55 protein-coding genes and 1 pseudogene (2 of these 56 cut by a window edge) are annotated in these 55,428 nt (G+C 61.4%); 39 read left to right on the top strand and 17 right to left on the bottom strand.

The genetic code is table 11. The features are described 5' to 3' along the window. The 3 genes from CWM57_RS00285 to CWM57_RS00295 form a co-directional block, all read left to right on the top strand. Positions 1–404, top strand: the 3' end of a protein-coding gene (locus CWM57_RS00285; protein ID WP_074385554.1) for an FAD-binding and (Fe-S)-binding domain-containing protein. It extends 2,653 nt beyond the left edge of the window; only the last 404 of its 3,057 coding nucleotides appear in the window; the start codon falls outside the window, past its left edge; it ends in the stop codon at positions 402–404. Further along, a complete protein-coding gene (menI, locus tag CWM57_RS00290) occupies positions 401–811 on the top strand; it encodes a 1,4-dihydroxy-2-naphthoyl-CoA hydrolase (RefSeq protein ID WP_023290099.1) in 411 nt (136 codons plus the stop codon). The genes CWM57_RS00285 and menI overlap by 4 nt, the downstream gene beginning before the upstream one ends. Positions 812–1,014: 203 nt before the next feature. Further along, positions 1,015–1,263, top strand: a complete 249-nt coding sequence (locus tag CWM57_RS00295; RefSeq protein WP_002909014.1) for a GlsB/YeaQ/YmgE family stress response membrane protein — start codon at positions 1,015–1,017, stop codon at positions 1,261–1,263. 96 nt (positions 1,264–1,359) lie between these two features. Here CWM57_RS00295 and CWM57_RS00300 read toward each other — a convergent pair whose 3' ends face one another. Beyond that, positions 1,360–1,680, bottom strand: coding sequence for a hypothetical protein (locus CWM57_RS00300; RefSeq protein ID WP_061154234.1), 321 nt, complete (start codon positions 1,678–1,680; stop codon positions 1,360–1,362). Between the two features lie 608 nt (positions 1,681–2,288). On the opposite strand from CWM57_RS00300, the gene CWM57_RS00310 reads away from it, so the two are divergent. Both CWM57_RS00310 and CWM57_RS00315 read left to right on the top strand, forming a co-directional pair. Beyond that, positions 2,289–3,269 (top strand): DUF1852 domain-containing protein, encoded by a 981-nt coding sequence (locus tag CWM57_RS00310; protein ID WP_074385555.1) that lies wholly within the window; start codon positions 2,289–2,291, stop codon positions 3,267–3,269. Positions 3,270–3,292: 23 nt separating this feature from the next. Then, entirely contained in the window at positions 3,293–4,324 is a 1,032-nt protein-coding gene (locus CWM57_RS00315) for a methionine synthase (RefSeq protein ID WP_061154236.1), read from the top strand. A gap of 84 nt (positions 4,325–4,408) precedes the next feature. On the opposite strand, the gene CWM57_RS00320 is transcribed toward CWM57_RS00315, so the two are convergent. From CWM57_RS00320 to CWM57_RS00335, 4 genes are read right to left on the bottom strand one after another with little or no spacing between them, the layout of a single operon-like run. Continuing rightward, positions 4,409–5,596: an MDR family MFS transporter gene (locus CWM57_RS00320; protein WP_165784144.1), complete on the bottom strand. Its 1,188-nt coding sequence runs from the start codon at positions 5,594–5,596 to the stop codon at positions 4,409–4,411. Between the two features lie 56 nt (positions 5,597–5,652). After that, positions 5,653–6,414, bottom strand: a complete 762-nt coding sequence (locus tag CWM57_RS00325; protein WP_008804455.1) for an ABC transporter ATP-binding protein — start codon at positions 6,412–6,414, stop codon at positions 5,653–5,655. Continuing rightward, complete coding sequence (locus tag CWM57_RS00330) at positions 6,414–7,451, bottom strand: FecCD family ABC transporter permease (protein ID WP_100675436.1); 1,038 nt, start codon at positions 7,449–7,451, stop codon at positions 6,414–6,416. Before CWM57_RS00330 ends, CWM57_RS00325 begins: the two co-directional genes overlap by 1 nt. After that, on the bottom strand, positions 7,451–8,449 hold the full coding sequence (locus tag CWM57_RS00335) for an ABC transporter substrate-binding protein (RefSeq protein WP_100675437.1): 999 nt from the start codon (positions 8,447–8,449) through the stop codon (positions 7,451–7,453). The genes CWM57_RS00330 and CWM57_RS00335 overlap by 1 nt, the downstream gene beginning before the upstream one ends. A 186-nt stretch (positions 8,450–8,635) precedes the next feature. On the opposite strand from CWM57_RS00335, the gene CWM57_RS00340 reads away from it, so the two are divergent. Further along, positions 8,636–8,854 carry a hypothetical protein gene (locus tag CWM57_RS00340; protein ID WP_074385558.1) on the top strand — a complete coding sequence of 73 codons (219 nt, stop codon included), beginning with the start codon at positions 8,636–8,638 and terminating at the stop codon, positions 8,852–8,854. 13 nt (positions 8,855–8,867) lie between these two features. Here CWM57_RS00340 and CWM57_RS00345 read toward each other — a convergent pair whose 3' ends face one another. Continuing rightward, a complete protein-coding gene (locus tag CWM57_RS00345; protein ID WP_074385559.1) occupies positions 8,868–9,779 on the bottom strand; it encodes a LysR family transcriptional regulator in 912 nt (303 codons plus the stop codon). A gap of 96 nt (positions 9,780–9,875) precedes the next feature. On the opposite strand from CWM57_RS00345, the gene CWM57_RS00350 reads away from it, so the two are divergent. The 4 genes from CWM57_RS00350 to CWM57_RS00365 all read left to right on the top strand — a co-directional run bounded on the left by CWM57_RS00350 (position 9,876) and on the right by CWM57_RS00365 (position 15,861). Next, positions 9,876–10,871, top strand: coding sequence for an NAD-dependent epimerase/dehydratase family protein (locus CWM57_RS00350; protein ID WP_074385560.1), 996 nt, complete (start codon positions 9,876–9,878; stop codon positions 10,869–10,871). A 94-nt stretch (positions 10,872–10,965) separates the two neighbouring features. Further along, on the top strand, positions 10,966–11,580 hold the full coding sequence (locus CWM57_RS00355; protein ID WP_004143215.1) for a TetR/AcrR family transcriptional regulator: 615 nt from the start codon (positions 10,966–10,968) through the stop codon (positions 11,578–11,580). Between the two features lie 73 nt (positions 11,581–11,653). Continuing rightward, positions 11,654–12,763 carry an efflux RND transporter periplasmic adaptor subunit gene (locus tag CWM57_RS00360; protein ID WP_100675438.1) on the top strand — a complete coding sequence of 370 codons (1,110 nt, stop codon included), beginning with the start codon at positions 11,654–11,656 and terminating at the stop codon, positions 12,761–12,763. Next, positions 12,760–15,861 carry an efflux RND transporter permease subunit gene (locus CWM57_RS00365; RefSeq protein ID WP_100675439.1) on the top strand — a complete coding sequence of 1,034 codons (3,102 nt, stop codon included), beginning with the start codon at positions 12,760–12,762 and terminating at the stop codon, positions 15,859–15,861. The genes CWM57_RS00360 and CWM57_RS00365 overlap by 4 nt, the downstream gene beginning before the upstream one ends. 55 nt (positions 15,862–15,916) lie before the next feature. On the opposite strand, the gene lldD is transcribed toward CWM57_RS00365, so the two are convergent. Next, positions 15,917–17,101, bottom strand: a complete 1,185-nt coding sequence (gene lldD / locus CWM57_RS00370; protein WP_100675440.1) for an FMN-dependent L-lactate dehydrogenase LldD — start codon at positions 17,099–17,101, stop codon at positions 15,917–15,919. 360 nt (positions 17,102–17,461) lie between these two features. Here lldD and CWM57_RS00375 point away from each other — a divergent pair, with 360 nt between their 5' ends. From CWM57_RS00375 to ldtE, 8 genes are all read left to right on the top strand, one after another. Further along, positions 17,462–17,659 carry a hypothetical protein gene (locus CWM57_RS00375; RefSeq protein ID WP_074386168.1) on the top strand — a complete coding sequence of 66 codons (198 nt, stop codon included), beginning with the start codon at positions 17,462–17,464 and terminating at the stop codon, positions 17,657–17,659. Positions 17,660–18,134: 475 nt separating this feature from the next. Then, the gene (gene sufA, locus CWM57_RS00380) at positions 18,135–18,512 is read left to right on the top strand and encodes a Fe-S cluster assembly scaffold SufA (protein ID WP_074385564.1); all 378 of its coding nucleotides are present in this window, start codon (positions 18,135–18,137) and stop codon (positions 18,510–18,512) included. Between the two features lie 2 nt (positions 18,513–18,514). Further along, entirely contained in the window at positions 18,515–20,002 is a 1,488-nt protein-coding gene (gene sufB, locus CWM57_RS00385) for a Fe-S cluster assembly protein SufB (protein ID WP_008804465.1), read from the top strand. 16 nt (positions 20,003–20,018) lie between these two features. Then, positions 20,019–20,765: a Fe-S cluster assembly ATPase SufC gene (gene sufC, locus CWM57_RS00390; RefSeq protein ID WP_061154248.1), complete on the top strand. Its 747-nt coding sequence runs from the start codon at positions 20,019–20,021 to the stop codon at positions 20,763–20,765. Next, positions 20,740–22,014: a Fe-S cluster assembly protein SufD gene (gene sufD / locus CWM57_RS00395; RefSeq protein ID WP_100630664.1), complete on the top strand. Its 1,275-nt coding sequence runs from the start codon at positions 20,740–20,742 to the stop codon at positions 22,012–22,014. Before sufC ends, sufD begins: the two co-directional genes overlap by 26 nt. After that, on the top strand, positions 22,011–23,231 hold the full coding sequence (gene sufS, locus CWM57_RS00400; protein ID WP_100675441.1) for a cysteine desulfurase SufS: 1,221 nt from the start codon (positions 22,011–22,013) through the stop codon (positions 23,229–23,231). Before sufD ends, sufS begins: the two co-directional genes overlap by 4 nt. Positions 23,232–23,242: 11 nt before the next feature. Continuing rightward, positions 23,243–23,659 carry a cysteine desulfuration protein SufE gene (sufE, locus tag CWM57_RS00405; RefSeq protein WP_008804468.1) on the top strand — a complete coding sequence of 139 codons (417 nt, stop codon included), beginning with the start codon at positions 23,243–23,245 and terminating at the stop codon, positions 23,657–23,659. Positions 23,660–23,759: 100 nt separating this feature from the next. Then, positions 23,760–24,746 carry a L,D-transpeptidase LdtE gene (gene ldtE / locus CWM57_RS00410; RefSeq protein ID WP_100675442.1) on the top strand — a complete coding sequence of 329 codons (987 nt, stop codon included), beginning with the start codon at positions 23,760–23,762 and terminating at the stop codon, positions 24,744–24,746. Between the two features lie 61 nt (positions 24,747–24,807). On the opposite strand, the gene CWM57_RS00415 is transcribed toward ldtE, so the two are convergent. Continuing rightward, a complete protein-coding gene (locus CWM57_RS00415; protein WP_002908860.1) occupies positions 24,808–25,044 on the bottom strand; it encodes a major outer membrane lipoprotein in 237 nt (78 codons plus the stop codon). A 312-nt stretch (positions 25,045–25,356) separates the two neighbouring features. Then, entirely contained in the window at positions 25,357–26,769 is a 1,413-nt protein-coding gene (gene pykF, locus CWM57_RS00420; RefSeq protein ID WP_012541397.1) for a pyruvate kinase PykF, read from the bottom strand. Between the two features lie 137 nt (positions 26,770–26,906). Between pykF and CWM57_RS27305 the strand changes: the two genes are divergently transcribed. Together CWM57_RS27305 and fumD are read left to right on the top strand one after the other, a co-directional pair. Continuing rightward, the gene (locus CWM57_RS27305; protein WP_004217210.1) at positions 26,907–27,038 is read left to right on the top strand and encodes a hypothetical protein; all 132 of its coding nucleotides are present in this window, start codon (positions 26,907–26,909) and stop codon (positions 27,036–27,038) included. 236 nt (positions 27,039–27,274) lie between these two features. Next, positions 27,275–27,487, top strand: coding sequence for a fumarate hydratase FumD (gene fumD, locus CWM57_RS00425; RefSeq protein ID WP_061154252.1), 213 nt, complete (start codon positions 27,275–27,277; stop codon positions 27,485–27,487). 17 nt (positions 27,488–27,504) lie between these two features. Here the strand turns inward: fumD and CWM57_RS00430 are convergent, their stop codons facing one another. Next, a complete protein-coding gene (locus tag CWM57_RS00430; protein WP_008804472.1) occupies positions 27,505–28,143 on the bottom strand; it encodes a TetR/AcrR family transcriptional regulator in 639 nt (212 codons plus the stop codon). A 126-nt stretch (positions 28,144–28,269) separates the two neighbouring features. Here CWM57_RS00430 and CWM57_RS00435 point away from each other — a divergent pair, with 126 nt between their 5' ends. From CWM57_RS00435 to CWM57_RS00450, 4 genes are all read left to right on the top strand, one after another. Then, positions 28,270–30,123 (top strand): bifunctional sugar phosphate isomerase/epimerase/4-hydroxyphenylpyruvate dioxygenase family protein, encoded by a 1,854-nt coding sequence (locus CWM57_RS00435; protein ID WP_100630660.1) that lies wholly within the window; start codon positions 28,270–28,272, stop codon positions 30,121–30,123. 71 nt (positions 30,124–30,194) lie between these two features. Continuing rightward, on the top strand, positions 30,195–31,517 hold the full coding sequence (locus CWM57_RS00440; RefSeq protein WP_100675443.1) for an MFS transporter: 1,323 nt from the start codon (positions 30,195–30,197) through the stop codon (positions 31,515–31,517). A 15-nt stretch (positions 31,518–31,532) separates the two neighbouring features. Then, positions 31,533–32,369, top strand: a complete 837-nt coding sequence (locus CWM57_RS00445; RefSeq protein WP_100675444.1) for a shikimate dehydrogenase family protein — start codon at positions 31,533–31,535, stop codon at positions 32,367–32,369. Positions 32,370–32,425: 56 nt separating this feature from the next. After that, entirely contained in the window at positions 32,426–33,169 is a 744-nt protein-coding gene (locus CWM57_RS00450) for a substrate-binding domain-containing protein (RefSeq protein WP_100675445.1), read from the top strand. Here the strand turns inward: CWM57_RS00450 and CWM57_RS00455 are convergent. From CWM57_RS00455 to CWM57_RS00470, 4 genes are all read right to left on the bottom strand, one after another. After that, positions 33,153–33,902 carry an ABC transporter ATP-binding protein gene (locus CWM57_RS00455; RefSeq protein WP_100630657.1) on the bottom strand — a complete coding sequence of 250 codons (750 nt, stop codon included), beginning with the start codon at positions 33,900–33,902 and terminating at the stop codon, positions 33,153–33,155. The genes CWM57_RS00450 and CWM57_RS00455 overlap by 17 nt on opposite strands. Beyond that, positions 33,899–34,906 (bottom strand): FecCD family ABC transporter permease, encoded by a 1,008-nt coding sequence (locus CWM57_RS00460; RefSeq protein ID WP_100675446.1) that lies wholly within the window; start codon positions 34,904–34,906, stop codon positions 33,899–33,901. Before CWM57_RS00460 ends, CWM57_RS00455 begins: the two co-directional genes overlap by 4 nt. Then, a complete protein-coding gene (locus CWM57_RS00465) occupies positions 34,896–35,954 on the bottom strand; it encodes an ABC transporter substrate-binding protein (protein WP_100675447.1) in 1,059 nt (352 codons plus the stop codon). The genes CWM57_RS00460 and CWM57_RS00465 overlap by 11 nt, the downstream gene beginning before the upstream one ends. A gap of 92 nt (positions 35,955–36,046) precedes the next feature. Next, positions 36,047–36,859 (bottom strand): DNA-binding transcriptional regulator, encoded by an 813-nt coding sequence (locus CWM57_RS00470; RefSeq protein WP_074385574.1) that lies wholly within the window; start codon positions 36,857–36,859, stop codon positions 36,047–36,049. Positions 36,860–37,036: 177 nt separating this feature from the next. On the opposite strand from CWM57_RS00470, the gene CWM57_RS00475 reads away from it, so the two are divergent. From CWM57_RS00475 to CWM57_RS00510, 8 genes are all read left to right on the top strand, one after another. Further along, a complete protein-coding gene (locus tag CWM57_RS00475) occupies positions 37,037–38,701 on the top strand; it encodes a bifunctional 3-(3-hydroxy-phenyl)propionate/3-hydroxycinnamic acid hydroxylase (RefSeq protein ID WP_100675448.1) in 1,665 nt (554 codons plus the stop codon). A 1-nt stretch (position 38,702) separates the two neighbouring features. Further along, positions 38,703–39,647, top strand: a complete 945-nt coding sequence (gene mhpB, locus CWM57_RS00480; RefSeq protein WP_074385576.1) for a 2,3-dihydroxyphenylpropionate/2,3-dihydroxicinnamic acid 1,2-dioxygenase — start codon at positions 38,703–38,705, stop codon at positions 39,645–39,647. Positions 39,648–39,664: 17 nt separating this feature from the next. Continuing rightward, positions 39,665–40,531, top strand: a complete 867-nt coding sequence (gene mhpC / locus CWM57_RS00485) for a 2-hydroxy-6-oxonona-2,4-dienedioate hydrolase (protein ID WP_004151837.1) — start codon at positions 39,665–39,667, stop codon at positions 40,529–40,531. A gap of 10 nt (positions 40,532–40,541) precedes the next feature. Next, a complete protein-coding gene (gene mhpD / locus CWM57_RS00490; RefSeq protein ID WP_100630654.1) occupies positions 40,542–41,348 on the top strand; it encodes a 2-keto-4-pentenoate hydratase in 807 nt (268 codons plus the stop codon). After that, on the top strand, positions 41,341–42,291 hold the full coding sequence (gene mhpF, locus CWM57_RS00495; protein WP_100675449.1) for an acetaldehyde dehydrogenase: 951 nt from the start codon (positions 41,341–41,343) through the stop codon (positions 42,289–42,291). The genes mhpD and mhpF overlap by 8 nt, the downstream gene beginning before the upstream one ends. After that, positions 42,288–43,304 carry a 4-hydroxy-2-oxovalerate aldolase gene (mhpE, locus tag CWM57_RS00500; RefSeq protein WP_012541412.1) on the top strand — a complete coding sequence of 339 codons (1,017 nt, stop codon included), beginning with the start codon at positions 42,288–42,290 and terminating at the stop codon, positions 43,302–43,304. Before mhpF ends, mhpE begins: the two co-directional genes overlap by 4 nt. 75 nt (positions 43,305–43,379) lie before the next feature. Next, positions 43,380–44,576, top strand: coding sequence for a 3-(3-hydroxy-phenyl)propionate transporter MhpT (gene mhpT, locus CWM57_RS00505; RefSeq protein WP_100675450.1), 1,197 nt, complete (start codon positions 43,380–43,382; stop codon positions 44,574–44,576). A gap of 102 nt (positions 44,577–44,678) precedes the next feature. Continuing rightward, positions 44,679–45,404, top strand: coding sequence for a polyphenol oxidase family protein (locus CWM57_RS00510; protein WP_100675451.1), 726 nt, complete (start codon positions 44,679–44,681; stop codon positions 45,402–45,404). A 12-nt stretch (positions 45,405–45,416) separates the two neighbouring features. On the opposite strand, the gene CWM57_RS00515 is transcribed toward CWM57_RS00510, so the two are convergent. Then, complete coding sequence (locus CWM57_RS00515; protein WP_100675452.1) at positions 45,417–46,997, bottom strand: rhodanese homology domain-containing protein; 1,581 nt, start codon at positions 46,995–46,997, stop codon at positions 45,417–45,419. 5 nt (positions 46,998–47,002) lie between these two features. Beyond that, complete coding sequence (locus CWM57_RS00520; RefSeq protein WP_012541416.1) at positions 47,003–47,605, bottom strand: cysteine dioxygenase; 603 nt, start codon at positions 47,603–47,605, stop codon at positions 47,003–47,005. A gap of 106 nt (positions 47,606–47,711) precedes the next feature. Here CWM57_RS00520 and CWM57_RS00525 point away from each other — a divergent pair, with 106 nt between their 5' ends. The 7 genes and pseudogenes from CWM57_RS00525 (at position 47,712) to CWM57_RS00555 (ending at position 54,743) form a co-directional block, all read left to right on the top strand. Next, positions 47,712–48,605, top strand: coding sequence for a LysR family transcriptional regulator (locus tag CWM57_RS00525; protein ID WP_100630651.1), 894 nt, complete (start codon positions 47,712–47,714; stop codon positions 48,603–48,605). 144 nt (positions 48,606–48,749) lie between these two features. Beyond that, positions 48,750–49,845 (top strand): annotated as a pseudogene (locus tag CWM57_RS00530) (LLM class flavin-dependent oxidoreductase). Beyond that, positions 49,832–50,983 carry an acyl-CoA dehydrogenase family protein gene (locus CWM57_RS00535; RefSeq protein ID WP_165784110.1) on the top strand — a complete coding sequence of 384 codons (1,152 nt, stop codon included), beginning with the start codon at positions 49,832–49,834 and terminating at the stop codon, positions 50,981–50,983. The pseudogene CWM57_RS00530 and the gene CWM57_RS00535 overlap by 14 nt, the downstream one beginning before the upstream one ends. A 5-nt stretch (positions 50,984–50,988) precedes the next feature. After that, complete coding sequence (locus tag CWM57_RS00540; RefSeq protein ID WP_008804495.1) at positions 50,989–51,951, top strand: ABC transporter substrate-binding protein; 963 nt, start codon at positions 50,989–50,991, stop codon at positions 51,949–51,951. After that, positions 51,948–52,985 (top strand): ABC transporter substrate-binding protein, encoded by a 1,038-nt coding sequence (locus tag CWM57_RS00545; protein WP_032733194.1) that lies wholly within the window; start codon positions 51,948–51,950, stop codon positions 52,983–52,985. The genes CWM57_RS00540 and CWM57_RS00545 overlap by 4 nt, the downstream gene beginning before the upstream one ends. Continuing rightward, positions 52,966–53,961 carry an ABC transporter permease gene (locus CWM57_RS00550; protein ID WP_061154271.1) on the top strand — a complete coding sequence of 332 codons (996 nt, stop codon included), beginning with the start codon at positions 52,966–52,968 and terminating at the stop codon, positions 53,959–53,961. Before CWM57_RS00545 ends, CWM57_RS00550 begins: the two co-directional genes overlap by 20 nt. Continuing rightward, positions 53,955–54,743, top strand: coding sequence for an ABC transporter ATP-binding protein (locus CWM57_RS00555; RefSeq protein ID WP_100675453.1), 789 nt, complete (start codon positions 53,955–53,957; stop codon positions 54,741–54,743). Before CWM57_RS00550 ends, CWM57_RS00555 begins: the two co-directional genes overlap by 7 nt. Before the next feature lie 142 nt (positions 54,744–54,885). Here the strand turns inward: CWM57_RS00555 and CWM57_RS00560 are convergent, their stop codons facing one another. Beyond that, positions 54,886–55,428: the final stretch of a TonB-dependent siderophore receptor gene (locus CWM57_RS00560; RefSeq protein WP_072122350.1), read on the bottom strand. Its footprint extends 1,530 nt past the window's final position; 543 of the gene's 2,073 nt are visible here — the last part of the coding sequence; its start codon lies beyond the right edge, outside the window; the stop codon is at positions 54,886–54,888.

Genomic DNA, 55,428 nt, shown 5'->3' on the forward strand with positions numbered 1-55,428 from the left:
GCGATTTCCAGGTGCTGTTAGTGCATGAGTGGTTGCCGAAGGCGCTGACGACCGCCGCCCGTCCCGATCAGGGAGGCGAGCCCTGGTACCTGTTCGGCCACTGTACGGAAGTGACCGCGCTGCCGGCGGCGACAAAGCAATGGGCAGATATTTTTGCCCACTTTGGCGCGAAGCTGGAAAACGTCAGCGTCGGGTGTTGCGGGATGGCAGGGACCTATGGTCATGAAGTGAAAAACCATGCCAACTCGCTGGCCATTTACGCGCTCTCCTGGCAGCAGGCGATGCAGCGGCTGCCGCGTAACCGCTGTCTGGTGACGGGCTACTCCTGCCGCAGTCAGGTGAAGCGCATTGAAGGCAGCGGCGTTCGCCATCCGCTGCAGGCGTTACTGGAGATAATAGGATGATTTGGAAACGTCAGGCCACGCTGGAGCAGCTCAACCGGCTCGGTGAGGGAAATATGGTGGGGCTGCTCGATATTCGCTTTGAGACCTTTACCGACGATACGCTGGAGGCCACGATGCCGGTGGATGGCCGTACGCAGCAGCCGTTTGGCCTGCTGCACGGTGGGGCGTCGGTGGTGCTGGCGGAGACCCTGGGGTCGGTAGCGGGTTATCTGTGCAGCGAAGGCGAACAGAAGGTGGTGGGGCTGGAGGTTAACGCCAACCACATTCGTTCGGCGCGCGGGGGCCGGGTGCGGGGTGTCTGTAAAGCGCTGCACGTCGGTACTCGCCATCAGGTCTGGCAAATCGAAATCTTCGACGAACAGTCGCGATTGTGCTGTTCATCGCGGCTAACCACCGCAGTAATATAAGCCGTGACCGGGAGGCGAATAGCCTCCCTTTTTTCAGGGTAATAAGCGGAAACGGGTTTGTCAGGACCAGAGATTTTGTCACAAGGGCCACCCTGCAGCGGCAAGGAATTATCTAATAAATATATTATTGCCGATCCACTCTCGTTATATATGCTACTCTTTTCAATACTAAATGCTTAAAGGTAACAAGAGGACGGTTAACCATGGGTATTCTTTCCTGGATCATTTTTGGACTTATTGCCGGTATTTTAGCCAAGTGGATTATGCCGGGGAAAGACGGCGGCGGGTTTATTGTCACCGTTATTCTGGGGATCATCGGCGCCGTGGTCGGCGGCTGGATCAGTACCCTCTTTGGTTTTGGCAAAGTCGATGGGTTTAATTTCGGCAGCTTCGTGGTCGCGGTTATCGGTGCGCTGGTCGTGCTGTTTATCTACCGGAAAGTGCGTAGCTAATTCTCTGCCATTCTGTTTCATTCAAGTTAACAAAGCTGCCGCGATAAGCGGCAGCTTTTTTTATTGCAGCCCCAGGTCGGGCGACCCGCGCAAGGGCTATTGCCCGTCGGCATCCCCGGTAACGGGCACCACCTCAACATGAACTTCGTAGTGCTTCGCCGGGCTGGCCGGGATCAGCGCGGTCAGTTTGTTAATGGTTTCTGCCGGCGTATCGGTCGCTACCGTGGCCGAAAAGAGCACCGGTCTGTGCGGCGGAAGCTGCGGCGGGAACGGCGGAAGGGGGCCACGGCCCATCTCCAGCGGGGGGCGGGCTCCGTTATCAACGGCGGGCGCCGGGCCGTCGGTTTTATCGGCCGCAAAGGCGCTGGCGGCGGCAACCGCGGCGATAGCGAACAGGGCAGTCAAAGCTTTTTTCATCTGGTATTCCTCGATTAGCAAGTACCAAAAGAGTAGAGGGCGGCGGCAGGCGGGACAATCCCGTGCGACGCGAATCCTCTGAATCTCCTTTTTTCTTCGCGAATGTGAAGGTCAGATGAGAGCTTGTGTCATTGGGGAAGCATTTTAGTTCAGCAGTACGCTCATAATCAGCAGCACAGCCATGCACATCGACATAATACTGATATCAACAATCATTCTTTACGACAAAAGCTCCAGCAAACGGGTACGGCACGGCGGCGACGTCAAAGCACGTATTATAGTGGTTAAAGATTGTACCCTGGCATACATTCACTGGACAAATGATTATTCGCCAGACGTTGCCTGAGTTGCCCGCGCCTGACCATAGTGCCATGACCACGACTGGTTCCACACCTTGCAACCAGCGCTCAGCGGAGCAACATGAGGATGGCTCATGTTGCAATGAATTTAAGTCGCTTTCCCTCCAGCGCCGACTCTGGCAAAAATAGACTCATTAACGAATCAACAACATTTACCGGTTGAAGCGCGCCAGGCCTGACCCCGCGTTGCTTGTGGAATGGCAATTTGCTCATTCAGCTTCATACCCAACACCAGAATGGACAATCGCCATGACTAACGAATTTACCTATACGATTAAGCGCAGTCGTTTTGATGAGAACTATAACCCCGCGGAAAATACGCGTATTACCACCAACTTTGCCAATTTAGCCAGAGGGGAGAACCGTCAGGAAAATCTGCGTAATACGTTAATCATGATGAATAACCGGTTTAATACCCTGGCGCACTGGGATAATCCCCACAACGATCGCTATGCGGTGGAACTGGATATTATTTCTGTCGAGATGAATATTGCTCAGGATGACGCCAGCTTCCCGGTGATAGAGATCCTGCAAACGCATATTGTCGATAAAAAGAGCGGTGAGCGTCATGCCGGTATCGCCGGTAATAACTTCTCTTCCTATGTGCGGGATTATGATTTTAGCGTGCTGCTGCTGGAGCATAATAAAAATCGGGGTAGCTTTAGCGTGCCCGATAACTTTGGCGAGCTGCATGGCAATATCTTTAAGGATTTCGTGCAATCCAGCGCCTATAAGGCCAGCTTCAGCAAGGCACCGGTGATTTGCCTGAGCGTTTCCAGTAAAGATGTTTACCGGCGTACCGGCAATGAACATCCGGTCCTCGGCATTGAATATGCTCAGGATGGCGTGTCGCTGACGGAGCGCTATTTCAGCAAAATGGGCTTGCAGGTGCGCTATTTTATGCCGAAGCACAGCGTCGCGCCGTTAGCCTTTTATTTTACCGGCGATCTGCTCAGCGATTACACCAGCCTGGAGCTGATCGCGACCATCAGCACGATGGAGACGTTTCAGAAAATATACCGCCCGGAGATCTACAATGCCAATTCCGCGGCGGGGCAATACTATCAGCCCAATCTCAGTCACCTGGATCATTCATTAACAAAAATTGTTTATGACCGGGAAGAGCGCAGCCTGTTGGCGATAGAGCAGGGTAAATTTACACAACAACATTTTATCAACCCGCACAAGACGTTGCTTGAGCAATGGTCTGCTAACTTCGCGCTTTGCTAAACCAAAATAAAAGGCTACTTATTATGAAAACATGGCTTCCGACATCGACCGCCGGCAGTTTACCGAAACCGTCCTGGCTGGCGCAGCCAGAGACCCTGTGGTCGCCCTGGAAACTGTCCAGCGAAGAATTACTGGCCGGCAAGCGCGACGCGCTGCGTTTATCCCTCGACGACCAGCTGCGTGCCGGGATCGATATTGTCAGCGACGGCGAGCAAACGCGGCAGCACTTTGTCACCACCTTTATTGAGCACCTCAGCGGCGTTGATTTTGCCAAACGTGAGATCGTGAAAATTCGTAACCGCTATGAGGCCAGTGTTCCAACCGTGGTGGGCGCCGTGGAGCGCCAGAAACCGGTCTTCGTGGAGGACGCGCGCTATCTGCGTCAGCTCACCAGTCAGCCGATCAAATGGGCGCTGCCGGGCCCAATGACGATGATCGACACGCTGTATGACAACCACTATAAAAGCCGGGAAAAGCTGGCCTGGGAGTTTGCCAAAATCCTCAATCAGGAAGCGAGAGAGTTAGAGGCCGCCGGGGTCGATATTATTCAGTTCGATGAGCCGGCCTTCAACGTCTTCTTTGATGAAGTCAACGACTGGGGGATCGCCGCCTTAGAACGAGCGACCGAAGGGCTGAAGTGTGAAACGGCGGTCCATATCTGCTACGGCTATGGCATCAAGGCCAACACCGACTGGAAAAAAACGCTGGGCTCCGAGTGGCGCCAGTATGAAGAGGCCTTCCCGCAGCTGCAGAAATCATCCCTCGATATTATCTCTCTCGAGTGCCACAACTCGCGGGTGCCGATGGATCTGCTGGAACTGATCCGCGGTAAAAAGGTGATGGTCGGGGCGATCGATGTCGCCAGTCATGCTATCGAAACGCCAGAAGAGGTGGCTGGAACCCTGCGCAAGGCGCTGGCGTTCGTCGATGCCGACAAACTCTACCCGTCCACCAACTGCGGTATGGCGCCGCTGCCGCGCCATGTTGCGACCGGCAAACTGCATGCCCTGAGCGCCGGCGCTGAGATCGTTCGCCGCGAGCTGGCGGCAAAGTAAGGCGGGGCGCACTCCCGTTATCTTCCCCTGGCGGTGTCCTTCATCGCCGGTTCACCTCCTGAGCGGGCTGTTGTCCGCTCAGCGTCATGTTGCCGCCAGCGGGCGGCAGATCGCCCGCAGGGCGACGGCACTGCACAGTGGAAACAGCGCCAGCAAGAGCCAGGGATAAACCGCCTGCGACGAGGGGGTGAGCGCCTGGTCAAGCAAATGACCGAGCAGCAAATTCCCGGCTAACACCGCGCAACCCCCCGCGGTGGCGAGCGCCCCGTAGTGGGCGCCCAGCGTCGACTCCTCGGCGAACAGCGGTATGAGATCCTTGGCTGAGGGCACCAGTAACATCTGGCCGAGGGTGAGCAGCGTGACAAAGCAGGCCGACGGCAATAATCGCAGCCAGCCTTCGGCGGGCGGGGTGGCGGCGAATAACGCCACGCTGGCAAAAGATGCCGACAGCAGCAGAAAGCCCACCGGCAGGATGCGCACGGCGCCAATTCGTCGGGCGAAGCGGGCGAGAGGGAGCTGCAGGGTGATAATCAACAGCGAGGCCAGCATAAAGAGCGGCGCCAGATCCTGCTCACGACCGCCGGAACGTTGGATCTCCACCGGCAGGGCGAGGTACAGCTGGTTGTAGCTCAACAGCCATGAGCTGTAGGCGAGAATAAACGCGACAAAGCGCGGCTGGCGCAAAGGCGTCCACCATGGGACTCGTCTGCGCGTTGTTGTCGTGTGCCCGTCGGCGGGCAGACAGAAAAAGAGCACCAGCAGCGCCAGGAGAAATATTCCCGCGCCGGCGAGGGCGATATGCCGAAAACCGATCCCGCTCATCAGCCCACCCGCTACGGGTCCGATCACCGCCCCCAGCTCACCGCATACCGCAAACAGCGCAAACCACTCGGCGCGGCTGCGTTTTCCGTTGGCCTGGCTGTGGGTACCGGTCCGCGCCAGCAGGGCCTCGATCGACGGGGAAAACAGAGCGCCGCCGACGCCGGTCAGGCAGGCACCGAGGATAATGGGCCACAGCGACGTAGCGCACGCCAGCAGCAGATAACCGGCGACGCGAACGACGCAGCCGGCGAGGATGATGGCCTTAGCGCCATAGCGGTCGGCCAGCGTCCCGCCGATGATAAACATGCCCTGCTGAGAGAAGGTGCGCAGCCCGAGGATCAGGCCGATAAGTCCCCCAGAGAGCAGCATGTCGTCGCGCAGGAAGAGGGCGAGGAAAGGAACGACCGCGTAAAAGCCAATATTAAAAACGAACTGGCTTCCCAGTAACACGGGAGGCCAGAGGGTTGCCGCAGGGCGCAGGGAGAAGAGAGGCATATCCGCCCAACCTAAACGATGAAATGAATATGTTTTTTACCGTGGTAAGGGGAGATCTCGATTTTGGTTTTCACCCGGAAAACGTCCCACAGCAGCGCTTCGGACAAAATCTCCTCCGGCGTCCCGCTGGCGAGGATCTGCCCCTGCTGCATCACGATCAGCGAATCGCAGAACATCGCGGCATGGTTAAGATCGTGAATAGCCACAATGCTGGTCACCGGCAGCTCGCTGATCAACTGCATTAACTGCATCTGATGGTGTATATCCAGATGGTTGGTGGGCTCATCCAGCAGAATTTCGCTCGGGCTCTGCGCCAGCGCGCGGGCGATATGCACCCGCTGCCGCTCGCCGCCGGAGAGGCTCAACCATCCCTGTTCGCTTTTCTCCAGCATCGCCACCCGCTGCAGCGCGGCGGTGATCGCCTCGTCATCCTGAGCGCTCCAGTTTGAGAACGGAGAGTGGTGGGGAATGCGCCCCAGGCGTACGACGTCGCGCACCCGCATATTGGCCTCGGTCATGCCGTGTTGCTCGACGAAAGCCACGCGGCGGGCGAGCTGCTTTTTCGCCATCCGGGTGATGTCCTGGCCGTCGAGGGTGACGCGACCCGCATCCGGGCGGCGCAGGCCCGCCAGAACGCGCAGCAGCGAGGATTTGCCGCAGCCGTTGGGCCCCAGCAGTCCGACCGTTTCGCCGCGGGACACCCGCAGCGAGACATTATTGACGATGACCTTTTTGCCTGCCTTCCAGGTGATATTTTCAGCGCAAATACTCATCACTTATTCCTTGAGCGGTAGATAATCACGGCAAAGAAAGGCACCCCAACCAGGGCGGTTACCACCCCAACGGGCAGACTCTGCGGGGCAATCAGCAGGCGCGACGCAATGTCCGCCAGCACCATCAGGATCGCCCCTGCCAGCGCGCTGGCAATCAGCAACGTCCGGTGTAGCGGGCCAAAGAAGAAGCGCATCACGTGCGGCACCACCAGGCCGACAAAGCCGATCGAGCCGGCCATACTGACGATGGTGGCGGTGATCAGCGCCGCGGTGGTGAAGAGGATCAGGCGTACCTTTGGCACGGCAATCCCCAGCGAGGCGGCGGCATCATCGCCGAAGGTGAACGCATCCAGCGCCCGGGCATACCACAGGCAGACCGCAAGGCCCGCGAGCACCACCACGATGACCAGCTGGAATTCGGGCCAGCGGACGCCGCTGAAGCTGCCCAGCAGCCAGAACATCACATCGCGCGCCTGCTGTGCGCTGGCGGAGGTGCTGATGGTGTAAGCCGTGATGGCGTTAAATAACTGCGACGCGGCAACGCCCGCCAGAATCGTACGCTCATTGCCGCCGCGCGCGCCGTTAGTCAGTAAGGCGACAAAGGCGAAGGCGGCGAAGGCCCCGGCAAAGGCGCCTGCCGAGAGGGAAATCGCGCCAGCGCCAAGGCCCAGCACCACGATCGACACCGCGCCGGTGGAGGCCCCGGCGGAGACGCCGAGGACGTAGGGTTCCGCGAGGGCATTTTTCAGCAGGCTTTGCAGCACGACGCCGCAGATAGCGAGGCCTGCGCCGCAGCAGGCGGCGACCAGCGCGCGGCTGAGGCGGAAATCCCAGATCACGCTCTCATAGATACGGTTGAGAGGCTCAGCGGTTAAGCCGGTTCTGTTGCTGATAGTGTAAAAGACATTCTGCAGCGGGATAGCCAGCTCGCCGACGCTGACGCCCACCGCTATCACCAGCGCCAGCACGATCACGGCCAGTAAACACCAGCCGGTGAGCAGCATGCTGCGGCGCGTCTGAAGCACGGCGACGCTCATCAATTCAGCCCCATTTTTCTCAGCTGTTCGCCCACCTGTTCCGCGCCATAAAGTGTGCGAATGGTCGGGTTCATCGCCTGACCGTCCATGACCACGATATGGCCTTTTTTCACTGCCTCCAGCTGACTGACGGCGGGATCGCTTTTGAGGAATTTGATCTTCTCCTCGGCCTTATCCAGCGCCCAGCGGTTACGATCCAGGCTGGAGACCACGATCACATCCGGGTTGGCGGCAATAATGCTCTCCCAGCTCACCGTGGGCCACTCGGTTTCGGAGGTAATCGCATTATGTCCGCCCAGCACGCTGGCGATAAATCCGGAGGCGCTGTTTTTTCCGCCAACATAGGCATCGGCCGAAGGTGAGGCGCTGGAGAACCAGAAGACGAAGGAGAGATCCTTTTTGCTTTTACCAAACTCCTGGCGCAGGTCGGCTTCACGTTTTTTGAAATCGGCAATCAGTGCCTGACCACGATCTTCGACGTTGAAAATGCGAGCAAAATCGCTAATTTCCTGATACAGCCAGGTCATATCCCACAGCTTTTGCCGGCTGCCGTACATATCGCCGGTGGCCTTTTTGGTGGCGCACATCCCCGGTGAGACGTAGCTGTTTACGCCGACGGTAGCGAGATCTTCACGCTTAGCGACTTTGCTTTCCGGCCCCAGCAGCAGCGGCAACTGGGCGGGAACGAAATCGGGATTTTGCGCCAGCACGGATTCCAGGCTCGGAATTTCCACCGTCAGAGTTTTTATCTTCGCGTTTTGCTCAGCCAGCTGCGGTAAAACGCTGGTCGGCCAGAAGGCGCTGGCGACCACCTGCTTTTGCAGCCCGAGCAGCAGCAGAATTTCGACCGTATTTTGCCCCAGCGCGACCACGCGCTCCGGCGGCTGGGTGAAGGTCTCCTGATAGCCGCAGTTTTCAATCGTCAGGGGGTAGGTTGTTGCCAGCGCGGAACTGACGGCGGTGAACATCAAGCCTAACGCGCAGAGGACCTTCTTCATTAAACGCTATCCTTGTAAACAGGCGAGTGGATGACCAGCAAATGGGAGTAATGCAAATGAAACTCATTATTGGGGCGGGGTTTTATACAATGCAATATATTCAGTGTCAATGTGGGACTATTTCGGCACGGAATGAAACCAGAACATTGCCTGTGCGGACCGCGGGATCCTGTCGGGGAGGTGCCGATGCTTATCTATAACGTGTTTGGCCGATATCTCGGGGTGAAGCGTGAGGGGGCGCGCTGGCTGGTATTCCGTGTCGATCTGACGGAGCGCAAATTTTCCCGGCTGTATGACATCATCATCCCTGATGAAATGCCCGAGGAGGCGATCCCGGGCTGGCTGGACGATCTTTTTCATGAGGCGGCGACCGCACGCTATCCAGGCGTGCAGCGCGTGGAATAAACGGCGCGATGGATTAGCTCGCCAGTGGGCCGCGAATGTATGCCTGCAACCCCTGGGCGAGAAAATCAAATACCCGCTTACAGGCGGGACTGTGGCGCAGGTCCTCATGCATCACCAGCCAGGTATCGAGATTCAGGGAAAAGTCGGCCGCCAGTACTCGCTGCAGGGGAATGATGCCATCAGCAAGAGGCACCTGGCAGATGCCGATCCCCGCTCCGGCGCGGATCAGGCTCAACTGGGCGAGGTCGCTATCGGTCCGCATCGCGAAGGCTTCGCGCTGAAAACGGGGGTAAGCCTGCAGGGCCCGGCGAACGAGAGGGGTGGCGCTATCGAAACCAATCAGCGCGTGGCCGGCCAGATCGTCGAGGGTAGCGGGCAGCCCCTGGCGTGTCAGGTAGGCGGCGGTGGCATGTAACCCAAGCTCGATCCTGCCGAGACGGCGGGCGATTAGCTGCTCCTGCTGCGGGGCGACCATCCGCACCGCGATATCCGCCTCCCGGTGAAGCAGATCCTGAAACCGATTGGAGAGCATCAGTTCGATGACGATATTCGGGCACGCTTGTCTGAGCCGGGCAACCAGCGGCGGCAGCACCTCGGCGCCGACCACCTCGCTGGCGGCCACCCGCACCACGCCACGCAGATCGGTTTTGTCGCGACTGAAGTTGGCCGCCGTGCGTTCCAGCGCCCGGGCGGTATTGTCCATTGCCTCGGCGTGCACCCGCAGCGCCAGCGCCGCGTCGGTCGCCAGCAGACCGTTCTGCGAGCGGGTAAATAAGGCCTGGCCGAGCGCGGCCTCCAGCCCGGCAATATGGCGCCCCGCCGTCGGCTGGGTGATGTTCAGGCTGCGCGATGCGCCCGATAAGGAGCCTTCCTTCAGCACGGCGAGAAAGGTTCGGTACCACTCCCAGGGAATAGATGTATTCATACAAAAATGTATAGCTGCTCGATGATGGTATGCAATTTCATTTGATATGAGCGGCAGGTAGGCTGTCAAGCATCCATTAGCGAACGGGGAAAGACAATGAACAGCAGCGGCAAGGTACTTATTCTGGGAGCAAGCGGGGGCATTGGCGGGGAAGTGGCGCGCCGGCTGGTGGCGGACAACTGGCAGGTTCGGGCGCTGAAGCGCGGCGCTCAGATTCGCGGTCCCGCAGATGGCATGCAGTGGATAGCCGGCGACGCGCTGGATGCCGGACAGGTCGCAGCGGCAGCTGTCGGTTGCGACGTTATCGTCCATGCGGTCAATCCTCCGGGCTACCGGCACTGGCGGCAACAGGTACTGCCCATGCTGCACAACACCCTGCAGGCCGCCGAACAGCAGCAAGCGTTAGTTGTTCTGCCCGGCACGGTCTACAACTATGGACCGGATGCGTTTCCGCTGATTGATGAAGCGGCCGCTCAGCAACCGGTGACCCGTAAAGGCGCTATTCGGGTGGAGATGGAGCAGGCGCTGGAGGATTACGTGCAGCGTGGTGGCCGGGTGTTGATTGTCCGGGCGGGCGATTTTTTTGGTCCGCGCGCTGGAAATAACTGGTTTTCTCAGGGGCTGGTCAAGCCTGGTCAGCTTCCCCGCGTCATTAGCCGCCCGGGGACGATCGGCGTCGGGCACCAGTGGGCTTATCTGCCCGACGTCGCCGACACCATCGCCGCGCTGCTGGCCCGCAGGCAAGAGCTTGAGCCGTTTGCTCGCTTTCATATGCAGGGCCACTGGGACCCGGACGGCAGCGAAATGAGTCAGGCGATCCAGCGGGTGGTCGCCCGCTATGGCGGCCGAGCGGCAGTGAAGTCTTTTCCCTGGTGGCTGGTAAAGCTGGCGGCGCCCTTCAACGCCACCCTGCGGGAAATGGTCGAGATGCACTATCTCTGGCGTCTGCCGGTACGCCTGCGCAACGATAAACTGGTTGATTTTTTAGGCGCGGAGCCGCATACCCCACTCGATAGCGCGGTGCTTCAGACGCTGCAAGGCCTGGGTTGTCTGCCCACCGGCGCGATTAACACCGAGGCGCGCGAGGCGTGATGCGGCGAGAGGATCACAGAACGGGCGTCATTGTGACCAAATCATAATAACGTCACTCGTTGTCAAACGACAACGATCGCATTAAGCTAAACGGATGACGAAAAATACCCCCACCCCTGCAAGCCGTGGTCCCCATGACCACAGCGTTCGGGACCAGATTCTTGACGCGGCCATGGCGCACTTTAGTCGCTATGGCTATGAGAAAACGACGGTCACCGATCTCGCTAAAGCGATAGGCTTTTCTAAAGCCTATATCTACAAGTTTTTCGACTCCAAGCAGGCGATTGGCGAGGCGATTTGCGCCAGCCGGCTGGAGAAGATCATGGTGGCCGTCAGCGCGGCTATCGCCGATGCGCCGTCCGCCAGCGAGAAACTGCGCCGCCTGTTCCGGGCACTGACCGAGGCCGGCAGCGAACTGTTTTTCGAGGATCGCAAACTGTACGACATCGCCGCCGTCGCGGCGCGCGATAAATGGCCTTCAACGGAACAGTATGCCGGTCATCTGCAGCAACTGATTGGTCAAATCCTTGTCGAAGGCCGCCAGGCGGGTGAGTTCGAGCGCAAAACCCCGCTGGATGAGGCGACCCTGGCGGTCTATATGGTGATGTGTCCTTTCATCAACCCGGTGCAACTGCAATACAATCTCGACACTGCGCCCACCGCGGCGGTGCTGCTTGCCTCCCTGATCCTGAGAAGCCTCTCCCCCTGATTAGTGACTATTGACTTTATTGGTCACTCGTCTGAGAATGCGGTCACTGTTGGTCTTTTCATTAAGGTTACCCATGCTCAGGCTCAACGCCGTCCATTTTGCCGTTTGCCTCCTGCCGCTGGCCCTCGCGGGCTGCGGCGAACCTGCCGATCATGACGATCCCCGCACCCGGCCGCCGCTGGTCAGGGTGGCGACCGTCGAGCGCGCGGAGGCCAGCTCGCGGGCCTTTACCGGCGTGGTGGTCGCTCGTACCCAAAGCGATCTCGGCTTCAGGGTGTCGGGAAAAATCCTTGCCCGGCTGGTGGAGACCGGGCAGAGCGTCAAGCGCGGTCAACTGCTGCTGCGCCTGGATCCGGCTGATTTAACCTTGCAGGCGCAGTCTCAACAGCGGGCTGTGGATGCCGCGCGGGCGCGAGCCAAAAAGGCGACCAACGATCTGGCCCGCTATCACGTCCTGGTGGCGAGCGGCGCCGTCTCGGCCGCGGAATTCGACCAGGTTAACGCAGCGGCAGAGGCGGCGAGAGCCGACCTCAGCGCGGCCCAGGCGCAGGCCAATGTGGCGCAAAACGCCACCGGCTATGCCGGGCTAGTGGCCGACGCTGACGGCGTGGTGGTGGAAACGCTTGCCGAACCGGGGCAGGTGGTCAGCGCCGGGCAGGTAGTGATCCGCCTGGCGCGGGCGGGGCAGCGCGAAGCGCTGGTGCAGCTTCCGGAGACGCTGCGCCCGGCGGTCGGCAGCGAGGCGCTGGCGACACGCTATGGCAGCGAATCTCAGCCGGTCACGGCGACCCTGCGACTGCTTTCGGACGCGGCTGACGCCACCACCCGCACCTTTGAAGCGCGCTATGTGCTGGACGGCGCGCTGGCGAATGCGCCGCTGGGGTCTACCGTGACCCTGCGTATCGGCAGCGACCAGGCGCCAGGCCAGGTGCTGGAGGTGCCCCTGGCCTCGCTCTACGATCCGGGCAACGGTCCTGGCGTCTGGCGCATTGCCTCTCGTCCGGCCACCGTCTCCTGGCAACCGGTGACCGTGCTTGGCCTGGATGATGAAACGGCGCGGGTGACCGGCCCGCTGAAGCCCGGCGAGCCCATCGTCGCCCTGGGCGCCCATCTTCTGCACCAGGGCGAGGCGGTGCGTCTGGCGGAACGACGCGAGCATAATGCCGCCGGGAGCCAGCCATGAGCGCCGGGCGTTTTAATCTCTCCGCGCTGGCCGTCCGCGAGCGGTCGGTGACCCTGTTTTTAATTATCCTTATCTCCGTCGCCGGGCTGGTGGCGTTCTTCGGGCTCGGGCGGGCGGAAGATCCGCCCTTCACGGTCAAGCAAATGACGGTCATTACCGTCTGGCCCGGCGCCACCGCGCAGGAGATGCAGGATCAGGTCGCCGAGCCGCTGGAAAAACGGCTCCAGGAGCTGAAGTGGTACGATCGCACTGAGACCTATACCCGCCCTGGTATGGCGTTGATCACGTTATCGCTGCAGGATCAGACCCCGCCGTCCGAGGTGCCGGAGCAGTTTTATCAGGCGCGCAAAAAGCTCGGGGATGAGGCGAAAAACCTGCCTGCCGGCGTCTCCGGCCCGATGATGAATGACGAATTCGCCGATGTCACCTTTGCCCTCTTTGCTCTGAAAGCGCGGGGAGAGCCGCCGCGGCAGCTGGTGCGTGACGCCGAAGCTCTGCGCCAGCAGCTGCTGCATGTTCCCGGGGTGAAAAAAGTGAATATTCTCGGTGAGCAGGCGGAGCGCATTTATCTCTCGTTTTCTCATGATCGTCTCGCCACCCTGGGCCTTTCGCCAGAGGCGATTTTTGCCGCGCTGAACAGCCAGAATGTGCTGACCGCTGCCGGGGCTATCGAGACCCGGGGCGGGCAGATCTTTATCCGCCTCGACGGGGCGTTCGACCGCCTGCAGCAGATCCGCGACACGCCGATTATTGCCGGGGGCAAAACGCTGAAACTGGCCGATGTCGCCACGGTTGAGCGGGGATATGAAGATCCCGCGACCTTCCTGATCCGCAATCAGGGCGAACCGGCGCTGCTGTTGGGGGTGGTGATGCGCGAGAGCTGGAATGGTCTGGCGCTGGGGAAAGCGCTGGACACCGAAACGGCCAGTATCAATCAGAGCCTGCCGCTCGGCATGTCGTTGACCAAAGTGACCGATCAGTCGGTGAATATCAGCGCCGCGGTCGATGAGTTCATGATCAAATTCTTTGTCGCCCTGCTGGTGGTGATGGCGGTGTGCTTTGTCAGCATGGGGTGGCGCGTGGGCGTGGTGGTCGCGGCGGCGGTGCCTTTAACCCTGGCCGTGGTGTTTGTGGTGATGGAGGCGACCGGCAAAAACTTCGACCGCATCACTCTCGGTTCGCTGATCCTCGCCCTGGGTCTGCTGGTGGATGATGCCATCATTGCCATCGAAATGATGGTGGTCAAAATGGAGGAGGGGTACGACCGCCTCAAAGCCTCCGCCTATGCCTGGAGCCATACCGCGGCGCCCATGCTGGCCGGTACCCTGGTGACGGTTGTGGGCTTTATGCCCAATGGATTTGCGCAGTCCACCGCCGGGGAGTACGCCAGCAACGTGTTCTGGATCGTCGGTATCGCGCTGATTGCCTCCTGGATTGTGGCGGTGATTTTTACCCCCTGGCTGGGGGTGCACCTGTTGCCGGACAGAAAGCCCGCGGCGCCCGGCCACGCCGCGCTGTATGACACCCCGCGCTATCAGCGCTTCCGTCGGCTGCTGACCCGGGTTATCGCCCGCAAATGGCGCGTGGCCGCCAGCGTGGTGGTGCTGTTTATCGTGGCGATACTGGGAATGAGCGCGGTGAAAAAGCAGTTTTTCCCCACCTCCGATCGCCCGGAAGTGCTGGTTGAAGTGCAGATGCCCTACGGGTCGTCGATTATCCAGACCAGCGCCGCGACGGCGAAAATTGAGCACTGGCTGCAGCAGCAGCCGGAGGCGAAGATGGTCACCAGCTATATCGGCCAGGGCGCGCCGCGCTTTTACCTGGCGATGGCCCCGGAGTTGCCCGACCCCTCCTTTGCCAAGCTGGTGGTATTGACCGACGGTCAGGACGCTCGCGAGGCGCTCAAGCTGCGGCTGCGGGAGGCGGTGGCCAATGGCCTGGCGCCGGAAGCGCGGGTGCGCGTCACTCAGCTGGTCTTTGGCCCTTATTCGCCCTATCCGGTCGCCTGGCGGGTGATGGGGCCCGATCCGCACACCTTGCTCGACATCGCCGAACGGGTTAAATCGGTGCTGCAGGCCAGTCCGCTGATGCGCACCGTCAATACCGACTGGGGGGCGCGGGTGCCGGTGATGCATTTCAGCCTCAATCAGGACCGGCTGCAGGCGAGCGGACTCAGCTCCCAGTCCGTCGCCCAGCAGCTGCAGTTCCTGCTGTCAGGGATCCCCATCACCACCGTTCGGGAAGATATCCGCGCCGTGCAGGTCATCGGCCGTGCGGCGGGCGATATCCGTCTGGATCCGGCGAAAATCGCCGACTTCACCCTGGTGGGCAGCGGCGGGCAGCGGGTTCCCTTATCACAGATTGGCGACGTGTCGATCAGAATGGAGGACCCGCTGCTTCGCCGTCGCGATCGCACGCCGACCATCACCGTTCGCGGAGATGTCGCGGATAACCTGCAGCCGCCGGATGTCTCCAGCGCGCTGATGAAACCGCTGCAACCCATTATCGACTCGCTGCCGCCGGGGTATCGCATCGAGACGGCGGGGTCGATCGAGGAGTCAGGCAAAGCCACCCGGGCGATGATGCCGTTATTTCCGATCATGATCGCCCTCACGCTGCTGATCATTATCCTGCAGGTGCGTTCGCTGTCGGCAATGGTCATGGTTTTCCTGACCGCGCCGCTGGGGTTGATTGGGGTGGTGCCGACGCTGCTGCTGTTCAATCAGCCGTTTGGCATCAATGCCCTTGTGGGCCTGATCGCCCTGTCGGGGATCCTGATGCGGAATACGCTGATCCTGATTGGTCAAATTCATCATAACGAGCAGGCAGGGCTCGATCCGTTCCATGCGGTGGTGGAGGCGACGGTGCAGCGAGCCCGCCCGGTTCTGCTGACGGCGCTGGCGGCGATCCTGGCGTTTATTCCGCTCACCCATTCGGTCTTCTGGGGAACGCTTGCCTATACGCTGATTGGCGGGACGCTGGGGGGAACCATCATGACCCTTATCTTCCTGCCGGCCATGTACGCGATCTGGTTCCGCATCCGACCTCAGCACCCGGCTGACGCAGTGCAACAGCCGGCGCTGCACCCGCAGGGGTAATTCCCCCTTGCCGGACCTGGCCGATAAACGCGGTCAGGCCCGGCCCCGGGCAGCGTCAGGCGGGTAAGGATACCGGCACCGCATGGGTGCGGTGTTGATCCTGTTCGAGGCGGTCAAGGCAATCAAGGCTGATGGCCGATGGCGAGGTCGCGCCGGTGAGGGTCATGGTGACCTTCATATCCTCGGCAAATAAGCGCAGCAGATGCGCCACGCCCGCTTCGCCCGCCGCGGCCAGGGCATAAATATAGGCCCGCCCGAGCAGCACGCCCTTCGCGCCGAGGGCGAGCAGGCGAATGACGTCCACGCCGGAGCGCACCCCGGAATCAGCAAGCACCGTCAGATCGTCGCCGACCGCATCCACCACCCTTGGTAGCGCCCGGGCAGTGGGGATGGCGCCATCGAGCTGTCTGCCGCCATGATTCGACACCACAATGCCATCGGCGCCGAGGCGCACGGCATTGCGCGCATCGTCGGCATCGAGGATCCCTTTGATGATTAATTTCCCTTGCCAGCTGTCGCGGATCCACTCCAGATCGTGCCAGGCGATGGACGGGTCGAAATTGTTGCTGATGAACCCCATATAGTCGTCCATGGTCATTTTGTGTCCGGTGTAGGCTTCGATATTACCAAACGACAGGGGCCTGCCCGCCAGACCGACGTCCATCGCCCAGCGCGGATGGGTGCAGGCCTGGAGGTATTGTCGCAGGGTGGCGTGCGGCCCGGACATGCCTGAGCGATTATCCCGATACCGCGAGCCGGGGATTGGCATATCGACGGTGAATACCAGCGTTTTCATGCCGGCGGCCCACGCGCGCTCCAGCGCGTTACGCATGTAGCCACGATCTTTCAGCACGTACAACTGGGACCAGAGCGCGCCGCTGGCCTGGCTCGCCACCTCTTCAATCGAGCAGACCGACACCGTGGACAGGGTGTACGGGATCCCGGCGCGAGAGGCGGCGCGGGCCGCCTGAACTTCGCCGCGGCGGGCGTACATCCCGGTGGCGCCGACGGGCCCCAGCGCCACGGGCATCGCCCATGAGGCATCAAGGATCGTCGTGGCCAGCGTCGGTTCGCCCGCCCCGCACAGCACGCGCTGGCGAAGGGCTACCGAGGCAAGTTCGGTGGCGTTGGCGTTCATGGTATTTTCCGCCACCGCGCCACCGTCAATATAATCGAAAAGGAAGCGGGGCAGACGGCGACGAGCGGCTTCGCGATAATCGCTGGGGGCTGAAACAATCATTATTATGTCCTTATGTCTTTTAACCTAAGTGAATGTTCTGCAGGCAAAAAAACTATAGGCTTCTAAAAACGGGCGGGGAAATGAAATATTAGCATCCCAGCCATTCCCTGATGGAATAATCTGGATTTATCGCTGAGGTTGTTATTTCCTTTTTTTACTCTTCGGCGCTCGCGTTATTTTTATTTATTTCCGCGCAACGTGAAGTTGGCGAAATAAAGACCCTATGGGGCGCGCCACCAGGGGGAAGGAGAGGTCAGCGCGGCGCCTGCGTTTTCCGGGAGGCGTAAAGAAAGTGAATTTGAAATTGAGCTGGTGGTATTTTTTGCTAGCCTTTCTCTGGAGGACAGACGGAGCGATAGCATGAAAGATAAAGATGAACAAACGGCATTGATTGGCATGGCCATCGGCGCGGCGGTCATTAGCTTAGTGGCTACACAGAAGCAGATTAATCAGGGGAGTATCGTGGATGAACTGGTGAGGCTGGGCAGACAGAAGGGGGACGGGGTGGAAGATGAGGTATTTGTTCAGGCCGCCCGCCTGGTCAGAAAAGGCAGCTAGCCCGCCGCTACCCTGACTGGCAATCCCTTTACCCGTTTCATCACGGTTTTCATTCCCCTGATCGCGGCCTGGCGAGCGGCGATTGTCCCTTTCCGAAAGCGTCACGGCCTGGCGCTTTCTCATCCTGAACCACCGGACCTGCGCCTTCTCCGGCCTTGCTGTCCAGATGAGTGACAATGTCACTTATTCCTCCCGGCTCACGCGATAAACAGGAACCGGGTCATCTGCTATTGCATAAATCGGTATTTTCGATACATCTTTACCATTGCGTGCGGATATAGAACGATTTCAGAATAACATATTATAAATCAAAAGATTAACTTCACCTTGTGCACCCTGATATTCCCCGGGCGAGGGTCTATGCTTATAAAAAGCGCTAAATGGGGCAATACCCCTGCTGCAGATGGGTTGAAGTGATAATCATTATCACTAACATGGCGGTATGCCTTGATGGCGCCAACCTGGAGGTCTATCGATGGAAGTACAAGCAGGAACCTTTAATCCCGCCGATTTTAGCTGGCAGGGACTGACCATGACGCCGGCCGCTGCCGCGCATATTCGCGATCTGATGCGTAAGCAGCCGGATACAAAAGGGCTGCGGCTGGGGATCAAAACCAGCGGCTGCGCCGGTTTTGGCTATGTGCTCGAAATGATTGCCGAGCCGGCCGCCGACGATCTGCTCTTTGAACATGACGGGGCGAAACTGTGGGCGCCGCTGCAGGCGATGCCGTTCATTGACGGCACGGAGCTCGATTACGTCCGTGAAGGTTTAAATGAAATCTTTAAATTTCATAACCCGAAAGCGCAGCACGAGTGCGGCTGTGGCGAAAGTTTTGGGGTGCAGGCGGAGTAACTATGTCGCGTAATACTGAAGCAACTGACGATGTCAAAACCTGGACCGGCGGCCCGCTCAACTATAAAGAGGGCTTTTTCACCCGGCTGCAGACCGATGAGCTGGCCAAAGGGATTAATGAAGAGGTGGTCCGGGCCATTTCCGCCCGTCGCAATGAGCCGCAGTGGATGCTGGAGTTTCGGCTCAATGCCTTCCGGGCATGGCTGGAGATGGAAGAGCCGCACTGGCTGAAAGCGCATTACGATAAGCTGAATTATCAGGATTACAGCTACTATTCTGCGCCCTCCTGTGGCAACTGCGATGAGACCTGCGCTTCAGAGCCGGGCGCGGTGCAGCAGACCGGGGCCAACACCTTCCTGACCAGCGAGGTGGAAGAAGCCTTTAACCAGCTGGGCGTGCCGGTACGTGAAGGGCGCGAGGTGGCGGTGGACGCCATATTCGACTCGGTGTCGGTGGCGACCACCTACCGCGAAAAGCTGGCGGAGCAGGGGATCATCTTCTGTTCTTTCGGCGAGGCGATCCACGACCACCCGGAACTGGTGAAAAAGTATCTGGGTACTGTGGTGCCAGGCAATGACAACTTCTTCGCCGCGCTGAACGCCGCAGTGGCTTCGGATGGCACCTTTATCTATGTGCCGAAGGGCGTCCGCTGCCCGATGGAGCTGTCGACCTATTTCCGCATCAACGCCGAAAAGACCGGGCAGTTTGAACGCACTATCCTGGTGGCCGATGAAGGCAGCTACGTCAGCTATATTGAGGGCTGCTCGGCGCCCGTGCGCGACAGCTATCAGCTGCATGCGGCGGTCGTTGAAGTCATCATTCATAAAGATGCGGAAGTAAAATACTCCACGGTGCAGAACTGGTTCCCCGGCGATAACAACACCGGCGGCATTCTCAACTTCGTCACCAAGCGTGCGCTGTGCGAAGGGGAGAATAGCAAGATGTCATGGACCCAGTCGGAAACCGGCTCGGCCATCACCTGGAAATACCCCAGCTGCATTCTGCGCGGCGATAACTCGATCGGCGAATTTTTCTCGGTAGCGCTGACCAGCGGTCACCAGCAGGCGGATACCGGCACCAAAATGATCCACATCGGCAAGAACACCCGCTCGACCATCATCTCGAAAGGGATCTCCGCCGGACACAGCCAGAACAGCTATCGCGGGCTGGTCAAAATCATGCCGACCGCCACTAACGCCCGGAACTTCACCCAATGCGATTCGATGCTGATCGGCCCGGACTGCGGGGCGCATACCTTCCCGTATGTGGAATGCCGCAACAACAGCGCCCAGCTGGAGCACGAAGCGACCACTTCGCGGATTGGCGAAGATCAATTGTTCTACTGCCTGCAGCGCGGGATCAGTGAAGACGATGCCATCTCGATGATCGTCAACGGTTTCTGTAAAGACGTCTTCTCCGAACTGCCGCTGGAGTTCGCCGTCGAAGCGCAAAAATTGCTGGCCATTAGCCTTGAACATAGCGTCGGCTGATAATTAAGGAAAAAAGATGTTAAGTATTCAAGATTTACATGTCGCCGTCGAAGATAAAGCGATCCTGCGCGGGCTGAACCTTGAGGTGCGCCCGGGCGAGGTCCACGCCATTATGGGGCCAAACGGCTCGGGGAAAAGTACGCTTTCGGCCACCCTGGCCGGGCGTGAGGATTACGAGGTGACCGGCGGCCGCGTCGAATTTAAGGGTAAAGACCTGCTGGAACTCGCTCCGGAAGATCGCGCCGGGGAAGGCATCTTTATGGCCTTCCAGTATCCGGTGGAAATTCCCGGCGTCAGCAACCAGTTCTTCCTCCAGACCGCGCTGAATGCCGTGCGCAACTATCGCGGCCAGGAGCCGCTGGATCGCTTCGACTTCCAGGATTTGATGGAAGAGAAAATCAGGCTGCTGCAGATGCCGGAAGATCTGCTGACCCGCTCGGTGAATGTCGGCTTCTCCGGCGGTGAGAAAAAGCGTAACGATATTCTGCAGATGGCGGTGCTGGAGCCTGAGCTGTGCATTCTTGATGAATCGGATTCGGGGCTGGATATCGATGCCCTAAAAATCGTCTCCCAGGGGGTAAATGCTCTGCGCGACGGTAAACGCGCTTTCATCATTGTCACCCACTACCAGCGCATTCTTGACTATATCAAGCCGGATTACGTCCATGTGCTGTATCAGGGGCGGATTGTGAAGTCGGGGGATTTCACCCTCGTCAAACAGCTGGAGGAGCAGGGCTATGGCTGGCTTACCGAACAGCAGTAACGCGCTGCAGCAATGGCACCACCTGTTTGAAGCGCAGGGCGGCCAGCGTACGGCGGAGGCCAGCCAGCATCTGCAGCAGCTGCTGCGCCTGGGGCTGCCGACGCGCAAGCAGGAGGACTGGAAATACACCCCGCTGGACGCGCTACTGAACGGCCACTTTGTCGCCGATGAGGGGGCATCTCTTAGTGCTGAACAGCGTGATGCGCTGGCGCTACCGCTGGACGCCTGGCGGCTGGTGTTTATCGATGGACGCTATCATCCTGAGCTGAGCGACGATCTCGCCGCCAGCGGCGTGGAGGTCAGCGTTGATAACCAACGCCAGCATCTGCCGGATGCTTTGCAGCCGGAGGTGTTTCTCCATCTGACCGAAAGCCTGGCGCAGACGGTGACCCGCATTCGCGTACCGCGCAACCGCCGCCTGGATAAGCCGCTGCTGCTGATGCATATCACCCGCGGCCTGGCCGGCGATGCGCTGAATACCGCCCACTATCGCCATCATCTGGCGCTGGAGAGCGGGGCGGAGGCGACCCTGGTCGAGCATTACCTCAGCTTTAATGAGCAGCCGCACTTCACCGGCGGGCGACTGACCATGACGGTGGCCGATAACGCGCACCTCCAGCATATCAAGCTGGCGTTTGAGAACGCGCTCAGCTACCACTTCGCCCATAACGACCTGCTGCTGGGCCGCGACGCCTCGGCCTTCAGCAGCAGTTTCCTGCTCGGCGGCCAGGTGCTGCGTCATCACACCAGCACGCGCCTGGGCGGTGAAAACAGCAACCTGCGCCTCAATTCGCTGGCGATGCCGGTGAACAATGAGGTCTGCGACAGCCGCACCTGGCTCGACCATCAGGTCGGCTACTGCAACAGCCGTCAGCTGCACAAAACCATCGTCAGCGATAAGGGCCGGGCGGTATTTAACGGGCTGATCAACGTCGCGCCGCACGCGCTGAAAACCGACGGCCAGATGACCAACAACAATCTGCTGCTTGGGCGGCTGGCGGAGGTCGACACCAAACCACAGCTGGAGATTTACGCCGATGACGTGAAATGCAGCCACGGGGCGACCGTCGGACGCATTGATGAAGAACAGCTGTTCTATCTGCGCTCGCGCGGTATCGAACAGCAGGCGGCGCAGCAGATGATCCTCTACGCCTTCGCCGCCGAGCTCACCGAGGCTATCCGCAGCGATGCGCTCAGAGAGCAGGTGCTGGCGCGGATTGGACAGCGTTTGCCGGGAGGCACAGTATGACATTTTCAGTTGAACGCGTTCGCGCCGATTTTCCGGTACTGAACCGGGAGGTCAACGGTCAGCCGCTGGCCTATCTTGACAGCGCCGCCAGTGCTCAGAAACCGGAGGCAGTGATCGGCGCCGAAGCGGAATTCTATCGCCATGGCTACGCGGCGGTGCATCGCGGGATCCACACCCTCAGCGCGGAAGCTACCGCGCGGATGGAAGCGGTGCGCCAGCAGGCGGCGACCTTCCTTAACGCCGGGTCGGCGGAGGAAGTGGTGTTCGTCCGCGGCACCACCGAGGGTATCAACCTGGTGGCCAACAGCTGGGGAAACGCCAACGTCGGCGCCGGGGATAACATCATCATCAGCGAGATGGAGCACCACGCCAACATTGTGCCGTGGCAGATGCTCTGCGCCCGCGTCGGGGCTGAGCTGCGGGTGATCCCCCTGAACCCGGACGGCACCCTGCAACTGGACGTTATTCCGCGACTGTTTGACCCGCGCACCCGCCTGCTGGCGATTACCGAGGTCTCCAACGTGCTGGGGACGGAAAACCCGCTGGCGGCGCTGATTGCCCTTGCGCATCAGCATGGCGCGAAAGTGCTGGTGGATGGCGCCCAGGCGGTGATGCACCACCCGGTAGATGTGCAGGCGTTGGGCTGCGATTTCTACGTCTTCTCCGGACACAAGCTGTATGGCCCGACCGGGATCGGCGTGCTCTATGGTCGGTCCGAGCTGCTGCAGGCGATGGCGCCGTGGGAAGGCGGCGGGTCGATGATCGCCACCGTCAGCCTGACGGAAGGCACCACCTGGAACCGGGCGCCGTGGCGCTTTGAGGCCGGTACGCCGAATACCGGGGGGATCATTGGCCTCGGCGCGGCGCTGACCTACGTCAGCCTGCTGGGGCTGACGCAGATCGCGGAGTATGAGCAGACCCTGATGCGCTATGCGCTGGAGGCCCTGCGCGCCGTGCCGGATCTGATCCTCTACGGGCCGGCTCAGCGCAAAGGGGTGATCGCCTTTAACCTCGGCCAGCATCACGCCTATGACGTCGGCAGCTTCCTCGACAACTACGGTATCGCCGTGCGGACCGGGCACCACTGCGCGATGCCGCTGATGGCTTACTACCAGGTACCGGCCATGTGTCGGGCGTCGCTGGCGATGTACAATACCACGGAAGAGGTGGACCGCCTGGTGGCTGGCCTGCAGCGGATCCACAAATTATTAGGGTAAAGGACGTGACGATGGCGGCACTACCGGACAAAGACAAACTGTTGCGCAATTTTAGCCGTTGCGCCAACTGGGAAGAGAAGTATCTCTATATCATTGAGCTGGGCCAGCGGCTGGCGCCGCTAAGCCCGGAAGAACACAGCGTGCAGAACATTATTCAGGGGTGTCAAAGCCAGGTGTGGATCGTGATGGCGCAGGACCCCTCTGGCGTTATCACCCTGCGCGGTGACAGCGATGCGGCGATCGTCAAAGGGCTGATTGCGGTGGTGTTTATCCTTTATGACCGGATGACCGCCCAGGATATCATCGAGTTCGACGTGCGCCCGTGGTTTGAAAAAATGGCGCTCACCCAACACCTGACGCCCTCCCGCTCGCAAGGGCTTGAAGCCATGATCCGTGCGATCCGCGCGAAAGCCGCAAATATTAGCTAGAATAAACAGGTAGATTTCATTCTGTTACGTCCGGTAGGGGTTCTGCTCCTGCCGCCGTTCAGTCTCCTGGCGTTTTATCAGCGAAAGAAGGAATCTCAGTATGAAACGCAAAACGATGATCACCTTAGCCCTTCTCAGCGCGCTTGGCGCCTCCTCGGCCGCCTGGGCCGTTGACTACCCGCTTCCTCCCGCCAACAGCCGGCTGATTGGCCAGAACCAGTACTGGACCGTACAGGAGGGAGACCGCAACCTGCAGGCGATCGCCCGCCATTTTGATACCGCGGCGATGCTGATCCTCGAAGCCAACGATACCATTGCGCCGGTGCAGCCGAAGCCCAGTACTCAGGTCCTGATCCCCTCCCAGATGCTGCTCCCCGACGTGCCGCGAGAGGGCATCGTCGTCAACCTTGCAGAACTGCGGCTGTATTACTTCCCCCCGGGAGAGAATCAGGTGCAGGTCTATCCGCTGGGTATCGGCCAGTTAGGGCTGGAAACGCCTGAGATGACCACCCGCGTCGGGCAGAAGATCCCCAACCCGACCTGGACGCCCACCGCGGGCATTCGGGCGCGTTCGCTGGAGAAAGGGGTGACGTTACCGGCGGTGGTCCCGGCCGGGCCGTACAATCCGCTGGGGCGCTATGCGCTGCGCCTGGCCTACGGTAACGGCGAGTATCTGATTCATGGCACCAACGCGCCGGACAGCGTCGGTTTGCGCGTCAGCTCAGGCTGTATGCGAATGAACGCTGATGACATCAAAGCGCTGTTCAACCAGGTGAAAACCGGGACGCCGGTACGGATTATCAATCAGCCGGTGAAGTTTGCCGTCGAACCGGATGGTAAACGCTATGTCGAGGTCCACAGGCCGCTTTCGCAGACGGAAGAGGAAAACACCCGGACCATCGCCTACACGCTGCCTGCAGCGTTTCACGCCTTCGCAGAGGATAAGGCGGTCGATGATGTACAGCTGAAAAAAGCGATGTCGAGAAGGGCGGGATATCCGGTGGTGGTGTCCACGGGGACGGGGAGTGCGGCAGCAACGCTGTCGGCGCAGAACACGCCGTCTGACAACAGCCTGCTTACCCAGTAGCCCTCATGCTGAGGGCAAAAAAAATGGCGCACAGAGTGCGCCATTTTTATTACCAGAACTCTTACTTACGGTAAGAGTGAGCCTGGTTGTCCAGACGCTGGTTAGCGCGAGCTGCGTCGTCTTTAGCAGCCTGAACGTCGGAACGCATTGCGTTCACGTCGTTGCTCAGCTGGTCAACTTTAGCGTTCAGAGTCTGAACGTCAGAAGACAGCTGATCGATTTTAGCATTGCTGGAGCAACCAGCCAGCAGAGTAGAACCCAGGATTACCGCGCCCAGTACCAGTTTAGTACGATTCATTATTAATACCCTCTAGATTGAGTTAATCTCCATGTAGCGTTACAAGTATTACACAAAGTTTTTTGGGATGAGAATATTTTTTTTACCTGAACGCACTTATTTTTGATCGTTCGCTCAAAGAAGCATCGAATTGGACAAAATCGCTGAAAAAGGCGAGTGAAAACAGCGCGCTTCCATCGGATTCATCTTAGATAATCTCTTATTAAATAGTAAATTCCGATTTGCATTTTTAATAGGAAGAGCTAATCAATGAATAAAAAAAAGCGCCCCGAGAGGCGCTTTATTAAAAAAAACCAATTAACCTGTAAATTATTACAGCACGTGTACGGAAGCCGTATTAGTGGTACCACTCGGCACTAATGCGCCGGAAACCATCACCACCACGTCGCCTTTACGCGCGAGGCCGCTTTTCAGCGCCAGATCTTTGCCCAGATGATAGAAGTCATCGGTAGAGGCAATCTCTTCGACCAGCTGCGGCACAACGCCTTTGCTCAGCACCAGTTGGCGAGCGGTGGTTTCGTTGGTAGTCAGGGCCAGGATGGTGGCATCCGGGAAGTATTTGCGTACAGCGCGCGCGGATTTACCGCCCTGGGTGGCGACAACGATCAGCGGCGCTTCCAGTTTCTCAGCGGTTTCTACCGCGCCGCGGCACACCGCTTCGGTGATGCGCAGTTTACGGTTGTCGTTGTTGAAGTCCAGACGGCTGGTCATTACGCGGTCAGTACGTTCGCAGATGGTGGCCATGATGGTGACGGCTTCCAGCGGGTATTTACCTTTCGCGGATTCGCCGGACAGCATCACTGCATCGGTACCGTCGAGGATGGCGTTGGCCACGTCGCCGGCTTCAGCGCGGGTCGGACGCGGGTTCTTGATCATGGAGTCCAGCATCTGAGTCGCGGTGATAACCACTTTGCGCGCGCGGATACATTTTTCGATGATCATTTTCTGGGCGAAGATAACTTCTTCAACCGGGATCTCAACGCCCATGTCGCCGCGAGCAACCATGATGCCGTCAGAGGCTTCGAGGATTTCGTCGAAGTTGTTCAGGCCTTCCTGGTTTTCGATTTTGGAGATGATCTGGATGTTTTCGCCGCCGTGGGCTTTCAGGTGCTCACGGATCTCGACGACGTCGGAACGTTTACGGATGAAAGAGGCCGCGACAAAGTCCACGCCCTGTTCGCAACCGAAGATCAGGTCCTGTTTGTCTTTCTCAGCCAGCGCCGGCAGGGCGATGGAGACGCCCGGCAGGTTTACGCCTTTGTTCTCGCCAAGGTCGCCGTTGTTCAGCACTTTACAAATAACTTTGTTGCCTTCGATAGCCGTTACTTCCATGCCGATCAGGCCATCGTCCACCAGAACGGTGTTGCCGACGGTGAGGTCAGACGTGAAGCCTTCGTAGGTCACTGCAACGATTTCGTTGTTGCCGACGACGGATTTATCGGTGGTGAAGGTGAAGGTCTGGCCTGCTTTCAGTGAGACGTCGTTGCCGCCTTCCAGCTTGATGGTACGAATTTCCGGGCCTTTGGTGTCCAGCAGAATAGCGGCTTTCTTACCGGTTTTGCTCATCACATTGCGCAGGTTCTGGATGCGCTGACCGTGTTCCGCATAGTCACCGTGGGAGAAGTTCAGACGCATCACGTTCATGCCGGCTTCCAGCATTTTGGTCAGCATCTCTTCAGATTCGGTTTTCGGACCGATGGTGCAAACAATTTTGGTCTTTTTCATGACAGTTTTAGTCTTTAAGTTGTGAAGGATATGGAATTCTCGCTCCGCGGGCGCACTGCCGGGGAGCCAAACCTGTATTACGAAAGTTGCTAAGCCACGCCCTAAGGATAGGTGACAACCCCGGAGCGTGCAGAAGAATGTGTGCTGGCGGTTCAGCCCATGAAATGTGGCAAGGTGTTATGCGTTTTATCATGCAGTCCAATGCGCTGAAACCATTCAAGAAAGAATCGAAGCGCATTATACGCTGCCGAAATCAAAAAGGAAAATAAAAACCTCGTTTCAAATTATGGACAAAACGCGTAACAAAACCGGCACGTTATGCATAAAAGTACGCAACACATTTTTTCATCACCAGGCAGGCAAAGGGGCAGCAGAACGCGCTTTTTCTCGCATTATGAGCCAGTAAAACGCGCCATTGACCCTTTCTGTCGGGGATGATTTGCGTTGCGGAAAAAATCTATCAATAATGAATTGATTGATAATAATAAAGTGTGAGCAAAACCGGATGGGAAATAAAGCGAAAGACGACGAGCTGTACCAGGAAATGTGCCGCGTGGTGGGTAAAGTGGTGCTGGAAATGCGTGACCTGGGCCAGGAGCCGAAACACATTGTCATTGCCGGCGTACTGCGCACTTCGCTGGCGAATCCCAAAATTCAGCGTTCGCCCCTCACCGAAGAGGCCATGGCGAAAGTCATTCACGCCCTTTCCGGGCATTAACGTCTTTCGCCGGCGGGTCAGGAAATCACGAAGCGGATCACCGCCCGGACGGCAATGTCGCAGTGGTGGGCCACCATCGCTTCGTCGTCGATGGCGGGCAGCGGATCGTCAAGGTACAGGCTGCTGAAGGTGTAGAAATTCGACACCTGATAAAAGCTGAAGCTGCTGATTAACCGATGCACATCGCGCGCTTCGAGTCCCGCCTGAAAAACGCCTTGCTGCTGGCCGCGCTGTAAAATGTCTTCCAGAATCGACAGGGCGGTACGATTCAGCGGTTTCAGTTCACCCGAGGTTTGTAACCACTTGCCGCGCTGCATATTCTCCATGCAAATCACCCGCATATAGTCCGCGTGGGTGGCGTGATAACGCACGCTCCAGCGCACCAGCCGCACCAGCGCCTCCACTGGCGGCACATTCTCCAGCCCCAGCTGCTGCTCGGTTTCGCGGATCCGCGCATACACATACTGCAGCACCTCCTGATAGAGCTGCTCTTTGCTTTTGAAGTAGTAAACCACCATGCGCTTGGTGGTCTGCGCCTCGGTGGCGATCTGCTCCATGCGGGCGCCTGACAGCCCGTGTTCAGCAAAGACAGCGATAGCGGCGCTGAAAATGCGCGCCTTCAGGGATTGTGCTTCATCATGAGCAACGACGGTCATGGCAACTCCTTTTTCTTGGGTGACAAAAAATACACATAATGATCACAATTTAGCAACCTAGTATGGCGCAAATGAACCAAATGATACATATTCAAGGCTCACGTCAGTTGTTGACCCGAGGACCTTATGCTGCGCTCTATCGCCACCGTTTCGATTTCCGGCACCCTGCCTGAGAAGCTGCACGCTATTGCGGCGGCGGGCTATCAGGGTGTGGAAATTTTCGAGAACGATCTGCTCTATTATACGGGGACGCCGGCGGAAATCCGCCAGCTTGCCGCCGATTTAGGGTTGAAAATCACGCTTTTTCAACCCTTTCGCGATTTTGAAGGCGCCAGCCGGGCGCAGTTTGCGGCGAATATGGCCCGCGCTCGGCGCAAGTTTGCCCTGATGCACGAGCTGGGCTGCGACACGCTGCTGCTGTGCAGCAATGTGCAGCCGGACTGCTCGGCGGATAGCGAATTGCAGGTCGCGGACCTGCGGGCGCTGGCAATGCTGGCGGAAGAAGAGGGGATCACCATCGGCTATGAGGCCCTGGCCTGGGGAACCCATGTGAACCGCTGGCAGCAGGCCTGGGAGCGGGTGCGGCGGGTGAACAGCCCGGCGCTGGGCCTGGTGCTCGACAGCTTCCATATTCTGGCCCGCGGCGACACCCTGGATGCGCTGTCGTCAGTGCCGGTGGAGAAAATCACCTTTGTTCAGCTCGCCGATGCGCCGTACATGAAAATGGATCTCCTGGAGTGGAGTCGCCACTTCCGCTGCTTCCCCGGGCAGGGCGAGCTGCCGCTGGAGGCGTTTGCCGAGCAGATCACCCGCTGCGGCTATCGCGGCCCCTGGTCGCTGGAGATCTTCAATGACGGTTTTCGCGCCTCGCCGAACGGCGCGACGGCCAAAGATGGTTACCGTTCGCTGCTGTGGCTGGAGGAACAAACCCGCCGTCGGCTCCCGACGTGCGATGCCGATCTGTTTTCACCGCCGCCGTTGCCGGTCTATCACGGGCTGGAGTTTATCGAGTTTGCCGCCAGCGCCGCCGAGGCGCAGCGTCTGGGGCAGCATCTGCAGGCGCTGGGTTTTCAGCACGAGGGAAGCCACCGCTCCAAACAGGTGACGCTGTGGCGCAACGGCGGGGCGCGGATCGTCATCAACCATCAGCCCCACAGCTGGGCCGATCATTTCTATCAACGCCACGGCGTTTCGCTCTGCGCCATGGCGCTGCGGGTCGATCGCAGTGCGCCGATTGTTGCCCGCGCCCGCGCGCTGGGGTATGCCACCTGGCAGGGCGATGCCGGGCCGAACGAAACGCCGATCCCGGCGATCTGCGCCCCGGACGGTAGCCTTATCTATCTCATCGACGCCGGGGAGGCGATCTATGAGCGCGATTTTCATCTGCGCGACGGGCTGATGGTGCGCGAGGATTATCTCGGTATCGACCATCTGGCGCTGGGGATGGAGGCCGACAGCCGCGACAACTGGGTGATGTTCTTCCGCACGGTGTTTGGTTTTACTCTTGAGCATGAGCAGACGCTGCCGGACCCGTATGGACTGGTGCGCAGTCTGGCGGTGCGCAGCCCGCAGGGCGATATCCGTCTGGCGCTGAATATTTCGCAGAGCCGGGCGACGCAGATCGCCCGCTCGGTCGCCTGCTACCAGGGGGCGGGGCTGCAGCATGCGGCCTTTGCCTGCCGCGATCTGCCGGCCACCTGCGACCAGCTTGCCGACGTTGCCCGCCATGCGCTGCCGATCCCGGCCAACTATTATGACGATCTGCTGGCGCGCTTCGGCGGCGAGCTGGACGTTGGGCAACTGCAGCGGCGGCAGCTCCTCTACGACCGCGATCCGCAGGGCGGGGCCTTCCTGCATCTTTATACCCGCCCCTTTACCGCCGGGCGCTTTTTCTTTGAGTTAACCGAACGACGGGCCGGCTACGCGCTCTATGGCGCGGCGAATGCCGCCGTCCGTCTGGCGGCGATGCAGTATTGTTAGCCCGAATCAAATGGTTCATTATGCCTTAAACACAATAACAACATCCTCTGTACCCGAGACAGGAACTGACTATGAGCTCATATAGCCCTAACCCGACGGCTGCCGCCCAGCCTGCCGTCACCGTGCGCCGCTCCCGGCGGCGCATCGGCATCCTTGCGCTGTTGGCCGTTGGTACCATGATCAACTACCTCGATCGCACCGTGCTGGGGATCGCCGCCCCAAAGCTCACCGGTGAGCTGGGGATTGACCCGGCGATCATGGGTATCCTTTTTTCCGCCTTCGCCTGGACCTATGCCCTGGCGCAGATCCCCGGCGGGCTGTTTCTTGACCGCTTTGGCAACAAAGTGACTTATTTTCTGTCGCTGACCCTGTGGTCGCTGTTTACCCTGTTCCACGGCATGGCGGTGGGGCTGAAAACACTGTTGCTGTGTCGCTTCGGACTCGGCATTAGCGAAGCGCCGTGTTTTCCGGTCAACAGCCGGGTGGTCAGCGCCTGGTTCCCGCAGCATGAGCGAGCGAAAGCCACAGCGGTGTACACCGTAGGGGAATACCTCGGGCTGGCCTGCTTTGCGCCGCTGCTGTTCTGGATCATGGACGGCTTTGGCTGGCGGGTGCTGTTCGTCAGCGTCGGCGCGGTCGGCATTCTGTTTGCCCTGGTGTGGTGGCGCTGCTACCGCGAACCGCATGAAGATCCGCGCCTCAGCCAGCAGGAGCGCGAGCATATCGAAAACGGCGGCGGCCTGAGCGCCCCGACGGACCAGCAGGTGGCGTTCAGCTGGCCGCTGGTCCGCCAGCTGCTGAGCAAACGGCAGATCATCGGCGCCAGTATCGGCCAGTTTGCCGGCAATACCGTGCTGGTATTCTTTCTCACCTGGTTCCCGACCTGGCTGGCCACCGAGCGGCATATGCCCTGGCTGAAGGTGGGCTTCTTCTCCATCCTGCCGTTTGTCGCCGCCGCCGGCGGGGTGATGTTTGGCGGCTGGATCTCCGACAAACTGCTCAAGGCCACCGGATCGGCCAACCTTGGTCGTAAGCTGCCGATCGTCGCCGGTCTGCTGATGGCCAGCTGCATTATCACCGCCAACTGGCTGCAGAGCGACGTGGCGGTGATCCTGGTGATGTCGTTTGCCTTTTTTGGTCAGGGGATGGTGGGGCTTGGCTGGACGCTGATCTCCGATATTGCCCCGAAGGGGCTGGGCGGCCTGACCGGCGGCCTGTTTAACTTCTGCGCCAACCTCGCGGGGATCCTCACCCCGCTGGTGATCGGTTTTATCGTTGCCGGGTTCGGCAATTTCTTCTACGCGTTGATCTACATCTGCGGTGCCGCGCTGCTGGGCGTGGTGGCCTATCTGTTTATCCTCGGCGACGTCAAACGTATCGAGTTATCGCAGTAAGCAAAGGAGCAAGGCATGGTGATTAGTGGGAATACGCGGCTGATAGCGCACCTTGGCTATCCGACCGCCAGTTTTAAGGCGCCGATGATCTATAACCCGTGGTTCGTCGACCAGCAGGTGGACGTAAAGGTGGTGCCGATGGGGGTCAGGCCGGAGGACTACGCCGCGTTTATTCCGCCGCTGTTTACGATGACCAACATCATCGGCGCGCTGGTGACGATGCCGCATAAAATCGCCACCTGCGATCTGGTGCAGCGCCTGAGCCCGACGGCGGCTATCGCCGGCGCCTGCAACGCCATCCGTCGCGAGGCCGACGGCAGCCTGAGCGGGGATATGTTCGATGGCGACGGCTTTGTGCTGGGCCTGCGTCGTAAAGGGTTTAATCCGCAGGGGACGCGGGCGCTGGTGGTCGGCAGCGGCGGGGTGGGATCGGCTATCGCCGCCTCCCTCGCGGCGGCGGGAGTCAGCGCCCTGACCCTGTACGATACCCGGCCCGAGGTGGCGCACGCCCTCGCCGGACGGCTGCATCAGCACTATCCGCAGCTCGATATCACCATGATGCAGCACGATCCTGTCGGACACGAGCTGGTGGTCAATGCTACCCCGCTGGGGATGAAGGCCAGCGATCCGCTGCCGCTGAACGTTGACCGTCTGGCGCCAGGCACCTGGGTGGGGGAGGTCGTCATGACCCAGGAGTACACCCCGCTGCTGAGGGCCGCTCAGGCGCGACAGTGCCATATCCAGCGCGGGACCGACATGTTGTTTGAAATGATCCCCGCCCATCTGCGCTTTTTCGACCTGCCGGTAGCCACCCCCGAGCAGCTGCGCACGCTGGCGGAAATTCGCTACTGACGCGACGGCAAACCGGGTAATATAGCGTTATATTATCCGGTTTATAGCGACTGTCTATGATGTCCACTCCTCTCACGCTGCTGGCGGCGGGAAGCCTGAGAAGCGCTTTCCTGCCGCTGGTGGCGCACTTTCAGCAGCACACTGGCCTGGCGGTCGATGCGCAGTTTGGCCCTGCCGGCCTGCTGCGCGAGCGGATCGAGGCCGGGGCGCCGTGCGCGGTTTTTGCGTCCGCCAACGCGGCGCACCCGCAGATGTTGCTGCAGGCCGGTCTGGTGCAGGAATGCCAGGGATTTGCCGGCAACCAGCTGATGCTGACCGCCCGGCGGTCGCCGGAAAACGATGGCCTGGACTGGCTGGCGCTGCTCTGCACGCCCCACCTGCGGCTGGCGACCTCCACGCCGGGATGCGATCCGTCGGGAGATTATACCTGGCAACTGTTTGCCCGAATTGAGGCGCATTATCCTGGGTTGGGCAATGCGATAGCCGGGCGAGCGCAGCCGCGGGTCGGCGGCAGAGACTCACTGAGCGTGCCGCCGGGCGAGATAGCTGGCGCGTGGCTTATTCGCCAGAACCTGGCGGATCTGTTTATCGGCTACGCGCACTATGGCTCCGCGCTGGCCGCCTGCGACGATCTGCGTACCCTGACTATTCCGGCGCCGTGGAATATTCGCTGCGATTACCAGCTGGCGCGCCTCAGGGCGGATCCCGCCGCGTTGGCCCTGTATCGCTTTATCCTCGGCGACGTTGGTCAGAGCTATCTCCGGCAGGCGGGTTTTATGCCGTTCAGCGACGCAGAGTAAACCCTGGCGCCAGAAGAGGGGACGCGGAGGCGGCATGGTGGATCAGACGTACCGGCAGGCCGTACGCTTGCCGGAGGTGCGTTTCGCTCAGCACGTCGGCGGTCTCGCCTGCCAGCCACTGGCCCTCCGGCAGAAGAAGCAGCGTATGGCTGGCCACCTGCAGCGCATGGTTTGGATCATGGGTGGTGAACAGGACGGTGCGCGCCTGGCGGTGAGCGAGGTCGCCGATCAGCTGCAATACCACCTGCTGGTTACCAAGGTCCAGCGCCGAGCAGGGCTCATCCAGCAGGATATTCTGGCTGGCGCTGACCAGCGCGCGGGCAATCAGCACCAACTGCTGCTGGCCGCCGGAGAGGGCGTCGAAGTCATCTCCGGCCAGGGCGGCAATCCCCAGCTGCGCCAGCGCGTTCTCAACCCGCCGGGCATCCTCCTCGCCCGGCTGGGCAAAGAGATCCACATGACGGGCGCGGCCCATCAGCACGACATCGCTCACGCGCCAGCGAAAAGCGGGACGAAACGACTGCGGGACCAGAGCGACGCCGCCCTCGCACTGCACCTGGCCGCCCAGCGGCGGCAACACGCCGGTCAGGGTATCCAGCAGGGTACTTTTTCCCCGGCCATTGGCGCCCAGCACCGCCCAGATCTCACCGGGCCGGCAGGCCAGCGTGAGCGGGGCGAAGAGCGGCTGACGGTGGCCGTAGCGTAGCGCTTCCAGCGATAATGAGCTGTTCATCGGGCGGTACTCCGGCGCCGGGATTGCACCAGTAAAAAGGTAAACAGCGGCGCGCCGAGCAGGGCAGTGATGATCCCGATCGGGATCTCCGCCTGGGTCAGCGTGCGCGCCAGATCGTCCACCATCAGCATCAGGGCGGCGCCAAGCCAGAAGGCGGTGGGCAGCAGGCGACGATGGTCAGCGCCCACCAGCAGGCGGGCGAGGTGCGGGACCACCAGCCCCATCCAGGCGATGCTGCCGCTGACCGCCACCTGGGCTGCCACCAGCACTGCACAGCAAACCAGCACGCCGCGACGCAGCGCGGCCACCGGTACGCCAAGACTGCGGGCATCGCGTTCCTCCAGCGCTAGCAGGTTGATACGCCAGCGTAGCTTCCACAGCACCCCGGCGGCTAGCGCCATGGGCAGGGACATAAGCAGGACCTTATGCCAGCTGGCGGTCGCGAAGCTGCCGAGCAGCCAGAAAACAATGTTCGGTAACGTCTCTTCGCTATCGGCGAGGTACTGCATCAGGCTGACCAGCGCGGCGAAGAAGCCGCTGAGAATGATCCCGGACAGAATCAGCCCCAGCGTGCTGTCCCGCCCCTGCAGGGCGGCGAGGGCGTAAATCAGCCCCAGCGCGACGAGGCCGAAGAAAAAGGTCGAGGCCATCATCAGCAGACTGCCGACGCCCAACAGGATCGCCAGCGTACCGCCGAAGGCGGAGCCGGCGGTCACCCCGATGATGTGCGGGTCCACCAGCGGGTTCTGGAACACGCCCTGCAAGGTGGCGCCGCACAGCCCCAGCGCGCCCCCGGCCAGCAGGGCCATGACCACGCGCGGCAGGCGAACCGACCAGACGATCTGCCCGATCACCCCTTCACCTGGCGGCAGATGGACCAGGGTGTGCCCAACGACGCGCAGGCTTAACGGGTACTGGCCGAAACAAAGAGAGGCGACCGCGATCGCCAGCGTCGCCAGCGCCAGGCTACCCTGCAACCGCCAGGGATGGCGGTTAGCGCGCATCTGGCGTCCACGCCACGCGGTAAAAACGCTGATAGTAATCCCGGGCTTTACTGTCCACATCGATGTTCTGATAGCGCGAAGGATAGAGTTTTTTCGCCATCCACAGCTCGCCCAGCGCCAGGGCCTCCGGCATCGGGTAACCCCAGGCTTTGGCGTACTCCGGCATCAGCCACACGCGGTGGTGTTTCACCGCATCGATCGCCTGCCACTGCGGATCGTTCTCTATCTGTTTGACCACCTGCGGATAACGGTCCTGGACGAAGATCACCTGCGGGTTCCACTCCAGCACCTGCTCAAGCGACACCTGACGGGCGCCTTTTACGCTGGCGGCCGCCACGTTCAGCGCCCCGGCGTGCGCCATCATCAGCCCGGTGTATTTACCGGCGCCGTAGGTATTCAGATCGGGGTTGGCCATATACACCCGCACCCGCTGGTTCGGTGGAATATCGGCCACCGGCGCATTGGCTTGTTTACGCGCCTCGAAGGTGTAGTGAATCAGCGCCTCGGCCTCGGGCTGGCGTTCGACGACCTCGCCGATAAGGCGGATCCCCTCCACCAGCCCGGCGTTATAGGCCTGCTCTTCGTCTGCCATGGCGGGGTTCATTTTATTTTTTTCACCCGCGGCGTCCTGGCGCAGCGAGATGGCCACCACCGGGATCCCGGCCTGTTGGATCTGCGCGATCATCGCCGGCGGCGCATAGTTGGCGACAAAAACCACCTGCGGACGCAGCGCCAGCAGGCTTTCAATATTGACCTGGGTGAGATCGCCCGGCGTCGCCAGTTGCCCGATCTCGGGCATAAAGCGGGCGAACTGCGGCCCGAGCTGTTTCTGCCAGCTGCTTAAGACGCCGACGATATCCTCGGCGGCATGCAGTTGCACCAGCAGGTTGAGCGTCTGATGCTGCAGAACCACGACGCGGGTGACGTGGTCGGGGAGGGTGACCTGGCGACCCAGCTGGTCGGTGACGGTGCGGTCGGCAAAGGCCTGGCCGGTGAACAGGCTGGCGCTGAGCAGCGTCAGGCCCAGCAGTAAGGGGTGTTTTGACATGGTGTGGCCCGAATGGCGTGAAAAATTCGCTATGTATTAAATTATATAACGTCGCCGGGCGCAATGGTTGATCGCGTTTACCCTCATCACGATCAAGGCATTTCGTACCACACTTCTTCCTCTTCCATGCGGGCTTCTATCTGGCTCGCCACCCTCTGCAGGGCGGAAAGATGCTTCTGCGCCGCCTGCTCAATGGTCATCGCGCTGGCGATATAGACCAGGTTCAGGCAGCCGATAACCCGCTGCTGGCTGCAGACCGGCACGGCGATGGAGGCGATTTTCTCCTCCTGCTGCCAGCCGCGGAAGTTTTCACCGTAGCCGTTCTGCCGGGTGCGGGCGAGGATCGCCGCCAGCCGTTCCGGTTCGCGGGCCAGCTGATACTCAGCCTCCGGACGGGCGGCCAGCATGCTGACGATGGCGTCGCGTTCCGCGTCGGGGGCAAAGGCCAGCCACGTCAGCCCGGAGGCGGTGAGCAGCAGCGGCAGCCGCCGTCCGACCATCGCGCGGTGAAACGACAGTCGGCTGAAGCGGTGGGTGGTCTCGCGCACCACCATGGCGTCGACGTCGAGGGTGGTGATGTCTGTCGGCCATTGCACCTCGCGTAGCAGCTCGCCGAGCAGCGGCGTGGCGAGGGCAGAAATCCAATGTTCGTCACGAAATCCATCGCTCAGCTGGCGGACGTTAATGGTCAAACGGAAGCTGTCATCGGAGCGGCTGCGGCGGACAAAACCCTCCTCCTGCAGCGTCTCCAGCAGCCGGCGCACGGTGGTGCGATGCAGGCCGCTAAACTCCGCCAGCAGGCCCGGCGTCGCGCCGCCGTCAAATTTATTTAACAATTTTAATAACAACAAACCCCGGCTTAACCCGCGCACCGTTTTGTACGCTGTGGACCCATCGTCATGCATAAATCCTTCCTTAAAATGCTTTATAAACAGCGCTGTGCACCTGGTGCACATTCGGTGATGTTTTGATTGTAGCCGAAAACCCCCGCCCTATACTCAGCCCATTATAAAAATACGTTTACACATGATTAACAAATTGCCTGTCAGTCGGGCAGTTTCCGAGTCGTGAGGTCGCTGAGAATGACAACATCTACACCCGATATTCAACCCGCCGTGCAGCATACCGCTCAGGTCGCCATCGCCGGCGCCGGTCCGGTTGGCCTGATGATGGCCAACTACCTTGGCCAGATGGGCATCAGCGTGCTGCTGGTGGAAAAGCTCGACACACTGATCGATTACCCGCGGGCCATCGGCATTGACGATGAATCCCTGCGGGCGATGCAGGCGGTGGGACTGGTGAATGACGTGCTGCCGCACACCACGCCGTGGCACGCCATGCGCTTTCTGACCCCGAAGGGGCGCTGCTTTGCCGATATCCAGCCGATGACCGATGAGTTTGGCTGGTCGCGGCGCAACGCCTTCATTCAGCCCCAGGTCGATGCGGTGATGTATCACGGTCTGCAGCGTTTCCCGCAGGTCCGCTGCCTCTTCTCCCGCGAAGTAGAAGCCTTTAGCCAGAACGGTGACGGTGTCACGTTAAATCTTAAAGGACCGGACGGCGAGCGGGAGACGGTGCGCGCTGACTGGCTGGTGGCCTGCGACGGCGGCGCCAGCTTTATTCGTCGTACGCTGAACGTCCCCTTCGAAGGCAAGACCGCGCCGAATCAGTGGATCGTCATCGATATCGCCAACGACCCGCTGGCCACCCCGCACGTATACCTGTGCTGCGACCCGGTGCGACCCTACGTTTCCGCCGCGCTGCCCCATGGCGTGCGCCGCTTTGAATTCATGGTGATGCCCGGAGAAACCGAAGCCCAGCTCAGCGAGCCGCACAATATGCGTCGTCTGCTGAGCAAAGTGCTGCCGGACCCGGATCGCGTCGAGCTGATCCGCCAGCGGGTGTATACCCATAACGCCCGCCTTGCCGAACGCTTTCGCATCGACCGCGTGCTGTTGGCCGGCGATGCGGCGCACATCATGCCGGTCTGGCAGGGCCAGGGGTACAACAGCGGCATGCGCGACGCCTTCAACCTGGCGTGGAAGCTGGCGCTGGTGGTCAACGGTAAAGCGGGAGAGGCGCTGCTCGACAGCTACCAGCAGGAGCGCCGCGACCACGCGAAAGCGATGATTGATCTGTCGGTCACCGCCGGCCACGTGCTGGCGCCGCCGAAGCGCTGGCAGGGGGCCGTGCGCGACGGTCTCTCCTGGCTGCTGAACTACCTGCCGCCGGTGAAGCGCTACTTCCTCGAAATGCGCTTTAAGCCGATGCCGCAGTACCGCGAGGGGGCGCTGCTGACCGACGGCGCCAGCAAAACCTCGCCGGTGGGCAAAATGTTTATTCAACCGCAGGTGACGCTGGAGAGCGGCGAGAGCGTGCTACTCGACGACGTCATCGGCGCGAATTTCGCCATTATCGGCTGGGGCTGCAACCCGCAGTGGGGGCTCGACGCCGAGCAGATCGCCCGCTGGCGCGCGGCCGGGGTGCGCTTTATCCAGGTGGTGCCGGCGGTGCAGATCCATCGCGAGCAGGATAACGCCCCCGGCACGTTGCGGGTGGGCGATACGCAAAACCGCCTGAAGAGCTGGTTTGCTCAGCATAACACCGCCATTGCCGTGGTCAGACCGGACCGCTTTGTCGCCGCTCTCGCCATCCCGCAGACCCTCGGCGCGCAGCTGACCGCGCTGGCGGAAAAAATGACTCTCGCGGTCGGAGATACCGCCCACGCTGAAGAGAAGGTGGCCTGATATGCATGCCTATTTGCACTGTCTCTCCCACACTCCGCTGGTGGGATTCGTCGACCCGGAGCAGGCGGTCCTTGATGAAGTGAACGGGGTGATTGCTGACGCCCGGCGGCGGATCGCCGCCTTCGATCCCGAGCTGGTGGTGCTCTTCGCCCCCGATCACTACAACGGTTTTTTCTATGACGTGATGCCGCCGTTCTGCCTCGGCGTCGGCGCCACCGCCATCGGCGACTTCGCCAGCGCCGCCGGCGACCTGCCGGTACCGACCGAGCTGGCCGAAGCCTGCGCCCACGCCGTGATCAACAGCGGTATCGATCTGGCGGTGTCGTACAACATGCAGGTGGACCATGGCTTCGCTCAGCCGCTGGAGTTTCTGCTGGGTGGCCTGGATCGCCTGCCGGTGCTGCCGGTGTTTATTAACGGCGTCGCCGCGCCGCTGCCGGGTTTTCAACGTACCCGGCTGCTGGGCGAGGCGATGGGCCGCTTCCTCAACACCCTCAATAAACGGGTGCTGATCCTCGGCTCTGGCGGACTCTCGCACCAGCCGCCGGTGCCGGAGCTGGCGAAGGCCGACGCCCATCTCCGCGATCGCCTGCTCGGCGGCGGCAAACAGCTGCCGCCGGACGAACGCGAACTGCGCCAGCAGCGGGTGATCAACGCCGCCAGGCGGTTTACTGAAGACCCGCACTCGCTCCATCCCCTTAACCCGGTGTGGGACAACCGCTTTATGAGCCTGCTGGAGCAGGGGCGGCTGGCGGAACTGGATGCGATCGGCAACGACGAGCTGTCGGCGATGGCCGGCAAATCGACGCACGAAATTAAGACCTGGGTGGCCGCCTTTGCCGCGCTATCCGCTTTTGGCCGCTGGCGCAGTGAAGGCCGCTATTATCGGCCGATCCCCGAGTGGATCGCCGGGTTCGGCTCGCTGAGCGCCACCACCGAGATTTGATTAACCGGGAGACTAACATGAGCTATCAACCGCAAACCGAAGCCGCCACCAGCCGATTCCTCAATGTCGACGAGGGGGGCCGCACGCTGCGCATCCATATCAATGACTGCGGCGACGGGAAAGAGACTGTGGTTATGTTGCACGGATCCGGGCCGGGAGCCACCGGCTGGGCCAACTTCAGCCGTAACATTGACCCGCTGGTCGAGGCGGGCTATCGCGTGCTGCTCCTCGACTGTCCGGGGTGGGGCAAAAGCGATGCTATCGTCAACAGCGGCTCACGTTCGGACCTCAACGCCCGCATTCTGAAAAGCGTGGTCGATCAGCTGGGGATCGATAAAGTCCATCTGCTGGGCAACTCGATGGGCGGCCATAGCGCGGTGGCCTTCACCCTGAGCTGGCCGGAGCGGGTGGCTAAGCTGGTGCTGATGGGCGGGGGGACCGGCGGCATGAGCCTGTTTACGCCGATGCCGACGGAGGGCATCAAGCTGCTGAACGCCCTGTACCGCGAGCCGACCATAGAAAACCTGAAGAAGATGATGAGCATCTTCGTCTTCGACACCCGCGACCTCACCGAGGCGCTGTTCGAGGCCCGTCTCAACAATATGCTGTCGCGCCGCGATCATCTGGACAACTTCGTCAAAAGCCTCGAAGCCAACCCGAAGCAGTTTCCTGACTTTGGCCCGCGGCTGGGCGAAATCAGCGCGCCAACCCTGATCGTCTGGGGACGCAACGACCGCTTCGTGCCGATGGACGCCGGGCTGCGCCTGCTCGCCGGGATCGCCGGTTCGGAACTGCATATTTACCGCGACTGCGGCCACTGGGCGCAGTGGGAACATGCCGACAGTTTTAATCAGCTGGTGCTCAATTTCCTCGCACGGGCTTAAGGAGTTAATGATGACTTTTTCTCTTGACGCGCTGGCCCGGCAGCTGCGCGACGCGGAACAGACCGGCCAGGCGATCGCCCCACTGCGCGATATCCTCGGCGTCGACAATGCCGACGCCGCCTATGCCATCCAGCGTCTGAACGTCCAGCACCACGTCGCCCATGGCCGGCGGGTGGTGGGCCGCAAGGTGGGCCTGACCCATCCCAAAGTGCAGCAGCAGCTGGGCGTCAATCAGCCGGACTTCGGCACTCTGTTTGCCGACATGTGCTACGGCGACAACGCCGAGGTGCCGTTTGGTCGCGTGCTGCAGCCCAAAGTGGAAGCCGAGATCGCCCTGGTGCTGAAGCAGGATCTGCCGCATGCCGATACCACCTTTGATGAACTGTATAACGCCATCGAATGGGTGCTGCCGGCGCTGGAGGTGGTGGGCAGCCGCATTCGCGACTGGTCAATCGGCTTTGTCGACACCGTCGCCGATAACGCCTCCTGCGGCCTGTACGTCATTGGCGGCCCGGCGCAGCGCCCGGCGGGACTGGATCTGAAGCAGTGCGCCATGCACATGACCCGCAACCAGGAGCTGGTCTCCAGCGGTCGCGGCAGCGAGTGCCTGGGACATCCGTTGAATGCCGCAGTCTGGCTGGCGCGCAAGCTGGCCAGCCTTGGCGAACCGCTGCGGGCGGGAGATATCGTGCTGACCGGGGCGTTAGGTCCGATGGTGGCGATTAACGAAGGGGACAGCTTTGTCGCCCATATCGAAGGTATTGGCTCAGTCGCGGCACGCTTCGTCGCCGCCGGAGAAGGACATCGTAATGCGTAAACGTAAAGTCGCCATTATCGGCTCCGGGAATATCGGCACCGATTTAATGATTAAAATCCTGCGCCACGGCCAGCATCTGGAGATGGCGGTGATGGTCGGCATCGACCCGCAGTCGGATGGCCTGGCCCGCGCCCGGCGCATGGGCGTCGCGACCACCCACGAAGGGGTGGGCGGCCTGATGCAGATGGCGGAATTTGCCGACATCGATTTTGTTTTTGACGCCACCAGCGCCGGGGCGCACATCAAAAACGATGCCGCGTTGCGCGAAGCGAAGCCGGGGATCCGCGTCATCGACCTGACGCCGGCGGCGATTGGCCCGTACTGCGTACCGATGGTCAACCTCGCGGCCAATCTCCATCAGGGCAACGTCAATATGGTGACCTGCGGCGGGCAGGCGACCATCCCGATGGTCGCCGCGGTCTCGCGAGTGGCGAAGGTGCATTACGCGGAGATTGTGGCCTCGATCGCCAGCCAATCCGCCGGGCCGGGCACGCGGGCCAATATTGACGAATTCACCGAAACCACCTCGCAGGCGATTGAAAAAGTCGGCGGCGCGGGCAAGGGCAAAGCGATTATTGTGCTGAACCCGGCGGAGCCGCCGCTGATGATGCGCGATACCGTCTACGTCCTGAGCGAGCTGGCGTCGCAGGAGGCCATTGCCGCTTCGATCGCCGAAATGGCGGCGGCAGTGCAGGCTTACGTCCCGGGCTACCGGCTGAAGCAGCAGGTGCAGTTTGAGGTTATCCCCGAGGATAAGCCGGTCAACCTGCCCGGCGTCGGCTGTTTTTCCGGCCTGAAAACCGCGGTTTACCTCGAAGTGGAAGGGGCGGCGCACTATCTGCCGGCGTACGCGGGCAACCTCGATATTATGACCTCGGCGGCGCTGGCGACGGCGGAGCAAATGGCCGGGGCAATGCACAGTGCGGCGGGAGCGACAGCATGAACGGTAAAAAACTTTATATCTCGGACGTGACGCTGCGCGATGGCATGCACGCCATTCGTCACCAGTATTCCCTGGCGCAGGTGCAGCAGATCGCCGGCGCGCTGGATAAGGCTGGGGTCGACTCCATCGAAGTGGCCCATGGCGATGGCCTGCAGGGATCCAGCTTCAACTACGGCTTTGGCGCACACAGCGACATCGCCTGGATTGAAGCGGCGGCGGAGGCGGTCAGCCAGGCGAAAATCGCCACCTTACTGCTGCCGGGCATCGGCACGCTGCACGATCTGAAAGCGGCGTATCAGGCCGGAGCGCGGGTGGTGCGGGTCGCCACCCACTGCAGCGAAGCGGACGTCGCGGCGCAACATATTGCCTTTGCCCGCGAGCTGGGAATGGACACCGTCGGTTTTCTGATGATGAGCCATATGATCTCCCCGCAGGCACTGGCGCAGCAGGCGCTGAAGATGGAATCTTATGGCGCGACCTGTATCTATGTGGTGGATTCCGGCGGGGCGATGAACATGAACGACATTCGCGACCGTTTCCGTGCCCTGAAGGCGGTGCTGAAGCCGGAGACCGCCACCGGGATGCATGCCCACCATAACCTGAGCCTCGGGGTGGCGAACTCTATCGCCGCGGTGGAAGAGGGGTGCGATCGCATTGACGCCAGCCTGGCCGGGATGGGCGCGGGGGCGGGCAATGCGCCTCTGGAAGTGTTTATTGCCGCCGCCGACAAGCTCGGCTGGCAGCATGGCACCGATCTCTACGCCCTGATGAACGCGGCCGATGATCTGGTGCGGCCGCTGCAGGACCGCCCGGTGCGTGTCGACCGCGAAACGCTGGCGCTGGGCTACGCCGGGGTCTACTCCAGCTTCCTGCGCCACAGCGAAGCGGCGGCCGAGCGCTATGGCCTCAGCGCGGTGGATATTCTCGTCGAGCTGGGCAAGCGGCGGATGGTCGGCGGTCAGGAGGATATGATCGTCGACGTTGCGCTGGATCTGCTTAACCGTAATAAATAAGGAAAAACGCGCGGCTGACAAAGCATCAGCCGCCAGTCACCTGCTCCGTTTGTTCGGCTATCGCCAAGGTACCCTATGACCAAGATAACGACTGCAAACCCCTCGCGCCTGGTGGTCACCATCGGGCTCTGTTTTATGGTGGCCCTGATGGAAGGGCTGGATCTGCAGGCGGCGGGGATTGCCGCCGTCGGCATGGCGCAGGCCTTTGCGCTGGATAAAATGCAGATGGGCTGGATCTTCAGCGCCGGGATCCTCGGCCTGCTGCCCGGCGCGCTGGTGGGCGGCATGCTGGCGGACCGCCACGGGCGCAAGCGCATTCTGCTGGGGTCGGTGCTGCTGTTTGGCCTGTTCTCGCTGGCCACCGCGGTGGCATGGAGCTTCCCGACGCTGCTGCTGGCGCGCCTGCTCACCGGCGTCGGGCTCGGGGCGGCATTGCCGAACCTGATTGCCTTAACCTCGGAAGCCGCTGGCTCACGCTTCCGCGGCCGGGCGGTAAGCCTGATGTACTGCGGCGTGCCCATTGGCGCCGCGCTGGCGGCGGCGCTGGGCTTTTCCGGTCTCGCCGCGGCCTGGCAGACCATTTTCTGGATTGGCGGCGTGGTCCCGTTACTGCTGATCCCGCTGCTGATGCGCTGGCTACCGGAGTCGCAGTCGTTTCAGCGCGCGGAGGCCAGCGTGCCGCTGCGCACCCTGTTTGCCCCGGGCCAGGCCGCCGCCACCCTGCTGCTGTGGCTGGGTTATTTTTTCACCCTGCTGGTGGTCTATATGCTGATCAACTGGCTGCCGATGCTGCTGGTGGGCCAGGGATTCCGCGCCAGCCAGGCGGCGGGGGTGATGTTCTCTCTACAGATCGGCGCTGCCTGCGGCACGCTGCTGCTGGGAGCGCTAATGGATAAGCTCACCCCGCTGCGGATGTCGCTCCTGATCTACTGCGGGATTCTGGCTTCCCTGCTGGCGCTGGGCAGCGCGTCGTCGCTGAACGGAATGCTGCTGGCGGGGTTTGTCGCCGGGCTGTTTGCCACCGGCGGCCAGAGCGTACTCTATGCCCTGGCGCCGCTTTTTTACCCCGCGGCGATCCGCGCCACCGGGGTCGGCACCGCCGTGGCGGTGGGCCGTCTTGGCGCGATGAGCGGCCCGCTGCTGGCCGGCAAGATGCTGGCTCTCGGCACCGGCACCGTCGGGGTGATGGCGGCCTCGGCGCCCGGCATTGTGCTGGCCGGCGTGGCGGTGTTCTGGCTGATGCATCGCCAGCAGCGCGCCGCGATTGTCTGAGACGCATCCGGCGGTCTGGCAAAAAAATGCCGGGCCGCCGCCTTGCCTGTCCGCGTCACCTGGCCTATGGTAAGACATCATTCCCTGACGCTTATCGTCCCTATGGCTTACACCTCCCGTTTGCTCAATGCTATCCCCGGCATCCGCCACGCTTTTCTCGATGTCCATGAAACCGCCGCCTTTCCCTATGCCGAGATGGCTCCGGTGAAGCTGGTGCATGGTAATGAGGTTCATCATTATCAGCAGCCGCTGCCGACGCGCCCGCACGCCGACGCGGTGTTTACCGCGGTGGCCGGGCAAAAGGTGGGGGTGGTGACCGCCGACTGTCTGCCGATGCTGATCGCCTCGCGCGACGGTCGCTTAGTCTGTAGCGTGCATGCCGGCTGGCAGGGGCTGGCCAGCGGTATTGTCGACAATAGTCTGGCCTGTTTTCGCCAGCAGGGGGTGGCATTGGCCGATCTGGTCATCGCCGTGGGGCCGCATATTCACCCTTGCTGTTACGAAGTCTCCGCCGCATTTTATCAGCAATTGCTGGACCAGCCCGGCGGTGATCGGGTGGCCCGCCATCGCCAGCGGCTGTTTCATTCCCGTTCGGGCCCGGTCAGCGATCCGCTCAAAGCCGCCGCACGCGGCAGCGATAATCTGTGGTTTGATCTGCGCGCCTTTGCCGAAGCGATCTTCGCAGAGGCGGGAGTGTCGCCGACGAGCGTTGAATGGCTGGGGAGTTGCACCTACTGCACCCCGCAGTCGCTGGGCTCCTACCGACGCCGGACCCATTTCCCGGCGCCGAAGAGCTTTCAGTATTCGTGGATCCTGCGCGAGGCCTGAGGCGCGCTCGCGCTAGAGCACCCGAAAACCGTGGGTGCCGTCGCGGGCCAGCTGATCCACCAGGCCATACTCCCACTCCAGATAGGCCTGCATGGCCTCGGTGGAATTATCGGTTCCTTCGTACGGACGACGATAGCGGTCACGGCGCTCGACGGCGAGGCCGCTGTCGCCATGCGCCAGTGGCAGACCGGCGGCGATCCACGCCAGCGTCCCGCCGGTAAGCAACTGCACCGGTTTACCGGTCAAGGCCGCCACCTCCGGCACCGCGTAGCGGGCCAGCAGACTGCTGCCGCAGGTCACCACGTAACGTTGGGCGGGAGGGATCACGTCCAGGGCCTGGCGCAGCTGCGAGCGCGTTAGCCACCACGCGCCGGGGATATGGCGAGCGACAAAGTTGGCGCTGGTGGTGAAATCGAGCACCACCGTACCGGGTTCGTCCAGCTGTTGCGCCAGCTGCGCCGGGCTTATCTCCTCCGCCTGTGGGCCGGGCGGCACCTCGGCGGCCGGCACCCCGCGTTCGCTCAACTGGCTGGCCGACAGCGCGCTCAGCCGCGCCGTCTCCCAGCCCATCTGCGCCAGCCACGAGCCGGTTATCGCCGCCCGGATGCCATCGTCATCCAGCAGCACAATTCGCGCCCCTCGTACGCTGGCGAAGTGATCGGTCTCCTGCACCAGCTGGCCGCCTGGCGCGCTCAGGCTGCCGGGATAGTGACCCGCCGCGTACTCCTCGGGGCTGCGGACATCAAACAGGAAGGTAGTGCGGTCGTTCTGCTGCAGCCAGCGTTGCAGCGTGGCCTCATCGATGACCACCACCCCGGCCCGTTCGGCAAGATGCGCCACCTCAGCGGCCCGGGCGCCGGAGGCGCGGGCGGAGGGATCGTATTGCCGCTGCTGCTGGTGCGCCAGCGTCTGGCCGGCCAGCGTCCAGCCGATAGTGCCATTGCGCAGGGCATGGACCGGGTTTGGCACGCCGGCGTTGATCAGCGACTGGGTGCCGATGATGCTGCGGGTGCGTCCGGCACAGTTGACGATAACCGGCGTCTGCGGGGAGGGCGTCAGGCTCTCTACCCGCAGGGCCAGCTCGCCGCCGGGCACGCTGATGCTGCCGGGGATGCTCATGGTCTGGTACTCATCGAAGCGCCGGGCGTCGACGATCACCACCTCCTGCTGGCTGTCGATGAGCGCCTGAACCTCCTGGGCGCTGAGCGACGGCGTGTGACGCACGCTTTCCACCAGTTCACCAAAGGCTTTACTGGCGGAGTTAACGTCCTGAAACAGCTCGCCGCCGCTGCGGCGCCAGCCGGCGAGCCCCTCTGTCAGCAGGGCCACATCCTGATAGCCCCAGGCCCGCAGCCGTTCGACGGCGATCTCCGCCAGACCTTCGCCGTTGTCGTAAACGGTGAGCGGGGTGGTGAAGCGCGGTATTCGCCGGCGGACCTCCAGCTCCAGTTTGCTGAGCGGCAGATTGACGGCAAACAGCGGATGATCGGTGGCGAAATCGGCCTCTTCGCGGACGTCGATCAGCGCCAGTTCACGACGATCGAGCAGTGCCTGGCTGATCTCGGCGGCCTGGCGATAAGCGTAGGTGGACATAGTGGTTATCCTTGATGTTCGCGGGAGGAATCCCAGATATTGGGTAAATGGCGGTTGGAGTAGCCGGAGATAAACGGTTTCTGCTGTCCTTCCGGGGTATACACGGCGCGCTTCACCGCGCCGATATTGCCGCCGTAGATGTGAATGCTGATGGAGACGCGATCCGCCAGCGCATTGCTGACGCGATGAATATCGCCATCGTCAGCGGAGACTTTCTCCACCTGGCCTGCTTCCAGAAGCGTGGCGGCGCCCAGCGCGCGCGGTATGCCATCGGCATCCAGCTGGTAGCGTTGATTCTCTTCCGCGCCGCGCAGCATACCAATGGCCCCCCACACCCGGTGGTCATGGATCGGCGTCGCTTGCCCCGGTCCCCAGACGAAGCTGACAATCGAGAAGCGCTCCCCGGAGTCGGCATGCAGCAGATACTGCTGGTAATGGTGCGGATGCGGCAGGGTGTACTCTTCCGGCAGCCAGTCGTCGTAACGCACCAGCGCCGCCAGTCGCTGCGCCACGGCGTCAAGCAGCGGGGCGGTCTGGTGGTGCTCACGGTGCAGGCGGTCTACCTCATGAATGAAATGGCGTAATTTTTCCAGTCGTGGTGCAGTCATGTGCGGTTCCTGTCAGAGGGACTGGTCAAAACGCTAACAGAGGCGTTAATATTATTTAAATGCAATTTACGCATATATTAATATGCAAATTTCACATAAGGATCCTATGCGCATTGACGATATCGACGCTTTGCTGGCCACGGTGCAGTTTTCGTCCCTCAATCAGGCCGCGGAATATCTGGGGATCACCCAGTCGGCCATCACCCGGCGCCTGCAACGCCTGGAGCAGGAGCTGAACGTGACGCTGTTGGAGCGCCAGACCCGCCCGCTGACCCTGACTGCCGCCGGACATCGGGTGTACGAGCAGTGTCTGAGCATTAAGCGTGAGACGAAAAAACTCTACAGCCTATTGGATCCGGAAGGCGAGCCGCGCGGCGCGCTGCGTCTCGGCGTGCCGCAGAGTCTCAGCGAGATTGCCCTGCCGGCTGCGCTGTCAGCGCTGAGCCAGCAGTTTCCCGGACTGTCGCCGCAGATCACCTGCGGCTGGAGCGGACAGCTGCAGCGTAGGCTGGAAAACGGCGAGCTGGACGGCATGCTGGCGATGGGGCCGGCCCAGCAAAGCTTCGCCGAGGGCTATAGCGGACGGCTGCTGTGTCCCCTGGAGGTGGTGCCGATCGTCGGCCGGCGTTTGAATTTACGCGCGTCATCCCTGCGGGAGTGCGCCGAACAGGGCTGGATCCTTAACCCCGACGGCTGTGGCCTGCGCGCCGGGCTCATTCGCGAGCTGCAGAGTCAGGGATTGCGGTTGAAGCTTAATGTCGAGAGCGCGGGCGCGCAGCTGCAGATAGCGCTGGTGGCGCAGGGACAGGGGCTGGGTCTGGTGCCGCGGGCGGCGCTGGCCAGCAGCCCGTGGCGGGACGAGATCGCGGTCCTCAACCTCAGCGATTTTCAGCCTGCGGTCTCACTGTGGCTGATCCACGCCCAGTATCTGGCAAACCTGCAGCCGCCGCTGACCTTTTTCGCCAGCAAAGTGGTACAGCAGCTGACAGTATCCGACTGAAAGCACTATGCATTTTTGTTTAATGCTAATTCAGCATATTAAGATATGATAAAAATGCATTTTGCTCATTAACACACTCTGTATAGGGTAATGACCAGCGCCGCTGTCGCGGCCACTCCATTACCCTGACGCAAGGAGTTGTTCATGAGCATTCAGTTTCTCGGCATGATTGGCCACCGCCTCTCTTCCGAAACGATTGCCCCGGTGGGGCCGATCTTTGACCGCGACTATATCGTTCGCTTTGCGCAAACCCATGAAGCCGCTGGGTTTGATCGTCTGCTGGTCGGCCACTGGTCCGATCAACCCGACGGCTTTCTGGTGACGGCCCTGGCGGGGCTGTCGACGCAGAAAATCCATTACCTGCTGGCTCATCGCCCCGGTTTTGTTTCGCCAACCCTCGCCGCGCGCAAATTCGCCACCCTTGAGCACCTGTTGGGGGGCCGGCTGGCGGTGCATATCATCAGCGGCGGCAACGATGCCGAGCAGCGCCGGGATGGCGATTATCTCGACCACGACCAGCGCTACGCCCGCACCGACGCCTTCCTCGACACCGTGCGCCAGGTGTGGACCAGCGAGCAGCCGGTGGATATTCACAACGATTTCTATCAGGCCGAGCAGGCCTGGTCCGCCATTCGCCCGCTGCAAAAACCGCATCTTCCCATCTACTTCGGCGGCTCGTCGGAAGCGGCCATCGCCGTCGCCGGCAAACATGCCGACGTCTTCGCCCTGTGGGGCGAGTCGCTGGCGCAAACCGGCGAGACCATCCAGCGTGTGCGCGCCGAAGCGGCGAAACACCAGCGTGATATTGGCTTCAGCGTCTCGTTCCGGCCGATTATCGCCGACAGCGAAGCCGAAGCCTGGGAGAAAGCCGAGCATATCCTGCACGTCGCCACCGAGCAGGCGGCGCAGCGCGGAGGGGGTTTCAAAGCCAAACCGGACAGCATCGGCGCCCAGCGGCTGCGGGCCACCGCAGCGCAGGGCAGGGTGGTGGACAAACGTCTGTGGACCGGCATCGCCCAACTGGTGGGCGGCGGACATAACTCCACCGCCCTGGTGGGCACCCCGGAGCAGGTGGCGGATGCGCTGCTCGATTACTACGACCTCGGCGTGCGTAACTTCCTGATCCGCGGATTTGATCCGCTGAACGACGCGGCCGACTATGGCCGGGCGCTGCTGCCGATCGCCCGGGAAAAAGCCGCGCGGCGTGCGGTGGCGGAGCGCGCATCGTGATCCATCCTGAGCGCGACGACTGGGCCCGGCAGCTGACGGCGCTCCGCCAGCAGATGGCGGAGCAGGCGGCCAGCCTTGATGCCAGCGGCGAGTTTCCCCGGCGTAATATCGACCTTCTGCGCGCGGGAGGCTGGTTAAGTCTCGCCGTGCCGCCATCCTGCGGCGGCGCGGGCGCCACTCTGGCCCAGCTTCAGCAGGCCATCGCCGCCATCGCCTGGGGAGAGCCGGCGACAGCGCTGATCGTCTGCATGCAGTATCTGCACCATTTGCGGCTGGCGGAAAACGACGCCTGGCACGCGCCGCTGCGCCAGCAGGTTTTTCACGATGCTGTCGAACACGGTGGCCTGATCAACAGCCTGCGCGTCGAGCCGGAGCTGGGCTCCCCGGCGGGGGGCGGCTTGCCGGACACCGTGGCGACCCGTCGCGCGGAGGGCTGGGACATCAGCGGCCATAAAATTTATACCACCGGCATTGAAGGGCTGCGCTGGCTGGCGGTGTGGGCCAGAAGCGATGATAACCCGCCGCTGGTGGGCACCTGGCTGGTGCCTGGCGACAGCCCGGGTATCAGCGTGGTGAAAAGCTGGGATCACGCCGGGATGAGGGCCACCGGCAGCCATGAAGTTATTTTTAACCACGTGCGGGTGGCGGCAGAGCACGCGGTGGATGTCTGGCCGGCCGATGTGCCACCCGCCGCGGAGGCCGAACCGTTTCGCCTGTTCGCCAACCGGCAGACGGCGCTGCTGGCGGCGATCTATGACAGCATTGCCCACGCCGCTCACGACTGGCTGGTGAGGTGGCTGGCGGGGCGGGTACCCGCCGGTCTCGGGTATCCCCTCTCTCGTCTGCCACGGGTGCAGGAGAAAGTCGGGCAGATCGCCGGGCTGCTGCTGGTCAACCGCAGCCTGCTGGAGCAGGCCGCCGCGCTGCGCTTTTCCGCCTTCGAGGCCAATCTGGCGAAAGTCACCATCACCGACAACGCCATTCAGGCGGTAAATATTGCGCTCGAGCTGACCGGCAATCATGGCCTGAGCCGACAGAATCCGCTGGAACGCCACTACCGCAATGTGCTCTGCGGACGGGTACATACCCCACAGAGCGACAGCGCCTGGCTGGCAGCCGGCAACTTCGTCTTTCAATCACAAGGATAATCACGATGCGTCTATCATTTTCAGGCCGGGTGGCGGCAGCGCTGATGCTGCTGGCGCTGGGCGGCTACGCGACAGCGCAGGAGCGGATCACCCTGCGTATCGCCGATCAAAAAGGCGGCATGCGTTCGCAGCTGGAGGCGGCCAACGCCCTGCAAAATCTCCCTTACGACATTAAGTGGGCCGAGTTCCCGGCCGCCGCGCCGCTGGCGGAAGCCCTCAACGCGGGCGCTGTGGACGCGGGGATCATCGGCGATGCGCCGTTGCTGTTTGCCCTGGCCAACGGTGCGCCGGTCAAAGCCATTGCCGTGGATAAAAGCAACCCGGCGGGGACCGCGGTGCTGGTTTCCCCCGGCAGCACGTTAAAAAGCGGCGCCGATTTAAAAGGCAAACGCATCGCCACTGGTAAAGGATCGATTGGTCATTTCGTGGCGCTGAAAGCGCTGGAGCAGGCGGGGATTTCACCGAAGGAGGTGCAGTGGGTGTTCCTCGGCCCGGTGGACGCCAAAGTGGCGCTGCTTAACGGTTCGGTGGACGCCTGGGCGACCTGGGAGCCCTACACCACCCAAATGGTGAAGACCAATGAGGGGCAGATTCTGGTGAGCGGCAAAGGGCTGCTGCCGGGGAATACCTTCCTCGCGGCAACGGATTCCGCGCTGAACGATCCGCAAAAACGCGCCGCGCTGCAGGATTATCTCCAGCGCCTGGCCGGCGCCGAGCGCTGGGCCTACGCCAATCTCGACAGCTACGGTAAAACGCTGGGGGAGATCATCCGTTTCCCGGCGGAGATCGCCCGCGCGCAATTTGCCAACCGCCAGTCGCAGTGGCAGCCGCTGGCAGAGGAAACGGTGACCCAGCAGCAGGCAACGGCGGACTTTTATCTCGCCAACGGCCTGATCCGCACCCGGCTGGACGTGAAGCCGACCTTTGACCCCAGCTTTAGCGTGCCCGCCGCCGAGGTGACACCATGACCAGAAACACTTTTTCCCGCCGCCGTTTTTTACAGCTCAGCGGCGGCCTGGCGCTGGCCGGGGTCTCTCTGCCGCTGTGGGCTCACGATATGGCGGACATGGCCAGCGGCGATGCCCATCCGGCGCTGCGCCTGCCAGAGCCCTACAAGATCAAGCTGGCGATCAATAAAAGCGCGGTATGCCTCGCGCCGGTCGCCGTCGCCGAGCAGCAGAAGATTTTCAGTAAATATAACCTCGACGTTGAGTTTGTTAACTTCGGCAACTCCACCGATGTGCTGCTGGAGGCGATCGCCACCGGCAAGGCCGACGCCGGGGTGGGGATGGCGCTGCGCTGGCTGAAGGCGCTGGAGCAGGGCTTTGACGTCAAGCTCACCGCCGGGACCCACGGCGGCTGTCTGAACCTGCTGACGGCCAAAGACTCGCCGTTCGGCGGCCTCGAGAGCCTGAAGGGACAAACCATCGGCGTCACTGACATGGCCGGGCCGGATAAAAACTTCTTCGCCATTCTGCTTAAGCGCCACGGTATCGACCCGATCAGCGACGTGCAGTGGAAAGTCTACCCGGCGGATCTGCTCAGCGTGGCGCTGGACAAGCGCGAAATCGCCGCCATCAGCGGCAGCGAGCCATTCAGCTATCGTCTGCTGGAGACCGGCAAGTATCAGCTGATCGCCAGCAATATGACCGGGGATTATGCCAACCTCAGCTGCTGCGTGCTGGGGGTGAGCGGGAGCCTGGCGCGGGACCATAAACCGGCCGCCGCCGCGCTCACCCAGGCGATCCTTGAGGCGCACAGCTATGCCGCAGCGCATCCGGAAAGCGTGGCGCAATCTTTCCTCGCCCATGCCCTGAATACCAGTGAAGCGGAGGTGAGCGGCATCCTGCACGGGCAGGGCCACGGCCATCACGCGGTGGGCGAAGCGTTCGTGAAAGAGCTGACGCAGTACGCGGTCGACCTGCAGCGGGTGCAGGTGATCAAACCGGGTACCGATCCCCATCAGTTCGCGGAGAGTATCTATGCCAACGTATTCGCCTGAGCAGGCTCTGGCGCGCTCCACCGGCCGCGCGCCGCTGTGGGGAGAAGGGCTGCTGGCCGCCGCGCTGTGGCTGCTGGGCGGTCTGTTTACCCTGGCCTGGCCCGATGCCGGGCGGCGCTGGCCGTTTAGCGAAGGGTGGGCGCTGGCGCAATTCACCCTCGGCGGCGGATTACTGCTGCTGGCGCTGAGCTATCGCTACTGGCGAGCGCGCGGCGCGCGTGTGCTGCATGCCGGCAAGTGGCTGGCGCTGTTGCCGGTGCTGTTTGCTGTCTGGGAAGGGCTGACCGCCAAGAGTGCCGTGCTGCCGGTGCCGTTTTTCGCGCCGCCGCAGGCGCTGATCGAAGTCCTGCACGACGACTGGCCGCGCCTGCTCGACAGCCTGCTGCACTCGCTGGGGCTGCTGGGGCTCGGCGTGCTGCTGGGCACCAGCAGCGGGTTCATCACCGGTCTGGCCATTGGCTGGTCGCAACGGATTGGCTACTGGGTTCATCCGGTGTTACGTCTGCTGGGGCCGGTGCCGTCCACCGCGCTGCTGCCGCTGTGCCTGTTTATTTTTCCCTCGAGCTTCGGCGCCAGCGTGTTTTTGATCGCGCTGAGCACCTGGTTCCCGGTCACGGTGCTGACCTGGTCCGGAGTGATGGGCATTGATAAGGCGTGGTACGACGTGGCGCGGACCCTCGGCGCCAGCCAGCGTTTCCTGATCCTGCGGGTGGCGATCCCCGCCGCGCTACCGAACGTCTTTGTCGGCCTGTTTATGGGGCTCGGCGCGTCGTTTTCGGTGCTGATTGTCGCCGAAATGGTCGGGGTGAAGTCGGGGATCGGCTTTTACCTCCAGTGGGCCCAGGGTTGGGCGGCCTATCCGAATATGTACGCCGCGCTGCTGGTGATGGCGTTGTTATGCTCCGGCCTGATAAGCGGATTATTTATGCTGCGTGACCGGCTGCTGAGCTGGCAGCGAGGAGGAATGCAATGGTAACAGCGACGCCAGATTCGCCGGCGAAAGCGCGCGGCGCGGCGGTCTCCATCAGCCATCTTCATCATGCGTTTACGCTTGGCAAACAGACGGTACCGGTGCTGGAGAATATCAGTCTGCAGCTGCGGCCGGGGGAAAGCGTGGCGCTGCTGGGCCCTTCCGGCTGCGGTAAATCAACCCTGCTGCGGCTGCTGGCGGGGCTGGAAGCGCCGCAGAATGGACAGATGCAGATCGACGGCGCGGCGCTCGGCGCCCCGGGGCCGGAGCGGATCCTTGTGTTTCAGGATCCGACGCTCTACCCATGGCTGACGGTACGGCAGAACGTGCTGCTGGGCCCGCAGGCGCAGGGCAAAAAGGGGCTGGAGGCGAAGGCCGACGCGCTGATTGACCGCATCGGGCTGCAGGCCTTCAGCGAGGCGTGGCCGCGGCAGCTGTCCGGGGGGATGGCGCAGCGTGCGGCGCTGGCGCGCGCCTTGTTGAACGAACCGCGTCTGCTGCTGCTCGACGAGCCGTTGGGCAAACTCGATTCCCTGACCCGCATCAGCATGCAGCGGGAGCTGATCGCCCTCTGGCAGCAGCAGGGGTATACCAGCCTGCTGGTGACCCACGATATCGAAGAGGCGCTGCTGCTGTGCGAGCGGGTGCTGGTGATGTCGCCGCGTCCAGGGCGGATTATCGCCGAGTTCGCGCTGCCGCTGGATTTTCCCCGTCATCGCGATAACCCGCAGCTGCTGCAGCATCGTCAGGATATATTGCGCATCCTCGGCCAGGAGGAGGACTGGTAAGCTGAACGCATTGCCCGGTGGCGGCTGCGCCTTACCGGGCCTACGAACTCGACAGGAAGGGCCAGAGGCCAATGCTGTTGTAGGCCGGTGCAAGCGCAGCGCCGCCCGGCAATGAACATCCGGCGCGACGCCATGGTCCGGCTTAAAAATCCATCTTCACCGTGAACTGCACTTCGCGCGGGTCGCCAATCTGGTTGCCGAGGTTATTGGTACCGATCGAGGAAGTGTAATAGGTCTTATCAAACAGGTTCTTCACATTCACCTGCAGCGTCACCGGATACTGCAGCTTCATCTTATAGGCGGCAAACACATCCGCCACCGCATAGCCCTGCAGATAATAATCCGCGCCGTTGGTGCCGGAGCGCTTGCTGACCGCATGACCGCCGCCGCCGACGGTCAGGGTGTTGCTGTTATAGACGTTATGAATGTCATAGGTCAGGAACAGCGAGCCGGTATGTTTCGGTACGTTTGGCAGCGGTTTCCCGGCGTAATCCGGATCTTCCAGCACTTTGGCGTCGGTGTAGCCGTAGCTGGCGATCACGCTGAGGTTATCGGTGATGGACCCGGCCAGGTCCACTTCCACGCCCTGGGAACGCACCTTGCCCGCCGTTTTGGCCACTGTCTCATCGCCAATGCTCTCGGTGTACAGCACGTTACGCTTGTGAATATCAAACAGCGCAATATT

Origin of the sequence: Klebsiella sp. G-Nf4 (assembly GCF_002810615.1) — a bacterium.
GTDB classification, from domain to species: Bacteria; Pseudomonadota; Gammaproteobacteria; order Enterobacterales; family Enterobacteriaceae; genus Klebsiella; species Klebsiella variicola.

Coding starts and splice junctions, on each gene's coding strand:
- fumD (WP_061154252.1), top strand. CDS start 27,275: ATGGGAAATAAAGCGAAAGACGACGAGCTGTACCAGGAAATGTGCCGC.
- CWM57_RS00440 (WP_100675443.1), top strand. CDS start 30,195: ATGAGCTCATATAGCCCTAACCCGACGGCTGCCGCCCAGCCTGCCGTC.
- CWM57_RS00360 (WP_100675438.1), top strand. CDS start 11,654: ATGCTCAGGCTCAACGCCGTCCATTTTGCCGTTTGCCTCCTGCCGCTG.
- CWM57_RS00470 (WP_074385574.1), bottom strand. CDS start 36,859: ATGCATGACGATGGGTCCACAGCGTACAAAACGGTGCGCGGGTTAAGC.
- CWM57_RS00445 (WP_100675444.1), top strand. CDS start 31,533: ATGGTGATTAGTGGGAATACGCGGCTGATAGCGCACCTTGGCTATCCG.
- lldD (WP_100675440.1), bottom strand. CDS start 17,101: ATGATTGTTTCAGCCCCCAGCGATTATCGCGAAGCCGCTCGTCGCCGT.
- sufB (WP_008804465.1), top strand. CDS start 18,515: ATGTCGCGTAATACTGAAGCAACTGACGATGTCAAAACCTGGACCGGC.
- CWM57_RS00325 (WP_008804455.1), bottom strand. CDS start 6,414: ATGAGTATTTGCGCTGAAAATATCACCTGGAAGGCAGGCAAAAAGGTC.
- CWM57_RS00540 (WP_008804495.1), top strand. CDS start 50,989: ATGCGTCTATCATTTTCAGGCCGGGTGGCGGCAGCGCTGATGCTGCTG.
- CWM57_RS00415 (WP_002908860.1), bottom strand. CDS start 25,044: ATGAATCGTACTAAACTGGTACTGGGCGCGGTAATCCTGGGTTCTACT.
- mhpE (WP_012541412.1), top strand. CDS start 42,288: ATGAACGGTAAAAAACTTTATATCTCGGACGTGACGCTGCGCGATGGC.
- sufE (WP_008804468.1), top strand. CDS start 23,243: ATGGCGGCACTACCGGACAAAGACAAACTGTTGCGCAATTTTAGCCGT.
- sufA (WP_074385564.1), top strand. CDS start 18,135: ATGGAAGTACAAGCAGGAACCTTTAATCCCGCCGATTTTAGCTGGCAG.
- mhpT (WP_100675450.1), top strand. CDS start 43,380: ATGACCAAGATAACGACTGCAAACCCCTCGCGCCTGGTGGTCACCATC.
- CWM57_RS00555 (WP_100675453.1), top strand. CDS start 53,955: ATGGTAACAGCGACGCCAGATTCGCCGGCGAAAGCGCGCGGCGCGGCG.
- menI (WP_023290099.1), top strand. CDS start 401: ATGATTTGGAAACGTCAGGCCACGCTGGAGCAGCTCAACCGGCTCGGT.
- CWM57_RS00310 (WP_074385555.1), top strand. CDS start 2,289: ATGACTAACGAATTTACCTATACGATTAAGCGCAGTCGTTTTGATGAG.
- CWM57_RS00315 (WP_061154236.1), top strand. CDS start 3,293: ATGAAAACATGGCTTCCGACATCGACCGCCGGCAGTTTACCGAAACCG.
- sufS (WP_100675441.1), top strand. CDS start 22,011: ATGACATTTTCAGTTGAACGCGTTCGCGCCGATTTTCCGGTACTGAAC.
- CWM57_RS00450 (WP_100675445.1), top strand. CDS start 32,426: ATGATGTCCACTCCTCTCACGCTGCTGGCGGCGGGAAGCCTGAGAAGC.
- CWM57_RS27305 (WP_004217210.1), top strand. CDS start 26,907: ATGTGTGCTGGCGGTTCAGCCCATGAAATGTGGCAAGGTGTTATGCGT.
- CWM57_RS00375 (WP_074386168.1), top strand. CDS start 17,462: ATGAAAGATAAAGATGAACAAACGGCATTGATTGGCATGGCCATCGGC.
- CWM57_RS00430 (WP_008804472.1), bottom strand. CDS start 28,143: ATGACCGTCGTTGCTCATGATGAAGCACAATCCCTGAAGGCGCGCATT.
- CWM57_RS00295 (WP_002909014.1), top strand. CDS start 1,015: ATGGGTATTCTTTCCTGGATCATTTTTGGACTTATTGCCGGTATTTTA.
- CWM57_RS00455 (WP_100630657.1), bottom strand. CDS start 33,902: ATGAACAGCTCATTATCGCTGGAAGCGCTACGCTACGGCCACCGTCAG.
- sufC (WP_061154248.1), top strand. CDS start 20,019: ATGTTAAGTATTCAAGATTTACATGTCGCCGTCGAAGATAAAGCGATC.
- mhpD (WP_100630654.1), top strand. CDS start 40,542: ATGACTTTTTCTCTTGACGCGCTGGCCCGGCAGCTGCGCGACGCGGAA.
- CWM57_RS00510 (WP_100675451.1), top strand. CDS start 44,679: ATGGCTTACACCTCCCGTTTGCTCAATGCTATCCCCGGCATCCGCCAC.
- CWM57_RS00340 (WP_074385558.1), top strand. CDS start 8,636: ATGCTTATCTATAACGTGTTTGGCCGATATCTCGGGGTGAAGCGTGAG.
- CWM57_RS00475 (WP_100675448.1), top strand. CDS start 37,037: ATGACAACATCTACACCCGATATTCAACCCGCCGTGCAGCATACCGCT.
- CWM57_RS00300 (WP_061154234.1), bottom strand. CDS start 1,680: ATGAAAAAAGCTTTGACTGCCCTGTTCGCTATCGCCGCGGTTGCCGCC.
- CWM57_RS00465 (WP_100675447.1), bottom strand. CDS start 35,954: ATGTCAAAACACCCCTTACTGCTGGGCCTGACGCTGCTCAGCGCCAGC.
- mhpF (WP_100675449.1), top strand. CDS start 41,341: ATGCGTAAACGTAAAGTCGCCATTATCGGCTCCGGGAATATCGGCACC.
- CWM57_RS00520 (WP_012541416.1), bottom strand. CDS start 47,605: ATGACTGCACCACGACTGGAAAAATTACGCCATTTCATTCATGAGGTA.
- pykF (WP_012541397.1), bottom strand. CDS start 26,769: ATGAAAAAGACCAAAATTGTTTGCACCATCGGTCCGAAAACCGAATCT.
- CWM57_RS00355 (WP_004143215.1), top strand. CDS start 10,966: ATGACGAAAAATACCCCCACCCCTGCAAGCCGTGGTCCCCATGACCAC.
- CWM57_RS00330 (WP_100675436.1), bottom strand. CDS start 7,451: ATGAGCGTCGCCGTGCTTCAGACGCGCCGCAGCATGCTGCTCACCGGC.
- mhpC (WP_004151837.1), top strand. CDS start 39,665: ATGAGCTATCAACCGCAAACCGAAGCCGCCACCAGCCGATTCCTCAAT.
- CWM57_RS00515 (WP_100675452.1), bottom strand. CDS start 46,997: ATGTCCACCTACGCTTATCGCCAGGCCGCCGAGATCAGCCAGGCACTG.
- mhpB (WP_074385576.1), top strand. CDS start 38,703: ATGCATGCCTATTTGCACTGTCTCTCCCACACTCCGCTGGTGGGATTC.
- CWM57_RS00345 (WP_074385559.1), bottom strand. CDS start 9,779: ATGAATACATCTATTCCCTGGGAGTGGTACCGAACCTTTCTCGCCGTG.
- CWM57_RS00550 (WP_061154271.1), top strand. CDS start 52,966: ATGCCAACGTATTCGCCTGAGCAGGCTCTGGCGCGCTCCACCGGCCGC.
- CWM57_RS00335 (WP_100675437.1), bottom strand. CDS start 8,449: ATGAAGAAGGTCCTCTGCGCGTTAGGCTTGATGTTCACCGCCGTCAGT.
- CWM57_RS00460 (WP_100675446.1), bottom strand. CDS start 34,906: ATGCGCGCTAACCGCCATCCCTGGCGGTTGCAGGGTAGCCTGGCGCTG.
- sufD (WP_100630664.1), top strand. CDS start 20,740: ATGGCTGGCTTACCGAACAGCAGTAACGCGCTGCAGCAATGGCACCAC.
- CWM57_RS00350 (WP_074385560.1), top strand. CDS start 9,876: ATGAACAGCAGCGGCAAGGTACTTATTCTGGGAGCAAGCGGGGGCATT.
- CWM57_RS00365 (WP_100675439.1), top strand. CDS start 12,760: ATGAGCGCCGGGCGTTTTAATCTCTCCGCGCTGGCCGTCCGCGAGCGG.
- CWM57_RS00525 (WP_100630651.1), top strand. CDS start 47,712: ATGCGCATTGACGATATCGACGCTTTGCTGGCCACGGTGCAGTTTTCG.
- ldtE (WP_100675442.1), top strand. CDS start 23,760: ATGAAACGCAAAACGATGATCACCTTAGCCCTTCTCAGCGCGCTTGGC.
- CWM57_RS00545 (WP_032733194.1), top strand. CDS start 51,948: ATGACCAGAAACACTTTTTCCCGCCGCCGTTTTTTACAGCTCAGCGGC.
- CWM57_RS00435 (WP_100630660.1), top strand. CDS start 28,270: ATGCTGCGCTCTATCGCCACCGTTTCGATTTCCGGCACCCTGCCTGAG.